Genomic DNA, 57671 nt, shown 5'->3' on the forward strand with positions numbered 1-57671 from the left:
GGTCAGACTGCAACTTTAATAGCAACCGCTATTTCCGGCGCCACTTTAAACTGGTATGGAACAAGTATAACAGGCGGAACAGCATCTGCCACCGCGCCAACAGTTTCTACCGCGACGGTTGGTAGTATAACTTATTATGTAAGCCAAAGTGTAGGAACTTGTGAAAGTCCTCGTTCAGCGATAGTTGTAAATGTTACGGCTTGTATTCCGCCTGCCGCTCCAATCACCCAAGATTACTTTTCATATTGTGTGGGTGCAAAAGCTGCACAATTGACCGCACAGGGAAGTAATTTGAAATGGTATGGTGGAGATGGAGTTACACTTCTTACTGGTGCACCTACTCCCGGTACGACAGATGCTCACAATGCTTCAACACCTTCGTTTTACGTTACACAAACTATCAATGGTTGTGAAAGTCCCAAAGCACCTATTTCTATAAATGTAAATGCTATTTCTCCAACTCCGATAATAACTAATCCAAATCCAGTTTGTCAAGGCGCAGTGCTGACCTCACAAATTTTAACAGATGCGATTACACCGGGAGGTATAAATTATTTATGGTATAAAACTGATGGAACTAGCTCAACGACGGCACCGGTTCCATCTAGCACTACTGTCGGGCCCCAAGTTTTTTATGTTACACAAACTAATTCAAGAAGTTGCGAAAGTCTTAAAGCAACCATTACTGTAACCGTGGTGGCTCCTCCTGCGGCACCTGGAATAACTGCGGTGAGTTATTGTAAAGATGCCAAGGCAGTTTCGTTGATCGGGATACCATCTAACGGCGGAGTTTTAAACTGGTATGGAACAAATGCAACCGGTGGAACCGCTTCATCGACAAACCCAATACCTGAGACATCTGCAACAACCTCATACTACGTAAGCCAAACAGTAAATGGCTGTGAAGGTCCCAGAGCAAAACTTGATGTGACAATCAAACCTTTGCCTGCGGCTCCTACAATTGCTAACCCAACGATAGAATATTGTCAATCTGTGCAGGCTACTGCGTTAACAGCTACAGGAACAACTGGATCTGTTCTTTGGTATACGGCAGCCACTGGTGGAACGGGAATTTCGTCAATTATACCATCCACTGCCACGGAAGGAACTACATCATATTATGTTGATCAGACAGTTAATGGTTGTACAAGTACGAGAGCAAGTGTTGCGGTTAAAATAAACGTAACCCCCAAGCCAGCAGTAGCGACACCATCAGTAGCCTATTGTCAGAATGCAACAGCAACTGCACTAGCAGCCTCTGGAACAAATCTAAAATGGTATTTGACAATAGACGATACCAATCCACGTACAACACCTTTGACTCCATACACGGCCAAAGTGGAAGATTATTCCTTTTACGTAACGCAAACAGGGACGAATACCTGCGAAAGTGCAAAAGCTGAAATAAAGGTCCACATCAAACCACTTCCTTCGGCTACGATTTCAGGAAATTCTTCTATACCACTGGGCGGAACGGCTAATGTTTTGATCAATTTTACAGGTGATGCACCCTGGACTTATATTTTATCAAACGGAATTTCGTCTACGACAAGCAGTGCTAGTCTTTCGGTTCCTGTTAGTCCAACAGTAACTACAAATTACAGCGTTACCGAGGTTTCTAATGCTTGCGGAAAAGGAACTATAAATGGAATTGCAATTGTAACGGTACAAATACCAACCTTGACTATTGGTGTTCCATCGGTGTCAGAGTCTTGTGCGGGTAAAACATTTACGGTACAATTTCAGCAATCCGGTTCTTTCCCGGATGGTAGTACAATGAAGGTGCAAATTTCGACGGTGAATGAAACGAGTAAGTTTATTTCAGTCCCGTCGGTTGTTAGTGGGAACGTAATTACGGCGACAATTCCGGATACAACAATAAAAGGAGTTTATTTCGTTCGAATTGCCAATGTTGGTAAAGATGGTACGTTGATCGCGGCAGGAAATGTAAGTTCAGGACAGATTACTGTGAATCCTTTACCTGTGGCTACCTTATCGGGTACAACTACGATTTATATGGGTGCAACGGCGAACCTGAAAGTAGATTTAACAGGGGATGCTCCATGGACTTTCAGTCTAAATAATGGGTTAGTAGATTCTCTCGTGTCAACAAGTGTTAACCCGATCATTGTGAAGGTAACACCGAAAACGACGACAACTTACACCATCACTAAGGTTTCAAATCAGTGTGGATCAGGAAGAGGGGCTGGCGGTGCAAGGATTCAGGTAGATCCTGTTTTGGGAACAGAGCCACCTGTTGTATCCGGCGACTGGCTAAAAATTTACCCAACCCTGGTTGATTCAAAGTGTACAGTCGAAATAACATCAGCGGTCTCGGCGAAAGAAGCAGATGTTGAAATCCTGGATTTGACCGGACGTTCGTTGTTTAAAAAATCAATACGCGAGAAAATAACGGAGGTCGATTTTTCTCAAAGACCGGCCGGATTATATCTGATAAAGGTGCAAAATGGTAAATACTCTTCGGTACAGAGAATCCTCAAACCTTAGTTAACCGATATTTTTAAGTAAAGCGGGGAGTATATTACTTCCCGCTTTTGTTTTGGTACCCATAATAAATTAGATAATGACTTCCGATTTCCTGGATAATTATTTCATGGCAGAGGCCTTAAGAATGGCTCAGGTCGCTTTCGAGGAAGGTGAGATTCCTGTTGGTGCAATTGTTGTAATTGGAGAAAGAATAATCGGAAAAGGATACAATCAGACCGAACGCCTTAAAGATGTGACTGCACATGCTGAAATGCTTGCTATAACAGCTGCTTCGGAATATCTGGGAGGAAAGTATCTTCAGGATTGTACTTTGTATGTAACCCTGGAACCCTGCGTGATGTGTGCCGGAGCATTGTACTGGTCACAAATGAAGCGGGTCGTATTTGGTGCAATGGACGAAAAAAGAGGTTTTTCTAGACTGGAAGTGAATGTTTTACATCCAAAAACACAATTGAAAACGGGGATTTTGGCAGACGAATCCCAGGCATTGTTACTCAAATTTTTTAAGGGTTTAAGAACATAAAGCACTTTTCTGCTGTTAACCAAGTAAGAAAACATATTCAATAACCAATAAACCTATTTCATAATGGCATTTACACTTGATCCCTTACCATACGCAAACAACGCGTTAGAACCGCATTTCGACGCGCTTACAATGGAGATTCATCATGACCGTCACCATCAGGCATATGTTACAAATTTGAATGCAGCCGTAACAGGAACTGAACTGGAAGGTAAAACAATAGAAGAATTAATTGCCAACATCAGCAAAGCACCAGCACCGGTGCGTAATAACGGAGGTGGGCACTGGAACCATACATTTTTCTGGAAATCACTTTCTGCATCTGGCGGTGGAGAACCAACGGGGGAATTAGGAAAAGCGATTACAGCGAAATTCGGTTCTTTCTCTGCCTTCAAAGACGAGTTCAAAAAAGCTTCAATTGGCCGTTTTGGTTCAGGATGGGCATGGCTTATTGTGAAAGCTGACGGTGAAATTGCAATCGTTTCTTCACCAAATCAAGATAACCCTTTGATGGATATTGCTGAAACAAAAGGAACACCTGTTATCGGTTTGGACGTTTGGGAACACGCATATTACCTGAAATATCAAAATAAACGTCCTGATTATATCGATGCATACTGGAACGTAGTGGATTGGAAAGCCGCTGACGCTCTTTATGTTGCGGCGAAATAGTCGAATGGAAATAAAAAAGGTTTACAGTTTTCGAAAAAAAATATCCAAATTGTCTTGGAAGCTGTAAACCTTTTCATAATTTTGTGTCCTCAAACGGAGGTTGTAGCTCAGTCGGTTAGAGCGCTAGATTGTGGTTCTAGAGGTCGCGGGTTCGAGACCCGTCTCCCTCCCATTTAGAAGTTTTTAAAATCAACAAAATGCCCGTAAATCAATGATTTACGGGCATTTTTGCTTTCCGGGATATCCCAAAATATGCAAAAATTCTCAATGTTTCAGTGAGTGATTCGTGTAGTTCACTCATTTTTGAAAAAAGACTCACTGAGATGGGTTTAATTAATTGATTTACAAGTTGTTCAATAGCTAAACATCTTGTTTTACAAGCGCGGCGGCTCGATATTTATTCATCTTAAACGCTTGTGTTATGTTGGAAAAGAGTTTCGGCCTGCTTTTTTATTTAAAGCCCGCCAAAAATCAAAAGGGGACTGTTAGATATGTTTATCTAAGAATCACGGTCGAAGGAAAGATTGTAGAACTGTCTACAAAAGAGCTTTGGGAAACAAAACAATGGAATTCCATAGCAGGTAGGGCAACTGGGGTAAAAGAAGATTCCAAGACGCTAAATGCTTATCTGGACATGCTAACCGCAAAAGTTCACCAAGCGAAAAAGATGCTCGTTGAGGATGACAAAGAAGTCACAGCCGAAGCATTGAAAAATATTTTGCTTGGAAAGAGTAATGAAAAAAGGACGATCCTCGAAGTCTTCCAATATCATAATGAGCAGATGGAGGCGTTGGTCGGAAAAGAATTTGCTCCACTTACTCTAAGCAGGTACAAAACTGCCCTTGAGATCTTTACATTATTCCTTTTTCTTGTTGTTATGCCCATATTCAACACGGTAACCTCGTTGTACCCATACCAGGATCCCTTCATCGAGGATGGCAGTATGTTTATAGCCAAAACGTCTTAGTGTGTTTACAACCTTGGAAGATGCCGCATGAGGACACGCGCAGTAAACAATAATCATAGTACTGTCATTGGGTATATCTTTGATAAATTTACCAGGTTCTTCATAGTAAGGTACAGGAACGGATCCCGGAATATGCGTCTGGTGCCATGCTGCCTTCGAACGGGCGTCAAGAATAATCATCCGGGAATTTTCTTTTAATGCTTTTTCTACTTGAATGGCAGGCACATAAAGGTTATCCCGCAGGGTGAAATTCGGTGTTTTCTTTGTTGGGTTTAATACGTAATCTTTTGGCAACGGTTCTGTTATTGCAACTGCTAGGGGGGCATTCCAGCCCGAAGCCCTGCTTCTAAGATATGCCGTAAGCGCATTAATTTCCACTTTGCTCAGGCTGTCTTTAAATGGTGGCATAGGCGTGTTATCCCTGCCTTCTGTAATGGTATATCGTAAGAAGGCATCGCTGGCAGTAGCAAGTAGCATGGGATGCCCCAAAGCCGGTGCTTTTACCCCTTCTCCTTTCACACCATGGCATGACGCACAATGTTTTACATACAATCCTTTACCTTGTACAACATTGCCCCTTACTGGTTCTGATGACATTTCGATCGGCTTTTTGACACCACTTTTCTCATGCAGCCATTTTAACAATAATTCAATTTCACCCGAACTAAGCGGACCACCCTGACTCTTTGCATAAGGCGCCATGGCGGTGCCTGACCGTCCGTAAGAAATGGTATGTTCAAGGTAGTTATAGCTTGATTTTGGTTTCAGCGTAGTTGCCATTAATGCATGCGAACGTAATGACGGCGCAAAATCTGCCGCATAACCTTCGCGGTCTTTGCCGTGGCACAGGGCGCAGTACTTTGCATAAATAAGTGAAGCATGCTGCGATGAAGCACTGCTAAGGTTAGTTTCATCTTTAAAATCATATATTTTCGCCAAAGCAGCCTGCTGTTTCGACTCCTGAATAAAGTCCAGCTGTACACCATAAGCATATTCCTTAAATACCGTCAAAGTTTTGTTGGCTGTGTCGGCCCGCAAAGCCTTCGCAGGCAACTTCTTGTGCAGAAAGTCGCGGGTATCTTTTAGATTTTTCACTTCAAATCGCACAGCATATACCCCTGGTCCACGTTTTTTTAAGAAACTGCTAAATGCATCTCCGGAAGATTTTGGAGTTATTAAATGTAACTCCTGCTTATGTGCCACTTTAAAACGTGCAAATGTTTCGCCAACTTCCAGTTCGGTAAAGCCGATTTTATTGAATTCTTGGCGGGTGGCATTTAAATCCTCCACGACAATCAGCAGAGAAGTTATTCCCACTACACCATTAGGATTGCTTTCATAATATCTGCGCCAGACAGCCGGGCTCCATTCTTCTTCCAGTTCCCGGTAAGGATAGTCCACATATTCCATAAAATTAGGAAGATAAGGCGGCGGATTAATAGTATCGAAATCGATACTGCGCCATTGTGCTCCCCCATCGTCAAAGCTCCATCCCTCGGGCTTTTTTTTCGTACCCCGGCCCGACTTAATCGAGTCTGTTGTTAACTGCTTTGTATTAAGCCATCGGAATGTTGTGTCAGTTGAGGAGGTAGATACAGAATACAGGCGTACACCCTGATTATGCTTTTGAAAAGATGTGATGAAAGAATCTGTATCGGCTACCTTCCCCGTATCGTTTACTGCAAGAAGCTCCAGGTACGATTGATCCGGAAAATTAACCAAAGCGGAGAGTGTGCCTTTATAAAGGCCTTGTTCAAAATTTTCAGCCTTAGGCATGTCAAATCCAAGAACGTCGGTATAATACTTTCGTGCACTATCTAAGCTTTTAACCACAAGTGTTGCGCTGTTTATACCAAATCCCGCACCAAGCAATTGATTGTTATCAATGTCTTTGTTCTGTTTTGAGGTGCAGGATAAAATAAATCCAAAAATAATAATGGATGCTGTTTTAAGGTTTCCTTTCATTTGAAGATTTTTACTACTTTAATCAAAGAGTCAATTGTTTGCTAATGAGCCTATTATCTAAACAATATAATGTTTATTTTTGCCTAAATCCATACCGTTGGATAAATGATATTGTGGTCAGCTTTGAATGCCGGTAGTAAACATTAGATAGCGTCAAAGATGTATTTTCTCAATCTGAAACTCCCGCTTTTTGCCAGGTTATTTTTTTTTATTTGAATGAAGTTTTATTGGTAATGTCGAAACCTCCTGTATTACAGATTTGCTAATTCCCTGTCCAAGGCATAGACGAAGAGGTACCAGAATTAGTGGGTTCAAGTCTAGCAATATAAACGCCAGGCTTTCTGAAAGACTTGTAGAATTTGCCTTTAAAAAAAAGGACTCAAAGTCTTGCGATTGGTTGCGGATCGAATGCCGCCTTTCTTGAAGTTACGCCGCATTCCAGATGGTTAGATCTTGGAATCGATCGTTTGTTACTGCTGTCTCGCCCGACGCAGCAGTGCGCGATGACTACTGTGAGCTCCTGAAAAATGCCGGTACTGCATTTTATTGCATAAAAACGTATTTACTGATGGAATTCCGGAAAGGCTTGGCGGAATACTCACGCGGCGAAAAATCGATGGATGATTTTACGAGAAATATGGACGCTATTCTCAAAATCGTATTTTTCCGCACCTTGCAAGGTGTGAATTGGAAAAGCGCAAAGGTTCTGTGTTAAGATCCAAGTGTTTTTTGGGTTATTTTTTAATTTTGGACTTAGGCGGCTTTTGGCCAGCCTGTTCAGGGGTGGCTCAGTTTTATGACCGCCCCTGATTTTTGGGCGGCCACTTTGTTTGTATTTTCAGGCTGTTTTATGAGATATTCGATGTCGTTTGTTACGGATCAGATCAAACAGCAAAGAAGTTTTATTGATCCACTCACTTTTTCATCATCTTTTATTAATGCTGAGAGCTTGGTGGTAATTTCCTTCTCCTCTTTGTTTAGAAACACCATTTGTTTATTAATTCCGTTATATGGATGTTTTATTAGGTTCTGCCACGCGAAAGTATACTGAGCCAGTGTTCTTTTCTCTTAATCGACGTAAGTTCCAAAAGTTAACGCCACCCCAGTCCAGGTGCCACATGTTCTAAAATAGAAGAGAGCACATGTACGTTGTAATCAACTCCCAGTGTATTGGGTATGGTCAAAAGTACAGTATCCGCTTCCTGAATAGCTTCGTCCTGTGCCAGTTCTTTGATGAGTTGATCTGGTTCCGCGGCATAACTTCTGCCGAAAATCGCACGTTTGTCCTGTTCAATCATTCCGATTTTATCTCGACGATCGGATTCCTGACCAAAGTAATACCGGTCCTGATCGTTTACCAATGCGAAAATAGACCTACTAACCGAAACCCTTGGTGCGCGCTCGTGTCCCGCTTTCTTCCAAGCTTCTTTGTATAACCTGATCTGCTCGGCCTGCTGCACATGAAAAGGTTTACCGCCTTCATCGTATTTCAAGGTAGAACTCTGAAGGTACATTCCGTTTTCGGCTGCCCAAACAGCAGTAGCATTAGAAGCGGCTCCCCACCAGATACGTTCTCTTAATCCTTCTGAGTAAGGTTCCAAACGCAGTAATCCCGGAGGGTTTGGAAACATTGGGTATGGATTTGGCTGCGCAAATCCTTTACCTTTTAGTCTTTCCAGGAATTCCAGTGCTTTGCGGCGCCCCATATCCGCTTCGGTTTCTCCCTCAGCCGGTTCGTATCCAAAATAACGCCAACCGTCAATCACCTGTTCCGGCGAACCTCTGCTAACCCCCAATTGCAATCGGCCTTCGGAAATTAAGTCCGCGGCGCTGGCATCTTCCACCATATACAGTGGATTTTCATAACGCATATCAATCACACCAGTTCCTATCTCTATTTTGCTTGTTTTGGCACCAACGGCTGCCAGCAGCGGAAAAGGCGAGGCTAATTGAGATGCAAAGTGATGAACACGAAAATAAGCGCCATCCAAACCAATCTCTTCGGCAGCAACAGCCAAATCAATGGATTGCAGCAAGGTGTCACTGGCTGTCTGGGCCTTATAAGCCGGATGGTCAGACCAATGCCCGAACGATAAAAATCCTATTTTCTTCATAAAATGTCTTTCTGATTCGTTTAAGAACTAGACAGATTATCAGGCGGTAAAAGTTCCTGTTTTTGGATAATTTGGAAAAGAGCCGCATTCTGTGTTGTGCGTGGGATGGGGTGGATGATTACAGAATTGTTTGTCCGGCTGGTTTTGAGGATCTGATGGGTAATGGAAATCTTGGATATAAATGCAAGGACCCTCTTCCTGGAACATAGCCATGCTTCCGGGTAGCTTACTAAAGTCAGGCAGATTAGATATATTACAATAAATACTAAAATGGCAAAGCAGATGCCGGAAATGGAGGTATAGATTTATTTAACTATTGGTTCATAACGACTTTTTACTTCAATATATAATAGCTTTCCTTTTCTGTTGTCAGATATCCGTCTCAATAACTTTTCTTTTGAAATAGAAGTTTTACAATCGACATATGGCGTGGTTCATGATAGAATATTCCGGTACGCTCCGATCAAACAGAGCAATCAGTAAATTTATCATTTAATGGTTAAAGACAATAGTGTGTTAACATCTTCGGTCATTGGCGTATTCTATTAATTCCCCTAAATTAATAGTTGAAACTTCTCAGATTTTTTAAAGACAAAATCATCTTCTCAGCTCGCTGAATCATGTAAAATCATGAATATCAGCTTTTATATTCTTCCTGGCATACTTATTGCTTGACACCCAAAAAGTTAAATTATTTGAAAAATCATAAGCCTTTTTCGTAGTAGAAATTTTGATTTCCATGAGTTCAGAACCACGTCATAACCTAAATAGAACTGTGAAGTTATTACCCAAATCGCCAACGGGGATTCTTGGCCTGGACAAGATAACCGATGGAGGTTTACCGCTGGGAAGGCCTACTTTGATCTGCGGTGGTGCAGGATGTGGTAAAACTTTATTTGCCATGGAATTTATTGTTCGCGGAGCGCTTGAATTTAATGAGCCTGGTGTATTTATGGCTTTTGAGGAAAAAGCAGAGGAGCTCACTGTGAATGTTGCTTCCTTAGGTTTTGATCTTGAACAACTCCAGGCTGATAAAATGATTAAACTGGATCATGTATACATTGAAAGAAGTGAAATCGAGGAAACGGGTGAATATGATCTGGACGGGATTTTTATACGACTTGGACATGCCATTGACAGTATCGGAGCCAAGAGAGTTGTATTGGATACCATCGAGAATCTTTTTGCAAGCCTTAGTAATCAGGCTATTATCAGAGCAGAATTGCGGCGACTTTTTCAATGGTTGAAAGATAAAAATGTAACCACGATTATTACCGGAGAAAAAGGCGATGGTACTTTTACCCGCCACGGATTGGAGGAATATGTCTCGGATTGTGTGATTCTTCTGGATCATCGTGTTGCAAATCAGATTTCTACAAGACTTTTACGAATTGTTAAATATCGTGGATCCTATCATGGGACAAATGAATATCCATTTTTGATTGATAAAGATGGTATTTCTGTCCTGCCTGTTACTGCTCTCACATTGGATCATGAAGTTTCCACTGTGCGGGTTTCATCCGGTATTCCTTCCTTGGACAGAATGTTGGGGGGACAAGGTTTTTTTAAGGGTAGCAGCGTGCTTGTTTCTGGTACTGCGGGAACCGGGAAAACAAGTATAGCAGGTTATTTTGCAAACGAAACCTGTAACCGTGGCGGGCGCTGTATATATTTTGCTTTCGAGGAATCTCCTAAGCAGATCATTCGAAATATGTTATCGATTGGAGTAACATTGCAGCAGCATATTGATAGCGGTTTGTTGAAATTTCATGCTTCAAGACCGACGTTAAACGGGCTCGAAATGCACCTTGTTTCCATACATAAATTAGTTGAGGAATTTAAGCCCCAAACGGTTATTCTTGACCCAATTACTAATTTAATCACTGTTGGTTCCGTAAGTGAGGTCAAAACAATGCTGATCCGTTTAATTGATTTTTTACAATCAGAGCAGATTACGGTCATGTTTACAGCGCTTACTTTAAACAATATTGTCAACGAACAGACAGATGAAGGCGTTTCTTCACTGGTTGATGCCTGGCTTCTTGTAAGGGATATAGAGTTTAACGGTGAGCGCAACCGTGGTATGTATGTAATGAAATCCAGAGGGATGAAGCATTCTAATCAGGTACGCGAATTTGTGATTTCGGACGAAGGATTAAATCTTGTAGATGTTTATTTGGGGCCGGAAGGTGTACTCACCGGATCTGCCAGAGAAGCACAGCGATTGCAGGAGGTTACAAGCGATGTGCTGAAAGACCATGCTATTACGAGAAAAGATATGGAAATCAATCGGAAGAGAAAGGTTTTGGAATCAAAAATTGCAAGTCTTAAGGAGGAATTTGATTCCGTTCAGGATGAGCTAAACAAAAGTTACATTGAGGACCAACTCAGAAAAAGCGTAGTCGATCAAAACAGGGAGCAACTTACCCGAAACAGACATAGTGGGGAATAGAAAGTAAACCAGCCGATCAATATGGAAGCCATGGAATTAAATGAAGAAATTTGGGAATTAAGGCTATATGTCGCAGGTAAAACGATAAAGTCTGTCACCGCGCTTAGTAATCTGAAAAGATATTGCGAAGAGCACTTAAAGGATAAATATATTATTGAGGTCATTGACCTGTTGGTACAGCCTCAGCTTGCAGAGGGCGATCAGATCCTTGCCATCCCTACACTTGTGAAGAAAGTTCCGGAGCCAATCAGAAAGATCATTGGAGACCTGTCCAATGAGGAAAAGGTTTTGGTTGGATTGAATATTCGCCCTGCAAAAAAACTCGGATGAACGAACTGCCAAATACATCCGGTGCTAAAACCGCTATCGAAAGTGAGCGGTTTGTCTTACGCTTATTTGTTACTGGCGCTTCGAGCAATTCGGTAAGGGCAATCAGTAATATCAAAGAAATATGCGAAAAATACCTTACTGACAATTATTCTCTGGAAATAATAGATGTTTATCAGCAAAAGGACATTGCTGAAAAAGAGCAGATTATCGCACTGCCGTTATTGATAAAAAACTTCCCACTTCCTGAAAGAAGATTTATGGGTGATATGTCGGATACCGACAGGGTGCTTAAAGAATTGGGACTTTCATCTTAATAATTAATGAATTCAGTAAAACCTTACGATCAGCTCGTAAAAGAAAACGATAGCTTACGCTGGCAATTAGAGGAGGCTACCGAGATTATTCATGCAATACGTTCAGGCCAAATTGATGCACTGGTTGTTAAAGGCAAGAATGGGCACGAGTTGTACACACTAAAAACGGCAGATCAGACGTATCGCGTTTTTATTGAAAAAATGAATGAAGGCGCTGTTACCTTGAATGAGGACGGGATTATCTTATACTGTAATTCTATGTTTGCTTCCATCGTGAACCTGCCTCTTTCCAAAGTAATTGGAATGTCATTCAAAAAATTTATTGCTGTAAACTGTCTGGATGTCTATAAGGAAATTTTTCAGAAAGGCTGGAAGCAGGATGGGAAATTTGAGATTTCTATTACGAGTCACGAAAGTCTGATCCCATGCCAGCTTTCTGTGACAACACTTCAATTGGATGAAGGCGTATCGTTAAGTATCATCATTACCGATCTGACTTATCAAAAGGAAATTCAAAGACTTTTGAAATTGAATAATGAAAGGCTTGAGAAGACAAATTTTGCCCTCGAAATGAGTAATCATGATTTGCAGCAGTTTGCTTCTGTGGCTTCTCACGATTTGCAGGAACCTTTGCGCAAAATATTAATCTTTTCAGGGTTATTGAAAAGCAGACATTTAAATGAACTGCCGGAAGAAAGCCTGCAATACCTTGAAAAGATCATTGCTTCCTCCGGTCGTATGAAGACGATGATTATTGATATCCTGAGTTATTCGGGATTATCTGTCAATAATAATCAATTTGAACGCACAAACATTAATCAAATTATTCAGGAAGTTCAGGATGATCTGGAACTTCTGATACAGGAAAAAAAGGCAAAATTTGAAATTGATAAACTTCCGGAAATTGAAGTTAACCCGGGACAAATCAGACAGGTCTTTCAAAATTTAATTGGAAACGCACTCAAATTTTGTAAGCCAAATGAAACGCCGGTTATCAAAATAAAATCTATCAGAAAGGATACCGATTTTGCTGAGAAAAATTGTTGTATCTCAGTTTCAGATAATGGAATCGGATTTGACGAGAAATATGGAGAAAAAATATTCTCCCTATTTCAACGTCTCAATACCAAAGATAAATATGAAGGCTCAGGAATTGGACTGGCTATAACAAAAAAGATTCTTGACAAACATAATGGCAGTATTACAGTCAATAGCAAAGAGGGTTTCGGTTCTGAATTTATCATCACACTGCCTTGCGGACGCAGCATTAAAAAGAAGGTTATTGACTAATTATTGATAATAAAAGTGAATGACTTGACTTTCTTTTTATCGTCAATCGTCAGATAATACACCTGATTTGATAAGTTTTTCACGGATACATTCAATTCAGGATCGTTAGCAGTTGTTTTGATCAAAACCCTGCCATTTCCATCCATAATCGTTATCAAAGATCCCGGTGTTAGATCCTTTAAATTGATTTCATTTGTAGCCGGATTTGGATATAAATAGGGGGAGGTCGAAGGTATTTCAAAATTCACTCCTATCGTTCTCGTCAATTCTTCGCTGCCATCCAGATCAATCTGGTTCAGGCGATAGTAATTAAGTCCTACTATTGGGTTCGAATCAGCAAACTGATATTTAACTTCATTGTCTGATTCGCCGCGTCCTTCAACCATTCCAATTTTTGAAAACAGAATACCATCTTTACTTCGCTGTATTTCAAAACGGCTGTTATTGCTTTCCGAAGTTGTCATCCACGAAATTACAACATTGCCGCCTTCCTTGTTTGCCTGAAAATTCTTATAGGTAACAGGTAAAGCTGTTGAACAATCCGTTGTAGTGATCGTTGCAATATTTGTATCCATCCAGGCCAGATGCCGCAGAAGCCAGATTTTTAAATAATCAACCTCTTTCTGTGGTGTGTTGCCCGCAAGCGTATAATGTTCGTTAAACATAATACCCGTTTCAAGTGTTTGCCATTTGGTGAAATTTCTATTTATGGCATTTTTACTCATTAGTAACTGACTTTGAGCTTCAACAAAACTTTGTACATTGGCATAACTCCATACGGTAAGGCGCAACTGTTTGTATCGGGTCACCAGTTTTTGAACGAAGTAACAGTCGTTCAGTATCTTTTCCGGCCAGGAAACGGTAAGCGGAGGCCTTCCCGGGCAATACGTGTTAAATTTCCAGGCCCAGGAACCTGTGGGTAAAACGCTGAGTTCATAACACCATTGCTGATTGCCCATGGATTTGTCAAAGTCCCAGGGAGCACCCATATTTAATAATCCTCCTTCGTCATTTCTTTTTTTGTAGAAAAATGTGCTGGCGCGCCAGTTATCCGAGTTTTTGGTAAATTCCTGAAGAAGCAGATAATCAACCATGGAATCAAGGTCCAGATATTTTCTATACCCCACAGTCGCGTCCTTGAAATTTGAGCCATTAACAGCCGTTTCAAAGTCAGTTACAAAACCTTTTATATAATTGAATTGCAGTGCTTTATTGGTAAGATTAGTGTATTTTTCCAGCTTGGGATACTCAACGTGGTAAATCGGCTTAGGATTGTTAGGGTCGTTATTCGGAGAGATATTGGAAGTCCATTTTTCCGGTTCATCTTCCCCAACCTGTAACAGAAATCCTCCTGTTATCTTGGCTGGATCCGAATCGGTTTCAGCCAGTTTTTTCATACTAATACGATCAGTACCACGCTTTACCTTTTCCATGAAAATATAAACGCCCATATAAGTCATAGCTCCGCTTGTCTGTAAAAATACCTCAACATATTGCGTACGTGGTGCATAACGTCCGGTTTGTCTGAACATTTGCTGAGCCAGAACTTCACGGATAAATGATTTGTCGCCGTAACAAGCATTCAAAACCCAGTCAGATTCAGCAGGCATGCCAAACAGGGAAACATCGATGGTAGCTCCTACAGCATCATGGGTTTCAAAACCATAAGATTTTTTAGGCCACTCGGTTGAAGTATTGCCTCTGATCTCGATACCGATTTTGCCCTCATACTGATAGGTATTTGTGAAGGAAGGCCTGTTGTAACTGTAAAATCCTTCAATATCCGGTGCAATAATTTTAAAACTCGCCTCAATCTTGGGATCATTAGGAATCTCAACATTTCCCGGATCAATAATGATAATCGGAATATTGGATTGGGTAATGGAGGTGATAGGCTGAGAAAAGGAAAAGCTGGAAATGAAAAAGAACACAATCAGATATCCAGTCCGGCATAAACAAGGAACTTGTGTTTCGAAAGTAGATTTTGATTTCATGTCACCTCAGGTGTGCAGGGTAAATGTATTGGATTATTAAAAAAATTCAGCCAGTTTCTAAAAGAGAAAAAGGTTATACTCCGTAAAAGCCAATGTCTTTGATATTTATTTTTTGTATTCTAAATTACCAATCATCAGTTGTATATAAAAAAAATAATCTTTTTAGTTATCCAACGGTATTGATTAAATTTCCTTGACTAAATGAACGCAGGTTATCCGCAACCATCTGAAGCAATCTTCCTCTTGATTCAAAAGAAGCCCAGGCGATATGTGGGGTTATTACACAATTCGGTGCTGATAATAATGGATTGGTTGAAACCGGAGGTTCAGAAGAAAGTACATCCAGTCCGGCTCCTGCAATTGTTTTATTTGCCAGTGCTTCTGCAAGATCTTCTTCGTTGATAAGAGGTCCGCGACCGGTATTGAGTAAATAGGAATTCGGTTTCATCATCGACAAACTATTTTTGTTAATGATGTTTTTTGTCTCCTCCGTAAGCGGACAATGCAGACTGATCACATCACTTTCTTTAAAAAGTTCTTCCAGAGAAACCATTCGGATAGCAGGATTATCGGTTTGTCCGGGGTTTTTACGAAAGGCAATGACCTTCATACCAAAAGCAAGTGCTATTCCTGCAACCTGAGAGCCAATATCTCCAAGTCCAATCAATCCCATCGTTTTTCCGGAAAGCTCAACAAGCGGAGTTTTCCAATAAGCAAAATCAGCAGAAGCCGACCAGTCGCCATGGAAAACACTTTGGCTATGCGTTTCAATTCTGTTGACCAAAGCCAGGAGCAAAGCAAAAGTATGCTGGGCCACCGAAGCCGGGCCGTAGGCTTTCACATTAGTAACGGTGATGCCGTGTTTTTTTGTTGAAACGGTATCAATGTTGTTATAACCCGTTGCACAAACGCCTATGTATTTCAGTTTTGGTAGCTGACTTAATAATGTGTCATTAAGCACTACTTTATTTACTAAAACGACATCGGCATCTTTGGCTCTTTCAATAATTTCTTCTGATGAAGAACGATCATAAATGGTCGTATTTCCAAGTTTGGAAATTGGTGCCCAATCCAGGTCACCGGGATTTAATGTGTAACCGTCTAAAATGACAATGTTCATATGTTTTATTTAAAAGAATAAATTTCAATTACAGTGACCTCATAAAAAATATTTTATCCCGGACAGATATCTTTTGTCAAACACAGCATTGCACTAATTCTTATACCCGAAATATCGCACATCAGACCAGTATTGTTAGGATATTTTTGTAGTATTTTACCATTTTGAAATGAATAAATTACTAATAACTTCGAAATTAAATGAAAAAATCCCTCTCCGTATGATCAGTACGAAAAGGGATTTTTTCTATCAGATTACTGTAACAAGTTCTCTAATTCTTAGGTTCTCCGCCAACTTTTCCTGCGCCCGCACCTTGCTGTTGCATAGGATTTGGCTGACGACGCATTTGTGATTGTTTGAAAATCTGGAAACGTGTTGGTTTTGCTACTCTTGGATACGAGTTATTTTCTGTGTCGATATCAGCAATTTGATAATAAGGATCCAAAGTCCACTGAACCACTTTTTTGGAAGTAGAAAGTACTTTTGAAATCTGCTGATCATTGAAACGCCAGATTTCGGCCGGGAATGTTACCAAAGAATCTGTACCATCTTCAAAGCCCATTTTCACAATAACCGGCATTGGTAATCCGCCTTTATTTTTGATCGAAAGCGTATAGAAATTGGTGTTTTTCTGAACAAGTTCTTTTTCGCCCGGTGACAAAGTTGCCAGATATTGCTCATATTTCTGTTTGTCCGAATCTGTTACTTTATATGGATCGTAAGAATTGTAAAAATCAGCCATCGTAGAATCTTGTGCTACTACCGTTTTGGATTTGTCGGCAGCATCGCGGATTTTACTGATTGTTTTTGCTTTCGCAGCAGCATCTTTACGCGCAATTTCCTTTTCAATCACCGGATTCTGCGTATCGATACTAAACCAGTTTACACTTACTAAATCCTGGTCAACAGGTTCTACACCATAAAACCAGCCTTTCCAGAACCAGTCAAGATCCACACCGGAAGCATCTTCCATGGTACGGAAAAAATCAGAAGGTGTCGGGCTTTTGAATCTCCAGCGCGTCGCGTATTCTTTAAATGCGTGGTCAAATTGTTCTCTGCCCATTACTGTTTCACGCAGGATGTTCAAAGCTGTTGCAGGTTTTGCATAAGCATTTGGCCCAAGACCGATAACATTTTCAGCCGACGACATGATAGGAGATAAAACAGATTTGTCAGACGACATATAATCCGTAATAAACATAGGTTCGCCACGGCGTGAAGGATAATTGAAGTCCCATTCTTTTTCAGCAAGATATTGGCAAAAAGTATTTAAACCTTCATCCATCCAAGCCCATTGACGCTCATCTGTATTCACGATCATCGGGAAAAAGTTGTGACCAACCTCATGGATAATCACACCGATCATACCATATTTCGTTTGCTCGCTGTATGTTCCGTCTTCTTCCGGACGTCCGCCATTAAAGCTGATCATCGGATATTCCATACCACCACCTGACGTTGAATGGCAAGAAATTGCGACAGGATATGGATATTCAAACGTACGGTTTCCGTAAGATTTCAAAGTATGCGCAACGGCACGGGTCGAATATTGTTCCCAAAGCGGATTTCCTTCTTTTGGATAAAAGGACATACACCAGATTTTCTTTCCGTTTTTGTAAACATCACTTTGCATTGCATCCCAGATAAATTTACGGCTGCTTGAAAATGCAAAATCACGAACGTTATCCGCTTTATAAATCCAGGTTTTCTTTCCAACCGATTTATTTTCGCGTTTCTCAGCTTTTTCAGCTTCTGCTTGTGTAACAATAATTACCGGTGTTTTAGAAGTTTCAGCTTGTTTTAAACGCTGTTTCTGCGTAGCCGTCAAAACGGTAGCATAGTTTTGACATTCACCTGATGCAGCAACAATATGATCTGCCGGTGTTGTGATGGCAACTTTATAATTACCAAAGATCAAGGCAAATTCTCCTTGTCCCAAAAACTGTTTGTGATTCCATCCATTTACGTCATCATAAGGTGCCAAACGTGGGAACCAGTGAGCGATAAAATAATTGGAATTGCCATCTTTTGGGAAAAACTCATATCCGCTGCGACCGTAATATTCAGTAATATTATAAGCCCATTCAACACCAAATACGATGCTCGCACCCGGCTTCAACGGCGTTGGCAAGTCAATACGCATCATCGTATTGTTGATCGTGAAAGGAAGCGCGTTTCCAGTTTTGTCTTTCACTTTCTGAATTTCATAACCGTATTCAACTTTTGGATCAAGTGAAGAACCGCGGCCGTTGTTCAGATTCTGAAGCTGGCCTGTGCTCATTCCTTTTTCGTTGATACTGCCTGTACGGCTTGTAGCACCAATGCCATCTTTTTTGAACAAATTCTGCTCCAATTGTAACCAGATGTATTTTAGTTCATCCGGAGAATTGTTGTAAAAAGTAATGGATTCAGAACCGATGATACGGCGTTTCTCGTCATCCAGTTCTACTTTAATATCATAATCGGCACGCATTTGCCAGTACTCTTTACCTGGTGCACCGGAAGCGGTACGATACGTATTGGGTGTTGGCAAAACAGTCCCCAATTGTTCGAAACGATCATTCGCTTTATAATTAGGGGAAGTTGGAAACTGCTGGGCGTTCACGGCCAAAGATAGCAGCAGTAAAAAGGGTAAAAACAGTTGTTTCATAGGTAATTGGAGTGTTATTTAATAATTGCGTGATTAATTTACGGATAATCCCATGATTTCTTTAAAAAGCAAGTTGTTTAGTATGAGCGACAGCGCCATTCCGACGATGATACCGGAAAGAATATCATTCCATTTTAGCTTGGACAGGCGGAACAATTCAATCATGACAAAAGCGATCGACAGTACAATTAGGACAATGAGCAGCTGTCCAATTTCCAGTCCGACGTTAAAACCCAGTAACGGATTCAGGATATCAGCTTCTTTGCCGAGTAATGCCCGAAGATAATTGGAAAAACCAAGGCCATGAATAAGTCCGAAGGTCAAAGCAAGCGGATAACGTGCGTTGTATGATTGTTCTTTTGCATAGGAAGTTTTAGGGGTTTTGTGAAAAAAGTTAAGGATTGCTGTAATGAGAATCGTGAATGGGATCAATAATTCGATGACATCAGGACGGATCGAGATCATGCCCATAGTTGCCAATGCAAGTGTGATGGAATGCCCTATGGTGAAAGCGGTAACCAAAATGATTACTTTTTTCCAGTCCACTAATGTGTAAACAGTACAAAGTGCAACGATAAAAAGTATATGGTCATAGCCATTGGAATCTGTTATATGATCAAAACCTAATTGAAAATAAGCTTGAAATTCGGACATGAAACGTAATTAATAAAGTGGGTTACTGAGGAGGTTTAAGCAATATTATCTAACAATTTGTAATTATTGTCAAAACAAAGTTCCGAAGATATTTGATTAGAGGAAGGAAAACAAAGGTTGAAGGGAAATGTAGAATTATTTTATAAAGGATCATGGTAAATAGCAAAAAAAACCGGAAGCAAACGCCTCCGGTTTTTTTAAATTCTGACACCAATTATATAAGATTATTATTTTTTAAGATCGTAGTTGGTATTTTGTGGATCCCAGTTAGCCCATGTTGCAGTCCAGTCTGTTGTACCAAAAGCTCCAACATAAGTAGTTGCTTCAAAACCAGCAGGAAGAGTAGCACCGCCAGTCAATAATGGAGAGCCAGTTCCAGGAATCCCATTTGGCTTAGCACCCAAAACGTTGAATGAAGCATCCATTTTTAGGTCAGCAGCAAGAGAAACTGCATTTTTGGCACCTGCGGCTTTGAACTGAGCTTCAGTAATACCTTCTACTTGCACTTTTGCAGTTGTAGCTAACACTACACCGTCCATTTTGATAAGACCAGAAGTATAATTTGCAATGGTCAAGTCATTTTCAACACGAAGACCTGAACGTGGCCAAGCGCCAGTGAATACGCTATTGTAAACAGAAATTGCTGAATTCCGACGAATACGCATTCCAGAAGCGAATTTTTCATTTGCAGTCCCTGCACCCATTGCCACAGTTACGTTAGCAAATTTAGCAGCTGTTTGTGGCGTTGCAGTTGTTCCATTTGCGTCATTATCTGATTCAAATCCGTTTGAGTCACCCGCCTGATCTGCAATTGCAGGATCACGAAGAATATAACCGAACTGAATCAATCCACTAAAACCATTATCTGTATCAAAATCGTCATCCAATCCGCGATAAGCAATAAGGTGTTTTGCATTTACAGTTCCACCAAACCATTCGAATGAATCATCGCCACCAAATGAAGCCTGAACGTATTCAATCTTAGTTCCTGATCCAACACCGCCAAATGTAAAGCTGTTAATTTCTTTGTTAGTTTCATAAGCGATACCAGCAAATTCTACACGGACATATTTCAATTCACCTGAGTTATCGGCTACGTCTGTTCCACCGAAAGTTGATTTTTCTTCACCTTCAACCACAGCTGGAGTTTTGTTAACAGGAGCCTTTCCTAAGATAACCAATCCACCCCAGTCACCTGCTTTACGTTGACCAATTGCTTGATTTGATGTAAAAACAATTGGTTTATCAGCCGTTCCAACTGCAATAATTTTTGCACCTGGCTTGATAAATAAAGCACCTTTAGTAGCTTTATCTCCTTTGATAATGGTACCTGGCTCGATGGTAAGCGTCGCGCCTGCTTCAACATACACAAAACCAGATATTAGGTATTGATCTGTGGCTTTCCAAGTTGTGTTTGATGTGATGCTTCCTGTAACAGTATTTAATGCACCTGGAACTACTACCACGGGTGGAATAGGATCTGTATCATCGTCATCATTATTACAAGCTACAAAACCTACCATAACTAACCCGATCATTAACAGGCTAAATAATTTGCTTACTTTTTTCATACAATTTTTTGATTTACTAATTGATTGCTTTGTTAGAAACTGGTGAAATTAAAATTTATAGGTAAGTCCAATGGTCGAGTAGGTTCCGCGACGGTATTTTTGATAACTTTCATCCACTTTTGTAATCTTTCCATCAAGGTTACTATCCTGGATCAGGCGAAATTGCTGGTTCAATAAATCCTGCACCCCAACCTTTAACTCCATATGCTGACCGATTGCCTTGATAATGTTCAAGTCGATAACATTACGTGGCATTTCATATACTGTTGGTTGAACAGCGTTGTCGCCGACAAGGAAGATACGTTTACCAATTACATTATAAAGAGCGTTTACTTGTAAGCCAAGAGTTGGCTCGGTGTAGTAGATCCCTGTATTAATAAGATAAGGAGACTGACCTTGAAGTTGTCTGTTTGCTTCCTGACCTGCAAAACCGGTTAACACGTCACTTTTAATTACAGAACCATTTAGGACAAGTGTAAGATTGTTGATAAATGCTGAGTTTGTAATTTCTTTAAGTGATTTACGCACTTCAATTTCCGCACCGTAAGCATATGCTTTTTCAGCATTGTCCACCGTAAAAGTAACCCCTGAACCTGAGTACCTAATTCGTGATTCAATTGGATTTTTAAAATGTTTGTAAAAACCTGCTATTGAGATTACTTCTCCATCCTTCGGATAGAATTCATAGCGTAAATCTATATTTTGTATTGAGGGAGTTTTCAGATTGGGATTTCCAACGCGGGATACATCAAAGTTGAAATCGTAATAGTTAAATGGTGCCAGTTCACGGAATTCAGGTCTGTTTAACGTGATGCTGTAAGCTAGACGAAGTAGTGATTTTTCCGTAAAATTATAGGCCATATTTACGGATGGCAGAGCCCGGAAAATTGGATTATCCACATCTACAGCTACGCCTGAACCTCTTTCCTGACTTTGCAGCTGTTGACGGTTATACTCACCGCGGAATCCGATAGATACATTAAATTTGGTAGTAAATGGAATGTACGCACCTAAATATCCGGCTGCCAGTAAGTTCTGAGCTTTGTACTTATCATCTGTATTGGTATGCTCTACGTAATAAAGCTTGTCGGCCGATATGTTTGACTTGTCGAAAAATTGAGCAGGAGAGCTATTAAGAATCTCAGAAGATACTCCGCCAGGATTGTTAAGATTAAACCAGCGCGCACTAAAAATACGATCTTTGTATTCTGCCATACCACCGGCACGCAGCTTAATCTGCATTTTTTCATCTCCTTCGTGGCCTTTTCTTTCAATACGATGTTCGATATCGGCACGAAATGAACTTGAATATTCATTAAGCTTTGAAAAGAAACGTGCATTTCGCGTCAGACTTGCACCACTTCCTTGTAACGTTTCAATAGTAAAAGGATCACTTGAGCCAATATTACGGCTGGAAACAAAGCGGCGAAAGTCTGGTTCGTCACGGTGTGTCCAACCGAAAGCTCCAGTCCATTTAATTGTAGTGGAATTCGAAATGTCGTGGGTACCGCTTAACTGACCGGAATAGATGCTTTTTGATTCGTATCTGAAAGCATAATTCTGCACTTCACGGCCATTATCCGTGCTGTATCCCTGACGGTATGTTGTTTCCTTATTACTTAGCTGATTGAATAAATTACGGAATTCAATCTTATGATTTGGGTTTATAATGAAGCCCCAGTTTGACATTATACCTACACGCGTATTTTGTCCATAAAACTGATCATTATAATTAAGCTGAATTTCGGATGCTTGTTTTTTCTCATCAAACGCGAGATACCTGAATTGCTGCGTAGGCATGAATTGGTTTGTATGAGTATAATTGATATTATTAAAAGTCGTCAATCTTTTATCACCAATATTCATGCTTCTATTGTAGCCTACTGAAAATCGAAGATCCGGACGAATAGTTTTTGTCTGCAGATCGTAAAAATTGGTCAGATTACGAAATGCATTCAATGTTCTGTCAGACGGCGTGTTTTCATTAATAATTGTGGCAGTTTTAGGGAAATTGGATGGTAATACGCGATCCTTTGCACCAAAACCTGTCCAGTCCAATGGGCTACCTTTATAATCTTTTACGTCACGAAAGGTTGTTCCTCCCCGAACAGACGATGAGAGATTTAGCGTAAAGCCATTTTCATCCGGAATGGTCTTAGTGTAAATCTTAATTACACCACCTGCAAATTCACCAGGCAAATCAGGCGCACCTGATTTATAAATCATAATGCGGTCAATTGCTGAGCTTGGGATAAGGTCAAACGAAAAGGATTTAACATCAACTTCCGACGAAGGGGTAATTGCATCATTAAGCATCACTGTGTTGTAACGCTCATTTAACCCACGGATAATTACAAAACGATCGTCCTGAATAGATACTCCAGGAACACGACGAATTACTTGGGACGCATCCCGATCCTGAGATTTCTGAATCTGCTGTGCTGAAATACCAACAGCAATTTGTTCAGCTTTTCTTATCTCAGTGATAACGGAAACATCTGTAAATGTCTGGCGTTGTCCAACGATTTTAACTTCCTGGAGATTTGCTACATCCTCTTCCAGTGTGGCATTGATCAGGATTGCCTGATTTGGGTAAACTGTTACTTCAACTTCCTTATTTTTGTAAGAAATGTAGCTTACAATAACAGTGTGCTTGCCAGTTGCGATATTTTGAATGTCAAACTTTCCATCCAAATCGGTAGCTGTACCAACGGGAGGTGTAGATCCTTTTAAAATAACACTGGCACCAATAATGGCTTCTTTGGACTGTGCGTCTACAATTGTTCCTTTGATTGATCCTGTCTGAGCAAAAGCTAAAGAAACTGAGAGTAGTAATAAACTGAGCGTAGTGAGTAAATTGGTTTTCATATCAAGGTGTCAAATTTTCGACAGCAAAAGTAGAACCTCAATATTACCCCAGCGTTAACTCAATATTATGGCTTAGTTATTTAAGTTTTATAAAAATATCTGTAAATCAATAATTTACATGTTTTGTGGTATTTGTTCTACGTGTTGTATTGATGATAAATAACCAGGTATTTGTAAACGCGTCACAAACTATTCTATGATTCCATTTTCATTAAAAACCTTGAAATTTTCCATGTCATAAACAAATCCATTGACGATGGCATAACGGACAATATCATTTTTCTTCAATAAGAAAGTGCCAAAACTTCCTATTTCGGGTGTTGTAGATGGAGGCATTTTTCCGGTCCTTAAAACGTGGAATGGTTGGTCATAAACGAAAGAAAGTGAGGGTTTTTCGTTGTCTGGATTTGCCATCTTAACATATACGTACCCTTGCTTAAGAAGGTCTTTCACATTTAATTTTTTCAATTCTTCCGGCGTATTTATTGGCGTTGGATAAACTTTGCCATTTTCTAAAACCATACCTGAGGCATTTATTTCTTCCGTACCGAAAACGGTCGACAGATCTCCATATTCTTCCACTTTTCCGGAGTAGAAAAACTTCTCTGCATTGGAGTAATTTATTTCATTTCTGTTTATTCCAAGATCAGAAAGAAATGATTTTCCACCTTTCATAATGGTAGCACCCCGAACAACGAGATCAAAAAGTGACCGTCCGTTTTCGGGAATATCTTCGTATTGATCTTTCTTTTCTTTGGTATAAGTTTTAAGTGAAATGGCTTCAAAAGCAGTCAGAAGAGACATGAAATTCAATTTCCGAATATATTGTTTTTCCGGATCTCCTGCATAGCCGCCGGATTCAATTAAGACTAATGTTGTTCCCCATTTCTGAAAATTATCCCCAAAGGCACGTGGTTCATGATCGTCGGCATAACGTCCAACGTGTCCCGGAATAAATTTTTGAAGGTTCCGGTTCATTTTTATAATAAGCTGCATGGATTTCTCCCTGACAGAATTAATAGATCTCGGATAATCATAAGCAGTGGCAAGAAATGATATGGTCGCTTTTTTCGCCGATCTTCCCGCAGAATATCTTGGGCTTTGATCATGAAGGTTGAAGCCAAATTCGGGCTTGATCGTATTTTGGAGATCTCTAAGAATTTTCGCTTCCGGTGCCTGAAGAAAAACGGCGTCGCGGTTCAGGTCAAATCCCTGGGCATTTCTGCGTTGGTATCTTTCTGCACCATCGGGATTGAGCATGGGTATAAAATAAATGGTGGTGCTATCCAGAATGGTTTTTCTCAATTTATCAAAACCGTCATTTTTTGCTTCCAGAAAGTTGAAAATATCAAAAGTAGCCATTGTGGCGGTTGGCTCATCCCCATGCATTTGTGACCAGGCCATGATTTTATGGGGACCTTTTCCAACTTTGAGCATACTGATACTTTTTCCTTCAAAAGATTCCCCGACTTTCGAAACTTCGAAAGATTTCAACGTGCTTCTTTTAGTTATTAAAGGCTGAATGTCCTTGTGCTTGAATCTTCGGTTCGTTAATGATTTCTCTTTATACTTATCGTGCGATTTCATGAGCCTTTCAGCGAGCTCATTGGATTGTGAATAAGATGATGTTGTTAAAAAGAAGAGAAGTAAAAATAGGAGTGCTTTCATTTTAGTGTCTGTTTCACGCAAAGGGGTAAAGTTAAAGGTCAAAGATCGCAAAGTTTTTTTGCGTTCTTTGCCCTTTTTCTTACCTGCTCTGCGTGAAAGTATTAAATTCCTTTATTCTATAACTCCATTATTAAAAGCGGGAGCCTCACCAGACAAATCATATAAAAACCCATTCACCACCGCAAATTTCACCGCCCGATTTTTTGTTAAAATAAAGGTCGGGATATCTTCAAAAGTCGGAGCGGAGGTTGGGGCAGCTTTGTCCATTAATATATGTAGCGGAAGGTTGGTGAAAAATATTCCTTCCGATGTCAAATCCGTCTTAATATAAGTATAACCTTCTTTCAATAATTCCCAGGGATCAAATTTATCAAGCTGACTGATTTCAGAATAAGAAACGGATAGCGTTTTTCCTTTTTCCAAAGTATAACTCGTCGCGTCAAATTCCTCGCTGCCAAAATAAATAGAAAGATCTCCATAATCTTCAATTTTACTTCGATAGAAAAATTTCGTGGCATTATCGTAATTCACCTCAGTCCGGTCAATTCCTAAATCAGTCTGATAAGTTTTTCCTTCTTCGTTAACCATAGCATTCCGAATCAGGAAATCAAAAATGTAGCGGCTATTTTCAGGCAATTTGTAATAATCCTCCTGGCCTTCCTGAGCATAAGAATTATCAGCAATAGAATCCAGAGCAGTCAGAATTGACATAAAATTTAGCTTGCGGATATATTGTTTTTCCGGATCGCCAACATATCCGCCCGATTCGATAAGAATTAACGTCGTTCCCCATTTTTGAATATTATCACCAAAAGCACGCGGTTCGTGATCTTCATTCCAGCGGCCAACAGCATCCGGAATATAATTTTGTAACATCCGGTTCATGCCTGAAATAACCTGAATGGCCTTTTTCCGAACTGTATTTACATTCTTTTCCTGATCATAAGCGGTTGCCAAAAAGGAAATAGTTGCCAGTTTTGAAGTATTACCCACAGAATAACGTGGGTTTTTATCGTGTAAGTTGAAACCAAATTCGGGCTGCAGACTTTGCTGCAATTCCTTTAAAATTCTGGATTCCGGTGCCTGAAGTTGTAATGCGTCACGGTTGATATCTATATTTTGTGCGTTTCGCCTTTGGAAGCGTTCCGCTCCGTCAGGGTTTAGCATGGGTACAAAATAAAGTGTTGTTTCGGACAAAATTAATTTTCGGATTTCATCAAATTCATCATTTTCTGTTTCCAGGAAATTGAGAATATCAAAGCAGGCCATGGTTGCGGTGGCTTCGTCGCCATGCATTTGCGTCCATAGTAAAATTTTACGCGGACCTGTTCCTGTTTTTAGATAATGAATCGGTCTGCCTTCAAAAGATTCGCCCACTTTTTTGATTTCATAGGCCGGATTTCCAATTCGTTTACCGATTAAAGTTTGAACAGACGTGTGTTTAAACCTACGGTTTGATAACGTTTTCTCTTGAAATAATGCGTAGGAATTATAAAGCGAGTCGTGGAATGCGGATTTTTGATTCATGAATCAGGTTTTGGCAGGCGCGTAAATTAAAATATATCAGGCAGTTAAATATTATTTAAAAGCAACACGACAAAAGTAAGCACATTCACCAAAAACGGACATACAATTTCTTCATGTTTTTATGCGGATAATTTGCAAAAATTGTTCCATTCTCTCACAAAGTTTTCTTATATTTGCAGCATGTTAAGAGCTGAAACATATCATCATTTTCATCAAAACCATTTGGTTTCCGGGCGTCTTGGGTGATGTGTTTTTGCAAGTAGTGTTGTAATAAGGTTGAATACATAGTATCCCAAAAGCCCGATTCCTAAACCGAATCGGGCTTTATTTTTGAGATATAATTTCAATTTTACTGGATTCGTCAAAACATTAAGAGCCATCCGGCTATAATCTTTAACCCCAAACGAATGAAAACCGTTATTATCAAATACAATGCGGGAAATGTGCAGTCGGTCATGTACGCGCTCGACCGGATTGGTGTTGATTATTTGTACACCGATGACGAAGAGGAAATTCGTTCAGCGGATAAAGTTATTTTTCCGGGAGTAGGCGAGGCCAGTACCACAATGAGTTATCTAAAAGAAAAGGGTCTTGATAAACTTATTCCATCATTAACACAACCTGTTTTGGGAACCTGCGTTGGAATGCAGCTGATGTGCCGTTTTTCGGAAGAAAACAATACAACCTGCATGGGGATTTTTGACGTGGATGTAAAAAGATTTCCGGCAACACCAGGAATCAAAGTTCCGCATATGGGTTGGAACAATATCACAAATTACAAATCAGAACTTACAAAAGATCTGATCGACAACGCCTATGTTTATTTCGTGCATAGTTACGCCGCGCCGGTTTGTGAATACACAGTAGCGACCTGTGATTACATCAATCCATTTAGCGCCATGTTACACAAAGATAATTTCCACGCGGCTCAATTCCACTGCGAGATCAGCGGCGACATTGGACAAAAAATCCTGGAAAATTTCCTAAAACTCTAACCAAAAAAGGCCTGAAAGGCCGTCATATCTCAACCCGGGCCAACGGCCTGGGGATCCGGGACATAGTGACATTAAGACTAAAAAACATGATCCAGATAATTCCAGCCATAGACATGATCGAAGGAAAATGCGTAAGATTAACGCAGGGCGATTATGGAAAAAAAATTATTTACAACGAAAACCCGCTTGAAGTAGCACTGGAATTCCAGGATTCCGGACTAACCAGATTACACCTGGTGGACCTTGACGGCGCAAAAGCAAAAAAAGTAATCAACTGGAAAGTTTTGGAAAAAATAGCTTCCCAAACTTCCCTGCATATTGATTTTGGCGGCGGCGTACAATCCGAAGAAGACATTCGAATTGTTTTTGAAAGCGGAGCAAAGCAAATTACAGGCGGAAGCGTAGCGGTGAAACAACCGGATTTATTCAAAAGCTGGCTGGATAGTTACGGAGGAGAAAAAATCATATTAGGCGCAGATGCCAAAAATGAAAAAGTAGCCGTAAGTGGCTGGGAGGAAGGAACAGAATTGTGGGTTTACGATTTTGTGGAGGAATATGTTGATAAAGGTGTTAAATACACCATCAGCACGGACGTAGCCAAAGATGGACTTTTACAAGGGCCATCTTTCGATCTTTACAAAAACTTACAGGATAAATGCCCGGATCTGAATATTATCGCAAGTGGCGGAATTAGTGGTCTGGCCGACGTAGAAAAACTTGCGGAAATGAATATTTACGGCGTTATTATTGGTAAAGCAATTTATGAAAACCGTATCAGTCTGGTCGATTTACAACGATTTATAGCTTAAAATTATGCTGACAAAACGCATTATACCATGTCTGGATGTAAAAGACGGACGGACGGTAAAGGGAGTAAATTTTGTAAATCTTCGTGATGCCGGTGATGCCGTAGAACTTGGCGCCATGTACGCGGCCCAAGGCGCGGATGAATTGGTTTATCTGGATATCGCCGCTACTGTTGAAGGCCGTTCTACTTTTATTGATCTGGTTCGGCGGGTAGCTAACACGATTAATATACCTTTTACAGTTGGTGGAGGGATTTCTTCCATCGCTGATGTTTCGGCTTTGTTACATGCGGGAGCTGATAAAGTTTCGATTAATTCTTCTGCTGTTCGTAATCCTGATCTGATTAATGAGCTGGCCCTGGAATTTGGAAGTCAGTGTATTGTCGTTGCTATTGATACAAGGTATGTTGAAACGAGTGAGGGCGTTTTTGAACATATCGTTCATACCCATGGTGGCCGGAAACCTACGGAACTTCGTACTATTTCTTGGGCAAAAGAAGTTGAGGAACGCGGCGCAGGTGAACTTTTATTAACTTCCATGGATACAGACGGCACTAAAAACGGTTTTGCTATTGAATTGACTTCAACGATTTCTGCCAACGCCAATATTCCGGTAATCGCTTCCGGAGGGGCTGGAAATATGGAGCATTTTTATGATGTTTTTACAGAAGGAAAGGCAGATGCCGGACTCGCAGCCAGTATTTTTCACTTCCGGGAAATAGATATTCCTGATTTGAAGCAATATTTACAAAATAAAGCGCTTCCGATGCGCATGACAAAATAGATTCACCGCTGTTGATGACAGCTCCAATTTTATATTATCAATACAAATGACTAACGAACTTTCGACCATAGATTTTACAAAATCAGCAGACGGGCTTGTGCCGGTTGTAATTCAGGATTCTGAGACTTCAGTTGTTTTGATGCTAGGTTACATGAACCGCGAAGCTTTTGAAAAAACACAGGCAGAAGGCAAGGTTACATTTTTCAGCAGAAGCAAACAGCGCTTGTGGACAAAAGGTGAAACTTCTGACAATTTTCTTTTTGTAAAGGAGATTCTGGCTGACTGTGACGGAGATACGATCCTGATCAAGGCATCACCGGCGGGACCAACCTGCCACACTGGGGATGATACCTGCTTTGGGGAAAAAAATAACCGGAATTCACGTATCGGGGAAGCGGCGTTTTTAAATTACCTGCAAAAAGATATTATTCGTGACAGAAAGTTACATCCTTCAGACAGCTCTTATACAAGCAGTCTTTTTAAACTCGGAATCAATAAAATTGCGCAAAAGGTAGGGGAAGAAGCGGTTGAGGTTGTTATAGAAGCAAAAGATAACGACGAAGGGCTTTTCAAAAATGAAGTAAGTGACTTACTTTTTCACCTTCTGGTGCTTTTAGAACAAAAAAACATTGACTTAGACGACGTAATTAGCGTACTTCGTAGCCGTCACTCATAAAAACTAAAAGCTAAATGAATTTATTAATACGCCTTCTAATCAGTACCTTGGCCATTTATGCCGCCGCCCACTTTGTTCCGGGAGTTTCAGTGAATAGCTGGACTACCGCTTTTGTGGTTGCTATTGTGCTCGGTCTTTTAAATACATTTATTAAACCGGTGCTCCAAATTCTGGCATTACCCATCACCATTCTCACGCTGGGTCTTTTCTATTTTGTAATAAATGTGTTCATAATTTATCTGGCGAGCTATTTTGTAGACGGTTTTGCTATTAGTGGATTTATATCTGCACTTATCTTTGGTTTGGTGGTTTCAGTAGTATCCGCAGTCCTTGGTATGTTTTTAGATTAATGTTTTAAAAAACGTAATCGAAATCAAACCTTATGATTTGCAAACTACACGCCTATGTTTAGTCAACTCGAAGAAATAAAGGAAACTCTCTTTAAATATTTCGAAACTAGAATCGATTTATTTAAAATTGAGACCCGGGATAAAATAGAACGTGCCGCCGTTACAGGTGTGTACGCGCTTCTTGTTCTCAGTATCGTATTAGTCGTTCTGATCCTGGTAGTTATTCTGTTAGGTACTTTTTTAAACAAGTGGCTGCAGAGCGATTATCTGGGATATCTGATTTTATTAGGGTTTTTTGTTTTGAAATTGATCCTGTTAATTACATTCAGAACAAAGCTGATTGGCTTTATACGTAACATTATCATTCGTTTTGTCCAAATCAAAGAAGATTAACCATTGTTAAAATGGTATCCAAAATGATCTTTTCCAAATGGAATTGCTATTTTTGGGTTCTGTTATGGTAATCTCTGCACAATATTTTTAATCTAAGCTAAAGATATGAGTAGTTCACCAATAGATTCAACCGTAAAATTGTCGAAACCGTTTTCGTCAGATACAGAAACAGAAAAGGAAGATTTGCTTAAAGAAGCGGATCTTTATCGTGGCAAGCTTGAGTCGCAGTGGGACAATCTTAAACAGGATGCGTCCGGCTATGGCAAACAGGCTTTAATTATTGGAGGAGTGGTTGTTACCACGTATTTATTGCTTGAAGCAGTACTTCCGAATGCCAAAAAGAATGAAAAAATTGAAATTGATGAGCCTGTAAGACCAGTTTTAAAACAAAAGGTTCCGAAAAAGAAAAGCAAATTTGCGGTGGGGGAAGCCGTGCAAAGCCTGGTTTGGACATTGGCTATTGGATGGGCCCGCAAAAAGCTACAGAATTATATTGCAGATGATCACGAATCGGATGAAGATAACAAATCATAAAATAGCAGACCTCCTTTCAACCAGAAAAGAAGAAAAAAGGAAATCTTTTGCAGTACTCCTGGATCCTGATAAAGTGGATCTTGCTACTTTCTCTGATTTTTTGGGGCAGGCTGTGGAGCATGAAGTAGACTTTTTCTTTGTCGGTGGCAGTCTTATAACAAATTATGCTATTGATCAGCTTATTCTGGCTATTCAGAAGCATACTAATATTCCAACGATTCTTTTTCCAGGCAACAGTCTGCATATAGACCCGTCTGCCGACGCTATACTTTTGCTCTCATTAATCTCCGGCAGAAACCCGGATTTTCTGATCGGTCAGCATGTTATTGCTGCGCCTATGTTAAAAAGAAGTGGTCTTGAGATACTTCCAACAGGTTATATGCTTATTGAAAGCGGCAAACTGACCACAGTTTCCTATATCAGTAATACCACACCACTTCCAAATGACAAACCCGGAATTGCAGCTTGTACTGCCATGGCGGGAGAACTTTTGGGATTGAAAAATATATTTCTCGATGCTGGTAGCGGTGCATTATATCCTGTACCGGCGGAGATCATTGAAGCTGTACGCGCCTCAGTGGATACGCCTATTATTGTGGGTGGTGGAATTAATTCCAGCGAGAAGGCTCTGATCGCGATGCAGGCTGGCGCAGATGTAATTGTTGTGGGTAATGGAATAGAACAAAATCAAAACCTGCTTTCCGAAGTAGCAGCTTCTGTAAAAATGTTTAACCTCCAAATGGAAAAGGTTTACTAGACAGATGCGATAATATTTTGTACTAAAGGAAGGGCTTTCATTGTTTTCTAAGGAAATTTTAAGTTCTTGGAAAAATACAATCCAAAATGTTGGGATTATTGAAACTTATCATGCTATCTTTGTAGCGAACCTTAATAACACCCAAGAAATGAAAAAATTCGTAGCATTTGCGTTTGTTGCCGGAATGGTAGCTTTCGCGTCTTGTACTAGCAAGCCAAAAGAAGAAGCAGCTGATTCTACTGCTGTAACTGTTGAAACTCCTATGGTTGATACTGTTGCTGTTGATTCAGTTATGACTGATTCAATGAAAACTGATTCAGTGAAATAATCTGAGCTTTTTTTGAAAGTTATTGAAAAGCCTTATTTATAAGGCTTTTCTTTTTTTATTTGGGGTATGGAAAAGAAAATATCCTTTGAGGCCTACGTTCCGGAGCTAGCTTATGCTTACTGTGATCATCTGCACAAAATTTACAAATTCGATTTTTTTCTGTCTCGTCCGCGCCAAAGTCGCTTAGGTGATTTTACGGTAAAGCCTGGTTATGTTCCAAGAATTACTGTAAACAAAAATCTCAATCCCTATAATTTCCTGATTACTTATCTGCACGAGGTTGCGCATCATGTCGTTTATACACAGACGAAAAGTCGTGGTAGAAAACGTGCTGCGCCACATGGTATGGAATGGAAAAGAGAATTTGAGATTTTATTGATCCCGGTCATGAATGATAAAATTTTTCCGGCTGATATTCTTGAGCCGTTATTGAGATATTCGAAAAATCCGAAAGCGTCCACAAGCGGAGACCAGGTTTTATATAATTCAATAAAAAAATACGACGACCAATCCTTAAATCCGAATAAAGTTGCGCTGATCCACCTTACAGAAGGCAGTAATTTCGTTTTTCACAACAGACAGTTTGTTAAAGGCTCTCTACGGCGTACAAGGGTATTATGTATTGATAAAGCATCCCAACGCCGTTACACTATTCCTGCTCATGCACTGGTCGAAGCTTGTTGAAAATTTACGGCGAATATATTATCCGGCACTTTCCTGCTGGATTTTTTTGCTGTTTACTTTTCAGGTAAAAGCGCAGGAATCTTCCATTTTATCCACTGGCAATTGGTACAAATTTGCTGTCACAGAAAGCGGAGTTTATAAAATTGATGCGAATTTTCTCAAATCCATGGGCGTAGATATCTCGACCCTGGTGCCGGATCAAATCAAGATATATGGAAATGGAGGTAATATTTTACCTCAAAAAAATAGCGTAAAACGAAATAAGGATCTCATTCAGAATTCGATTCAGGTTAAAGGAGGAGAAGACGGGAGATTTGATGCAGGTGATGCAGTTTATTTTTATGCTGAAGGCCCCAATGTTATTTCTTACGATTCTGTAAAAGCCAATTTTTTTCATCAGGTCAATTTATATTCCGATACTATTTATTATTTCCTGACCTATGGAAATGGAAAAGGATTAAGAATTCAGAATAAGCAAACTATCAATGTTGCTACTCAAACATTAATAAACCAATACGACGACTACTGGTTTCATGAAATCGAATCGGTTAATTTATTGAGATCCGGTCGTGATTGGTGGGGAGAATATATCGGTACGTCAGCAACATTGAATTTAACCGCCGATTTGCCGGATATTATTCCTTCTTCAAACATAATTATACTTACCTCCGCCATCGGAACTGCGCAAGTTGCAACCAAATTTCAATGGCAGTTAAACGGGCAAAGTATTGGAGAGTCCTCCGTTGGCGTTGTGGGGACGGGTACTTATGATATCAAAGCACAGCAAGCGAAGAGTAAATTTGTTTTAACCGCGGCAGCAAATGCCGGAACGACAACAACGGTTGGAGTAACTTACAATAAAAACGGTCAAAGTTCAGCCCAGGCTTATCTTGATTACATTGGTTTACAGGTAAAAAGACTTTTACGCGGGTATGACAAACAACAGTTTTACAGATTTGCTCCTAATTTTAAAGATACTGTTTCTTACCAAATTCAAAATGTTCCCATTGATTGGAACTGGTGGAATATTTCAGATCCGACGCTGATCACAGCTGCGGCTTTAAAAGACAACGGAAATAATACCTATACTTTTACGGAAAATAAATCAAAAACTTTAAAACAATATATAGGTTTTACAACCGCGCAAGCAAAACTTCCCGTGTCATGGCAGAAAGTTTCAAACCAGAATTTGCAAAGATACGCAACCCCGGATTTAGTAATTATTACAGCAAAGGCTTTTGAAACAGAAGCAAAGCGACTGGCCGATTTCAGAAGTGAAAACGATGGACTGGAAAGTTTGGTTGTAACGACGGATCAAATCTATAATGAATTTTCGGGCGGGAAAACGGATATTTCAGCGGTTCGCGATTTTGTTCGTCTACTATATAAAAATGATCCTGAGAAGTTGAAATATCTGCTCCTTTTTGGTGACGCGACTTACGATTATAAAAATCTTTTACAAAACCAGTCGCAAAACCAGCGGAATAATTGGGTGCCGGTTTACGAAAGCCACGAGTCATTAAACCCGGTTTATACGTATTCCTCTGATGACTATTTTGGTTTTATGGAAGACGAAGAAGGAGATTGGATCGAAACAAACGCAGGCGATTATTCGGTTGAAATTGGTATAGGAAGGCTTCCGGTGAAAACTGCGGATGAAGCTAAAATTATTGTTGATAAACTTATTCACTATGCATCTTCACCTAAGTCGCGCGGAAGCTGGCAAAATACGGTCAAATTTGTTGCAGATGATGGTGACGGGAATATCCATCAGCAACATGCGGACGCGCTGGCGAAAATCACCCAGACTGAGTTTTTGTCAAGCCGGATTTTTCTGGATGCTTATCCCCAAACCACCACAAGTCAGGGACAAAAGGTACCAGCCGTCAATGCTGAGATAAAGAAAAGTATTAATGACGGGACTTTAATCCTGAATTATACAGGCCATGGCGGAACGAGTGGCTGGGCGGAGGAGCAGGTTTTAACTTTGGCCGAAATGCAGACTGCCCGCGGTTATGATAATTTGCCTTTGCTAATAACTGCAACCTGCGATTTCGGACGATATGATGATCCGGGTTTGATCTCGGGTGCGGAGTTAATGGTACTTAGTCCGCGTGGTGCCGCAATTGGTTCTGTGAGTACTACGCGACCTGTTTATTCCAGTACCAATTTTACGATCAATAAGGCATTTTATGAATCTTTGATCAAAGCCGGAACGGACGGAAGAATGGGCGAAATTTTCAGGATGACCAAAAATGCGAGTCTGGCTGGAAGTTTGAACCGGAATTTTACTTTACTTGGAGATCCGTCCATGAAACTGGCCAGAGCTGAAAAAAAGATTCAGTGGAATGTAATTCCAGATACGTTGAGGGCTCTTGAAAAAGTGGTTTTGAAAGGAAAAGTTGCAGCCGGAAACTTGATCGATAAAACATTTCAGGGGACTGCAAGAGTTATTGTTTATGATAAACAGACAAGTTTCCGCACGCTCGGTAATGAAGGTGAAGTAGAAACTTACAATGAATTCAGAAGCAAGCTTTTTGATGGAAACGTGCGTGCGAAGGATGGGCAATTTGTTTGTGAATTTGTCATGCCAAAAGATATCGATTACCGCACAGGAATGGGAAGGGTTGACATTTACGCTTTGCGTGAAGACAGCCTGACAGATGCTTCGGCGCAGCTGGATGTTTTGGTTGGCGGAAGTGCGGCATTGCTCGTAGATAATACGCCGCCAAAAATAGTTGGCTATCTCAATTCCACCGATTTTCAAGAAGGGGATACTGTGGACGGCTCGTCTGTTTTATTTTTGAAATTAAGTGACGAAAATGGGATTAATGTGTCAAAAGCTGGAATTGGACATGACATAACGATCACACTCAGCGACACACTAACATTGATATTAAACGACTACTACACGGCGGATCTGGATAATTTTAAAAGCGGGACTGTTCGTTATCCTTTTCAAAACCTGGCACCGGGAAATTATACTATTCGTATTAAAGTCTGGGATACGTATACTAACTCTTCAGAATTATCGTTCGGATTTCAAGTAGGTTTACCAACCGGGATAAAACTAAATAGCTTGACTGTTTTTCCGAACCCTTTTGATCAGGATCTTTCATTTGAATTGAATCAGAGCAGAGCAGATGATGATGTGGAAATTGTTTTTAGTATATTGCTGAACACCGGACAAATCCTCGGATCGTATCAGTGGCAATATTATAACAGCGAGTCTGTTATCAAACAAACAATTCCTTCCATACGTCATGGCGGATTCACTTCCGGTACCAGTTCCTATATTTATGTAGTGAAAATCCGATCGTTAAAGGACAATTCTGTGGACACCCGTTCAGGGAAACTTCTACGTTTGCGTTAGCGAATAATAAATCTTGTAATTTTATTATAGTATTAAATATCTTTCATTGTATTTTTGACCCTTTAAAAGAAGTAGACTAACACCACTTCCTATCGCAAATCCAATAAATATGAGACTATTTTTTTTAAGTGTATCTTCATTATTCATTTTGTCAACGAGTATTTTGCTTGCTCAGTCCACAGTGGACACTACGCGTAGAATACCGACTTCACCTCTATCATTTTTGACTTTTGCACCTGACGCACGTAGTGCCGGTATGGGTGAGGCGGGTGTTGCATTAAGTGCCGACGCTAACGCCACCTATTGGAACGCGGCAAAACTTCCTTATGCACAAAAGGATTTTGGGGTTTCAGCCTCTTACACACCCTGGTTACGAAACCTGGTTGATGACATGTGGCTGGGATATCTTACAGCTTACAAGAAAATCGGAAAAAATCAGGCAATTGCTGGTTCTGTTAATTTCTTCAACGGTGGCGAGCTTGACTTGCGCAACGGCGTAGGAACACAGCTGGGTACTTTCAATTCAAGAGAAGTAGCCATTAGCGGTACATATTCACAGCAACTAGGTAAAAATTTCTCGATGGGTTTGACGCTGAAATATATTTCGTCCAACCTTGCAGGAACTGCTGTTGTAAATGGTGTTTCGCTTCGCCCGGCTCGTACGGTTGCGGGTGATATCAGCGCTTACTATCGCAAACAAATTAAAAACGAAGATACCGGCAGCGAGCTGACATGGTCGTTGGGAGCGGTATTGTCCAACCTTGGAGGTAAGGTAAACTACGGTTCAGGAACTGAAACAGAGAGCTTTATTCCTACAAACCTTAAACTTGGTGGTGGACTTTCGTTCTCAGCGGATGGCAGAAACAAATTTAATTTCATCGTTGATGCAAGTAAACTGATGGTGCCGACTCCTCCAAAAGGAACGGTTAATACAAATTATACAAAAGGAGCACTTTCAGGAGCCTTCGGTTCTTTCTCGGATGCACCGGACGGTTTCAAAGAAGAACTTCAGGAAGTTGCTATCGCAGTTGGAGCTGAATACTGGTACAACGATATCTTCGCGCTTCGTGCAGGATATTTCAGTGAAAATAAAAACAAAGGTGACCGTAAGTTTTTCACGGCTGGTGTAGGTGCCAAATTCCTTGAACGTTATTCTGTTGACTTTGCTTATATGTTCCCGGTTGTTCAGAACAGCCCATTGGCACAAACTTTACGTATCACACTTGGTTTGAGTTTGAACAAAGCAGAAAAACTAGATGTTAGTGACAGTAATAACTAATATCTTTACTTCCTATTAATTAATGAAAAGCGAATGATGTTATGAAACGTCATTCGCTTTTTTATCAATATATGACTATGATACTCGACCGGACCGAAGCTCCCGATTTTAAAATTATCAAAACAATAAATCTACCTGAGCCACAATCTCATGTACTTGATAACGGAATTCCTCTGCATGTAATCAATATTGGTGAACAGCCAGTCGTGCGTTTTGAATGTATTTTTGAATTTGGAAACTGGCATGAAACGTCTGTCGGCGCATCGTTTTTTGCTATTAAGATGCTTCCCGAAGGAACAAAATCTTATACTTCTTCCGCGCTCAGCGAAGCCTTTGACAATATCGGTGCTTTCATTGATATGACGCATTCTTCTGATCGTTCCGGGCTTGTGGTGTATTGCTTGTCTAGATTTTTGCCAGAAGTGTTGACCCTGATCCGTGAGCTTATCGAAAATCCGCTGTTTCCGGAAAAGGAACTGGATGAAATGCGAAATATCACTTTACAGAACCTTAAAATCAACAAGGAGAAAACGGCATACCTGGCTACAACGGAATTCCGTAGACAATTATTTGGCAGCGGTCATCCGTATGGACAAAGTCAGGAAGAGAAAAATATCCAGGAATTGCCATTAGCTCAAATTCAGGAACATTTTGAAAAACATATCAAAAATGGAAAACGAACGCTGGTACTGGCCGGACAAGTTAGCGATCAGGATGTAAAATTGGTCAATGATTATTTTGGACAACTTGAATACAAAACCGACGACTCTGAAATTGAGCACGACAGCTATACGGAATATCAGGGAAAAGAAATTTTGGTTGAAAAAGCGGATAGTGTACAGTCGACCATACGCATAGGACGGAAATTGTTTACCAGGACGCATCCGGATTATTTCAAAATGCTGGTAACTAATGAAATTCTGGGAGGATATTTTGGGTCTCGTTTGATGAAAAATATTCGTGAAGAAAAAGGATTGACTTATGGGATTTCCTCACACATGATTACGCTCGGGCGTGAAGGTTATTTCATGATCGGTACCGACGTGAAAAAGGAATTTACACAGCAAACGATTGATGAAATAAAAAAGGAAATCTATCGACTGCAAACAGAACTTGTCGGTGAAGATGAATTGCAGACTGTCAAGAATTTCATGGCAGGAGAATTCGCCGGATCTCTGAATACGGCATTTGAAGTTGCAGACCGCCAAAAAATTCTTTTGCTCGATAGTTTACCGGCAGATTATTTCAGTAAGTACATCGATCAGATTCACGCCACAACGCAGGAAGATATTCAGTTAATGGCATCAACCTATTTGCTGCCGGAAGAAATGCTAGAAGTTGTAGTAGGAGGGAAATAATCTTTTTAATGGTTAATTGTTAATGGAGTTGGTGAGCATGTTCGTAAGTCTATGGCAATAATGAATATGAGTCGGTGAGAATTATCACTTGTCCTAATACTGCAAATATCCATCATTAACCCTTAACCCTTAACAATTAATCATTATTCAAGCGCTTCTTTGTAGGCTTTCAAACAACGTTCGCGGGCAAATTTGTGATCTACCATGGGTTCCGGATAATTCATCGAATTGAGTTCCGGGACCCATTTTTTGATATATTCACCTTTTGGATCAAACTTGGCAGCCTGAGCATCCGGGCTGAAAATTCTGAAATAGGGTGCTGCATCCGTTCCTGATCCTGCTACCCATTGCCAGCCTCCATTGTTGGCCGACAAATCGTAATCCAGTAATTTTTCAGCAAAATACGCTTCTCCCCAACGCCAGTCGATCAACAGATGTTTGGTAAGAAAACTTGCCGTAACCATGCGAATGCGATTGTGCATAAAACCGGTTTCGTTCAACTGATGCATCCCGGCATCTACCAGCGGATATCCGGTTTTTCCCTGGCACCACAGCTCGAATTCCTTTTCATTATCTCTCCATTTAATTTTATCATAATCGGCACGGAAGGCTTTTCCTTGTCCAACATGTGGGAAATTCCATAAAATTTGAAAGTAGAAATCTCGCCAGATCAATTCATTCAGGTATGTTTGGCTATGTTCCGCAGCTTTTCTGGCCAACTCGCGGATACTAACAGTTCCGAATCGCAGATGAAGTCCCATTCTTGACGTTCCGGGTAGCGCAGGATAATTACGCTTCTCCTCATACTTTTCAATCAGATCAGATTTTACATTTTCGTCTGGAAAATTATGATCTGTTTCAACAAATCCAATTTCCTCGTAAGAAGGAATCTGATGAGATTTTATTTTGAAAAGATTGGAAAAATATTTTTCCGTTGGATAAGACGATAAATAGAAGTCGTTGAGTTTTGCTTTCCAGGCTCTGCTGTATGGCGTAAAAACAGTGTAAACCGTGTTTTGACCGGTTAAAACTTCCTGTTTTTCAAAAATAACCTGATCCTTGAAGTTTTTAAATTCCGCTCCGTGTTTTTGTAATAAGATTTTGACTTCCCCATCGCGATCTTTTGCGTAAGATTCATAATCTTTATTTGTATAAACTTCTGCAATGTCATATTCTTCGATCAGGTCCTTCCAAATTTCAAGAGGATTTCCGTAACGAACAATAATATCAGAATCATGCTTTTTCAGTACTTTTTGTATTTCAATTAATGCATCGAAAATAAAAGTGACCCGTTTATCTTTCTTATTTTCAAGCTTGTCAAGAATTATTTTATCAAATATGAAAAGAGGTAATACCCGTAATCCGGATTTTAAAGCGCGATATAAACCTGCATTGTCATGAAGACGTAAGTCTCGGCGGTACCAAAAAATGGCTATTTTCTCTTTTTTCATAAACCTGATAAAAAATTAAAACCGGAAGTTATTTACAGAGGCTTCGTTCCGGAAATTACATACATCATTGCGCCACCAGCAGAATGGTACTTATTAGCGTCAATATTACGCAGCATCCTCTCGCCTAAATGCGCATATTTTCTTTTATATTTCTCAAAAAAATCAAGGTTTTCCTGGCCCATCGCTCTGAAATAATCATAATCCGAAAATTCCTCATTACTCCACGTATTACCATTTTGCCATTGTTTCATAGTAGCAATTTGCTCTTCGGTGTTGTAAGGTGGATACATGGCAATCGCCTTATCTGAAAGTCTTACCTCAACCTGATCAAATCCCGCCTGAGCCAGAAATCCGGGAACAAGGTCTCCGAGTGAATTATCGCCAAGTCCTAATTTCTTTTTCCCTCTTTCAAAAAGTAAAGCATATTTCACATGGTCCAATACTTCATCAATCGGGTCGTTCATAGAAACTGAGCTTTGTGTCAGACTTTGTACCAGATTATTGGGTTCTACGCAAAGAATTGTGCCACCGGGTTTCAGTACCCGCTTCATTTCGTCAATTACGATTTTAGGATGCTGAACGTGAATGAGCAGCGTTTGACAGGTAACAATGTCAAAAGTCTCATCTTCATAGGGAAGTTTGTGAGCATCTCCTTTTTTTAAATCAAAATCAATTCCTTTGGATTCGAAATAATTACGTAGTTCGGTTTCTCCTTTTGCCCATTTTTTGTCATTATCAACACCCGAAACTTTGGCGGGCGAACCAAGATAATCAACCAAAAGACGACTCCAATGGCATTGTCCGCAGCCAACATCCAGGAGGTTGAAATGTGTATGCAGCTGTAATCTTTTTGCCAGTAAATTTAAAAATCCTTCATTCCACCAAAAGTCACGGTATTCACCAAAAAAGTCTTCTGAATGTCCTTTACGCTTTATATTTTTAGTTCTCATAGTATATTTACAAAATCAGAGCTTACAAAGTAGTAGGCTTTAATCTGCCTTTAGACAACAGGATTTTAGGCAGGATAATTCGTATAGCGCATATATCTTTCCTATTGGTTGACAATTAGCATGTTACATCTTTTATTTAATTAAATCACTCATGAAATTAGTATTCAGTATTGCACTTACACTTTTTTGCTTCGGAGCCTTTGCTCAAAAGCAGGCAGATAAGAAAGAATGGAAACAGCTTTTTAACGGAAAAAATCTGGATGGCTGGGACATCAAAATCCGTGGCTACGATTTGAACGATAATTTCGGAAATACTTTTCGGGTGGAAGATGGAAAAATGGTCGTTCGCTATGATAAGTACGATGATTTTGCACAAAAATATGGCCACATCTTTTACAAAAGTGATTTCTCTTATTACAGGATAGCCGTTGAATATCGCTTTGTAGGCGAACAGGCACCAAAAGGAGAAGGCTGGGCTTGGAGAAACAGCGGGATTATGGTACAAGGCCAACCGGCTGCTACGATGGGACAAAATCAGGATTTCCCGATTTCCATAGAAGTACAATTGCTGGGAGGCGACGGTAAGAAACGCACCACCTGTAATTTATGTACGCCGGGAACAAATGTTGAAATGGATGGCAAACTGGTGACTCAGCATTGTGTTAATTCAACTTCAAAAACGTATAACGGAGATCAATGGGTACGTGCCGAAGTATTGGTTTTAGGCGATTCATTAATCCAGCATTTTGCGAATGGCGAAATGGTTTTGGCTTATAACAAACCGCAAATGGGTGGAGGAAATGTAAGCGGAAATGATGAGAAAGTGATTGCTGGGAAATTACTGGACCACGGTTCTATTTCATTACAAAGCGAAAGTCATCCCGTGGAATTCAGAAAAGTGGAAATCCTTAATCTTAAAGGCTGCACAGATCCGAAAGCTACAAATTACAAAGATTATTATGTGAAGTCTGACAATTCAGCATGTACTTACAAGAAAAAGTAATTTTGGTAAGAGAAAAAATAAATCGTTATTAAACAAGAAAGGCGCCTCCTGGAAGCGCCTTTTCTTATTAATACTTTAATAATATTACAAACGGACAATCTCTGCACCGATTGCATTTAAACGTGTATCGATATTCTGATACCCTCGGTCAATTTGTTCAATATTGTCAATAATACTAACACCTTTCGCCGACATGGCTGCGATTAATAGCGCAACACCTGCACGAATGTCGGGAGAAGTCATACGAATTCCTCTTAATTGTGTTTCGCGGTTGTGGCCGATTACTGTCGCGCGGTGAGGATCACAAAGAATGATCTGAGCGCCCATTTCAATCAGTTTATCCACAAAGAATAAACGGCTTTCAAACATTTTCTGGTGAATAAGAACCGTTCCCTGCGCCTGTGTTGCCGTCACCAAAACGATGCTTAATAAATCAGGCGTAAATCCTGGCCAGGGTGCATCAGCAACCGAAAGCGTGGAACCATCAAGATAATTCTCCATCCGGTATTTTTCCTGTGCAGGGATAAAAATATCATCACCACGGAATTCCATCTGGATTCCAAGTTTCTGGAAAACCTCCGGAATAATTCCCAATTCTGGAATATGGCAATTTTTGATCGTAATTTCAGATTGCGTCATGGCTGCCAATCCGATAAAACTACCAATTTCAATCATATCCGGAAGCATGGTATGCTCCGTACCTTTCAGTTCACTAACACCTTCAATAACCAGTAAATTGGAAGAAATGCCAGAAATTTTGGCACCCATACGGTTCAGCATTTTACAAAGCTGCTGAAGATATGGTTCACAGGCTGCATTATAAAGTGTGGTAGTACCTTCGGCCATAACAGCTGCCATCAAAATGTTGGCCGTTCCTGTTACCGAAGCTTCATCCAAAAGCATGTAAGCACCTTTCAGGTTTTTCGCGTCTACACGGTAAAAACCTCCATCTTCTCCATCGTAACTGAACTCTGCACCCAGTTTTTCAAAACCAATAAAGTGCGTATCCAAACGTCTTCTACCAATTTTATCGCCACCCGGACGAGGAATTCTTCCTTTACGGAAACGCGCCAGCATCGGTCCAAGCAACATCACAGAACCACGGAGAGCCGCAGCTTTCTGACGGAAAGAATCCGATTCAAGATAATCCAGATTGATATCATTTGCTTCAAAACGAACAGAAGAATCGCTCAAACGCGTTTTTCTTACGCCCAGATCTCCTAAAAGATCAATAAGCTGATTGACGTCACGGATGTTAGGAATGTTATGTATTGTTACCGGTTCAGGTGTAAGAAGTACGGCACAAATAATTTGTAATGCTTCGTTTTTGGCACCCTGAGGTATAATTTCACCCTTCAGGCGTCTGTCTCCTGTTATTTTAAATGAAGCCATAGGTAGTTGCAGGCGGTAATATGGAAGTTAAAAACCGGTTGAGAAAATTAGGCCGGATGTTAAATTCCAGGCTTTTTGCGATTATTATTATTGTTGTTACGATTGTTGTTGTTGTTGTTATTATTTCTACCTGCGAATTTATTGTTGTTACTGCTGCTGTTGTTAGGGCGATTCCGGTTGTTATTATTGGGATTGTTCGATCCCTGACGGTCCTGACTAGGCTGCGCTTTGAAGGCGTTGGAATGATTTCCGCGATTTCTGTCCTGATTGCTGTTACGATCTTTCGGAGCAGCATCTACCGGGCCATTTTTACGGATATAATCAATTTCTTCTTTCAGTTGTCCTTTTGTTAAAAGTTCAAGCTGTCCGATTAATACATGATCCTCAGGATTATCCTTGTTCCATGTATTGAAAAACGAACGCATTAAACGGAAGACATAGGAAACAAAGGCAAGTCTGTCTTCAGAATTTTCGGTCTGAATCGCTTTTTGCAGCAGAAGATCAATATTTCTTCCATAATGACGATACATCAGATTATGCTGATTATAACCAACTGTCAATGGTTTTTTACCCAAAGATTCCGGTGACGGCGGCGGATATGGGCTGTCAACGTCCAGTTGGAATCCTGACATGATGTAAAGATCATCCCAGAGTTTGTTTGTATAATCCTGATTATCCCTCATGTTCGGATGTATCTGACGCATGAGTTCAATCAATATGTGCGCGTAGAGATTGCGTTTAGCCTTATCCTCCATCTTCACGATGTGGTCGGCAAGTTTTTGTACGTTGCTACCGTATTCTTTCAAGAGCTTCGAAGATTTTTAGAATTGACAAAAATAAGAAGTTTTTGTGGAAAGTAAAGGTAAAGAGGTGGAGAAGTCGGGTTGGTGGGGTGAAAAATGATTAATATTTACAAGAAACCAAGCTTGCGCCTGTTTGATTGTATAAGCTTAAAAATAGAAATGACCTGGAAAAAGTAGTTCTAATTGTCATAATGAGTAACCCTTTTCATTGATTTATAAACTTTTTCCTTCAACCCATCTTTCGGAATGATTTCTATCCAGGAAATAACAACCAAAACAACCAACAAATTCTTCAACCGAACTGTAATCTGTACATCAGAAATTCCACAGACTATTCCGCATAAAATAAAAAATGTAAAAGGGGACAAGAGCCGGTAACCAGGTTCGTCAAAGTGGCTGAAAATTCTTAGGACGAAAAGAAAAACCAAATAAAAAAATGAGATGATAAAAAGGCTTTTGTTCAAGTTTGTTAAAGCAAAATGGCTTTTTAATTCCTTTATTATCAAAAGTGAAATAAAAATTTGACAGCTGATTCCGGTTAAGAATAACAGATCGATAGACTGAAATGTCGTGTTTCCGAAAAGTGCTGTTTCATTAATCAAACCTTTTGTAAAGGAGATGACATTTTCAGCTATCAGGATATTTCCGTCAAAACGAACTCCACCAAATAATTCTCCGCTGTTTTGATAATTAAGAAGAATATAAAAAAGGAAACCGGCCGACCAGAAAACAGCAAGGACTATCAGGATCAGACTTTTTGACTTTTCTTCTTTCCAGAAATAGTAGACACTATAACAAAGGCATAAAGGAATAATAAAAATTCCTGCATAACGAACAAACATCAACCCGATACCAAGCAGAAATATATAAATGATATTCGATTTTGAGAATTCGGGCTCAGTATTTATTTGATTAAAATGATAAGTCCAACCAAATAAAATCCCCAAAAATAAAGGTTCTGACCAGGTATGTGCCCAGAGTTTAAGGAAGGAGCCAAGGAAAAGAATACAGGCAATTAATATGGATTTATTTCTACCAAGCCAAACGTTTAAAAAGAAAAACAAAATTCCTGTCGAACCAATATTGACTATTTTGGAAGCCCAAAGCACATTGATTTTGGTGAGAAAAGTAACAAAGGCAATGGCTAATGAATAACCAGCCGGGAATGTTCCGTTCCATTGAAATGCAGTTTCATCCAAAATGGTATACCCATGTCCTTCTAAAATGTTGCTGGCAGATTCAAGATAATATTGCGAATCGATGGTTGTGTAATGATTTGGATTGACATAGGCGAGGAGCAAAACCAGTGTGCCGTGAAAAATCCACAACGTAAATAAAGAATAGTTTGGATTCAATTTACCTGACATATCAATGCATCCAGATCAATTGACCGCTCATTCCTTTTTTAGCTTCCGGTGTTAAAGAAATATTTTTCGCTTCAATATTCATTCTATAAAGATAGGCTCCGGCAGAAATTCCTTTGGGTTGCCAGATAAATTCGTTTTTGCCTAAATGTGGAATGATGTCTCTCTTTTCAATTTTATTTCCTGTTTTATCAAAAACCATAATACTCCATTTTTGCGGAGGTTCCGATCCTCTGAATTCGATGTGAAATTTGAAATACTGACCGGAAGGATTTGGCGAAACATAAGCGGAAATAATTTCCAATGTATCGGAGACGGCGATATCAGGAATAATTAAGCCTGTTGAAAAAAGATTATTATTTTTATTTTCTTCAGTTATTTCATTCGCCGGATCGATCGTGAAAGTCCACTTTTCTTTCCCGGATTTTAAAAATTTGTTTGGGATAGTGAAAGAAAGGGTGTCGAGGTAAAAAGCGGATGGTTTTATAAATTGATAAGATTCAGTAGTAATAGAATCTCTTACACGACGGATATTTATTGTCAGATTCTCGTTTTTATATTTTCCGAAATTTACAAGCCCAATATCAACTTTGATCGAATCCGTTTTTGCCGATAACGTCTTTCCATTTGGATTCGAGAATTTTAAAAAATCCGGTTGCCAGGCGTAATCTGGTAAGGTTGCCGGAAATAAACGGATGGCCGGATCACCTTGCAGATTCATTTGTTGTGCCGTAATTCCATCCGAAAGCGTTGGATACTTCAATATATTTCTCCTGATCGCTTCCTTCTGAATGATTCCAAATGATTGATTTGTAAAGGTGGTATCTGCCAGTACATCATAAAATGAATCGGTGTAATGTTTCAAAGAAGATGAAACACCATTGTGTGTATGTGCCAGAAATAAAATCGCACCTTTATTTGGGGTCAAAATCCAGTTATTGCTGATTGTGGAAGGAGAATAAAATGAATTTCCTAACGCGCAGCCATTCATAATGACAGCCGGAAACAAAGAATCATTTTTATAATTTCTTTTTTGATCGTCGGCAAAACCTAGTTCAATATCAGTAGAACTGAGGCTTGAATGTCCGTAAAGCGTGATCAATCCGACACCTTTGTTTAAAATGGTATGCAGCGGAAAATCTTCTTTTAGCGCATTGGTTTGTTTGGAAATGGTAATGACATTACCAACTGACTTTGAAATTGTCTTTTTAAAACTATCAACATATTCTCGATATATTTCCCTTTCAACATTGGTATGTCCGCCGCTGAGATGTAGCATGTTTTTTCGCCAGGGTGCTGCTTTATTCTGACTTTCAAACGCTTTTACTTTTTGTAAATAGTCATAAATGTTTTGAGCGTTCGCAGCATTGACCCTGCCAATCGGAACCAAAGGAACATATTTCAAAGAATCTGCCAGTTCCATGGCCAGCGTAATATCCGATCCCGGCCAACCGGCATTCGGGATCATATCATTTTCTCTGGCTTTTATTTGATGACGAGCCGTTTGTGGATCAATCGATTTTCCAAGTAACAGAACAAATTTTAATGAAGCTTTTGCGTGTAAAAAAGAAATGGCATTTCTGATTCCAAGCGGACCTGGTTCTCCATAATTGAACTGATCAAAAATTTCTTCACTATTCAAAATCAAAGGGTTGAAACTACCACCCGTTTTTGAGGCGCGATACGCCGCATAATCTTCGACGGGGTCTTTACTTTCTTTAACAGGATTTCTAACCAAAGGATGGCTGATGATCAGATAATCTGTTTCAGGATTGCTATTTCGAAATTTTACTATTCTCGGGGTGAGAATCTTCATCGGTTCTTTAATTGCGATAATTTGTGAAGCGCTGTTTATTGGTAAAATTGAATTTGTATTAATCAATCTTATGAGTTGATACGGATTTGAGCAGTCATAAAATTTCCAGTTTTCTGCATTCTTAAAGAGTACAGATTTTTTGGAAGTTTCGGAATTAAAATAAAATCTGTTTTGTAGAGAAGTTTCAGGAAGCGAGATCTTTTGTGGATAAATCCACTTGATATAAGAGACAGAAACTGAACCGGAATTATTAATTGGAACTGCCGAAATGGAAATACTGCCATCTATTGACAAATCTTCTTTATTAAACGAAATGGTAAATTTCTCAGAATTGTAATTAAGCAATTCAACAGTGTTTAATTTCCTGCCAGTTGTTTTTGAATCACCCGTCCAAATCTCAATCTGATGATTTCCTGCATTTCGTCCGACAATTAATAACTCAACTTTTGTCCCGTTAAATTTCTCGAGAATTGCATTTTCAGGAATTAATTTAAAAGTCTCCCTTTGCTCGTTCGCTATGACTTTTCCCGTCCAACCTTCGCCATAATCATAAGTTGTTAGCGCAGTTCCGGTTTCATAATCGCTACCCATTGGATACAAATTCCCGGCTGGATAATGGCTGGTATTAACTTGTAATATCTCATTCAAATGATAATTAATAATAGTTTTCGAAATGTTAGAATCTAAAATTTCGTTTCTTTTTCCAGGAATATTATTTTTATTACAGGTCAAAAAGTAAGATGCCGTATCCGAATACAAACTGTAATAGGTATGCGGCATTGCCTGTGGATTTACATAAAGCGCGGAATCTAAAGCGCCGTCATTCCTTTCTCCAAAAAAAGTGAGATAACCGTCCTGATTAAATTTTTCTTCTGAATTGTTAGTAATCTCTATCGCCACTTCCCGGCCTCTGCGAAAAAGTTGGATAGAAGAAAGAGGAAAAGAGTCGATTGGAAAACCTGCCTCCCGGAGTTCTGATGACGTGATTTTGTAAATTCCAGTTTCAATGACAGGAATACGCAGATAGGTTTGTGAAGTATTGATCCACTCATTTCCATATTTCTTTTGTGCTGAAACCTGCAAAGTGGTCAGGAAAACAAGAAATACGATTTTGAGAAAGTAATGTGTGTACAGCTTTTCCATATTTCCAAAAGAAAATCAGGATGGGCGTACACTGTTTTATGCTTCTTTTCTTACATAAAGATTCATAGAAAATGCGTATTCGTGGCGTTCATCCTTTTCGTGAAATTCAGAGGAAATCAACTCCCATTCTTGCCAATCCAGTTTCGGGAAATAAGCATCGCCTTCGATGGTTGTGTGTACGATTGTCAGGTACAATTTCTCCACCAAATGTAGTGCTTGTTCAAAAACAGAAGCGCCTCCTAAGACAAATACTTCGTTTTCCTCTTTAAGTAACGCAATGCCCTCATTTAAATCGTCGGCACGTTCTGTTTTGTTGAAGTTTTCAAGATTTTTATTTCTGCTTAATACCACATTTCTGTACGAAGAATGTAGTGCATCAGCCGCTTCAAAACTTTTTCTTCCCTGTAAAAATGGTTTTCCATCCGTTACTTTTCTAAAATGTACCCACTCATCCGGCAAGTGCCAGGGTAAGCGATTATCCTGCCCGATTACCTGATTTTCGCTCATGGCGGCGATGATGTATAGGTGCGGTTTATTTGTCATGAAGCGTTTTAGTTGAGTTAAATGATTTGAAAATATAAGGTTAAAATTAATGAATTCTAAAACACATGCTTTTTTTACCGGTCAACCTGATATATAACCACTTATCAAAACACCAAAAAAATTTTTACCTAGTACCTTGCATCGCAAAGTACCTGTGTATACCTTTGTTCGTATAGAAGGTGCAAATCCTGTCTATTAGCCATGAAATAATATTTCATTTAGTAAAACATGACACTGTATGAATATCGAAAATGCCCAAGTGCAGATGCGGAAAGGAATTTTGGAATTCTGTATCCTGCACATCATATCCCGGGGCGAAGTGTATGCCTCGGATATGTTGGATGAATTAACCTCTGCAAAAATGATGGTTGTGGAAGGCACACTCTATCCTCTATTGACACGATTGAAAAATTCGGGTTGGCTGGATTATAAATGGGTGGAATCTTCGTCCGGACCTCCCAGGAAGTACTATGTTTTGACAGATGAAGGAAAGATATTTCTGGATGCTATGCAGGCCACGTGGTTCGAACTTGCGGATTCGGTAAAAACGGTGATTTATCGTACCGGAGAACTGAGTAAGACAGATACTTCTAATTCCTAACTGATCATTTAAAGACCTTCGATTATTTCAATCATGAAAAAGACAATCAGTATCAATATAGGCGGTGTCATCTTCCACATCGAGGAGGACGGATACGAAAAGCTGAAAAGCTATCTCGGTTCTATTCAGAAATATTTTTCTTCATTTGCAGACAGCAAAGAAATTCTTTCAGACATTGAAGGAAGGGTTGCAGAGCGTTTTCTGAACAAACAAAAAGCAGAAGCAAAACAGGTTATTTCACTTACGGATGTTGACGAATTAATTTTGGCTATGGGTACCGTAGCAGATTTTGAAGCGATTGAGCAGGCGGAAGATATTTTCGCAGATCCGCTTCAGTCGGCTACTCCGGGTGCAGCTTCAATACCAAAAGAAGAAAGTTATTCATCTGCATCAACAGCATCAGCTCCAAATACAGAATCAAAAACAGCAGCAAACCCTAAAAAACTAATCAGAGATCTTCGCAGAAAATTGGTTGGTGGAGTGGCAGCTGGTTTGGGACATTATTTTACCATTGATCCACTCTGGGTAAGATTAGCCTTTTTATTCGCAGTTATTGGTTTGCCAGCCGGATCAGGTATGTTAAATCTGAACATGGAAGATGAATTTGGTCCATTATCGGGTTTTGTTGTCTTGGTCTATATCGCCATGTGGATCGCTTTCCCAGGTTCTACAACTTTGGAAGAAGATACCAAAATCAAGAAATTTTATCGAAATCCGGATCGTAAAGTCGTTGGTGGTGTTGCTGCCGGTGTTGCCTCTTATTTTGGAGTTGACTTAGGCGTTGTACGTTTCTTATGGGTACTTTCCATTTTCGTATTCGGCTCAGGGGTTTTGATTTATATCGTTCTTTGGATCATTGCGCCTGCGGCAAATACGCTGACAGAAAAAATGGAAATGCAGGGAGAGCCCATTACGCTTTCCAATATTGAATCAAATATCAAACAAAGTCTGAACCTAAGTGATAAAGGAGGTGAAGAAAATCCGGTAACCAGAATTCTGCTTTTCCCTTTCCGTGCGATTGCTTTAATAATTCAGGCATTGGGGAAGTTATTCAAAGGCCTCGGGCCCGTGCTTAGGATACTGACAGGCGGATTTTTGGTACTTATTGCAGCTGTATCTTTATTTGGTATTGTCGTAGGTGGAGCGGTCGTGATGGGTTTTGCAAACGTAGCAACCTTTGACGGAATGCCAGTCCCTTTCAGGATTTTTCAGGAATTGCCATCGAGTTTAATTTTATCTGGACTTCTGGTTTCTGCGGTTCCTTTGGTAACTTTTCTTTTGTTAGGATTAACACTTTTATCAAATAAGAAAATCGTTAGCGGCTCCGTTTGGCTTACTTTATTAGGACTTTGGATTGTAGGGATTATCGTTGCAACCGTTCAGGGAGTTGCATATCAGCAGAATTTTGCAAAACGCGGAGAATTTACAACCTCTGAATTTTATGCGGTTCCGGCAGGAATGCTTACGCTTGACGAACAGGATAATGACGAGGATGAAAGTATCGATGTAGATATCAGACTTGTCGGCTACAATGGCATTGATAGTCTGAAACTTGATAAAAAGATGACATCAAGAGGGCGGACAAAACAGGATGCCGGAAAAAATGCTTCCGAACTGATGTATAAGGTATCTGTGAAAGATTCTGTATTCACTTTCCCGGAAGGGCCAACATTAGGAGCAACCGGGAGGTTCAGAAACCAGCAGATTGATCTGACCCTTAACATTCCTTACGATAAACCTTTTATTATTTCACGATCAATCTGGTATTCGATATCACATTATTACAGTAGCAATCACCATCTGGATACGTATGATTTGGGTGACGATGACATAAACTGGAACAATCTGCGCTGGACAATCCGCAGGGATTCAGGATTGGTCTGTTTAAATATTCCTGCAAAATATGTTCGGGTAGATGATAATGACGATGACAACAACAATAATGAAAATTATTCTGTTGATGACAACGATGATGATTTCACCCTGGGTGATCGTGGAAATTATATTAAACAATTTCCGGTGAAAGATTTCAAAAAGATAAGCATCGGAGGCGCTTATTCGATCAGCATCAAACAAGGAGCAGAGTTTAATGTTTCAGCAGATGGTGACGAAAAGGACGTAGATGATCTGAAAATATACGAAGAAGATGGCGTTCTTAAAGTTAAAGGAAACGCTGGTTTTAGTCTGTTTGGAAACGACGGAAGAAGAGTTGGTATCGTGATAACCATGCCAACGGTTGAAGAAGTTTCTATTTCAGGTGCTAATAAAGCTAAAATTTCAGGATTTAAAGGTCTTTCTAAACTTAGCGTTGATTTGACCGGAGCTTCTAAAACAGATATTGATGTTGAAACCAACCAATTGACAGTTGAACTCACCGGCGCTTCAAAAGCTACATTAAAAGGATCCGCAACGACTGCTAATTTTGATCTGACCGGAGCTTGTAAATTAGTAAGCAAAGGAATGAATATCCAGAATGCGGATGTATCGGCAACTGGCGCGTCAAAGGCGGATTTAGGACATATTCCAAATTTGAAAAAGGATGCTTCGGGTGTAAGTAAAATAGAATCTCAGGATTAATCAGGATACTGATGCAACCTATTTTGCGGATTTGACATCATGCTAGCGTAATCAAAACCTAAAAAGAAATTAGACATGAAAAAATTACTTTTATTCGGCTTATTCTGTTTGTTATCAGCGGGCGCATTCGCTCAGGAAAGCCGTACATTCCCTGTTTCTGATTTTAGCAAACTTTCCATGGGAAGCGCTTTTAAAGTGGATGTGAAACAAGGGAAACAATATAGTTTGAACGCTTCCGGAGAAAGTGACGATGTAAAAGACCTGGAAGCGAAAGTTGTTTCAGGTGTTTTGAGAGTCGGTTACAAAGGTAACAACTGGAACAAACGACGTAAAACGGTTAACATTACAATCGTGATGCCTGCTTTGGAGGGTGTAGATTTTTCAGGCGCATCAAAAGTGGTTGTGAATAAATTTGTGGGCACAAAAATGATGGCTATTGAAGTTTCAGGTGCTTCGCAGGTTACAATGGATTTCTCTGCCCCAAAAGTTACTTTTGAGCTTTCAGGAGCTTCGACGCTGGCGATCACAGGACAGGGAAGTGTTTTAAACGGTGAAGTTTCCGGTGCTTCTTCTTTTAAAGGTGAAAGTTTCCCTGCAAAAGATGTAAACATTGATGCTTCGGGAGCAAGCAGTGCATACGTTGTGTCAAGTACAAGCGTCCATGCAGATGCAAGCGGTGCAAGCAGAATTCGCTATTCAGGAGATGCGAAGGACATTCATTCCAACACCTCGGGTGCCAGTTCTGTGAAAAGAGATTAATTTTTTTAAGTCAAAATAGTATAAATAAGCCGGCATCGTCCGGCTTATTTTGTTTTATACCGAATTAGAAATTCACTTACAGAATAATTGATGGGTAATATATTTGGGGACATTGTTAACTTAGCACCCGGTTATTAAATTATTGTTCAGTTTGACAGTATCGCATGAAACGCATATTTGCTGGTTTGATTTTATTATTTTACTCACTGCTTGTTGTTGGACCTGTAAAGTCCCAGTCAACAGTCAGTGAAAGGTATTTACATCCTTTTGGCGTTTTCAGTTTGACAGGTGGGGTAGGTATTGCTTATTATCAAGGCGATTTGAGAACCAAAATTAACAGACATCTTGGATTAGGTCCGTCTGTTTCGATTGGCGCTTTGTACCGGTTATCAGAACATTTCAGTGCACGTGGTGAATTGCGTTTTTACCAGGTTTCTGCTGATCAGAAATATGACCCGAATTATATCCAGAATCTTTCTTTTAAAACGACAAATCCGGATATAAATATTGGAATTCAGGCGGACATGTTCGCCTATAACAGACACAAGAAAACAAATCCTTATCTTCTGGCAGGTGTTGGTGTTACCTATATGACGCCCACAGCTGTGCTGGATGGGAAACGTGGTAGCCTGGCTCCTTTACATACAGAGGGGGTTAAATACAGTCGCCTGCCATTGGTTTTTATGGCGGGAATAGGTGTGTCAACCAAAGTTTCAGACCGGTGGAGGGTTGGACTGGAACTTTGCAATAACTTCGTAAATTCAGATTATCTGGATGATGTAAGTACTGTTTATCCGGACCCGGCAACTTTGTCAAGTGATATAGCCCGCCGCCTTTCTGACCGTTCTTCTGAAATAGGACAACCGGCGCAACAGCCAGGATGGCACAGAGGCAGTCCAAAACGTAAGGATAGATATCTTTTCTTTCAGTTTCGTGCCAGTTATTTAATAGGAACAAAAAAAGAAGCACATGAGCGCAAAGCAGTTCGCTGCCCCTAACCGCTAACTCCTAATTGCTAAAAGCTAACAGAATCAGCCCAAATGCTAAAATCGAAAAATCCGAAGCAGTCGGAAGTTACCATGACCGAAATGGTATTACCCAATGATACCAACACACTCAACAATTTAATGGGAGGCCGGTTGCTTCACTGGATGGATATTTGTGCGGCGATTTCTGCACAAAAACATTCAAACCGCATCGTGGTAACGGCATCTGTGGATAACGTTTCTTTTACTGAACCGATTCGTCTGGGAAACATCATCACGATGCATGCGAGGGTAACACGCGCTTTTAATTCTTCCATGGAAGTATTTCTGGAAGTTTGGGCTGAGGATATTCCTGCTGGGATCCGTGTGAGTACCAACCGCGCTTTTTACACTTTTGTTGCCGTAGATCAAAATGGGAGGCCTATTGAAGTTCCGCCGCTTTTGCCAGAAACTCCCGCAGACGAAGAATTGTTTGTTAGTGCGCTCCGCCGACGTCAGTTGCGACTTGTTTTGGCTGGCCGGATGAAACCTTCTGAGGCTGTCGAATTAAAAGCATTGTTTGAAATCAAAGAAGACAAAGCATAACCCATCTTTTTTTGGTAATTTTGCCATTTGTTAAGCAACCTTTTAGTGTTAAAAAGTCGTTCAGCTTAATATCTAATCGTTTTGTTTAACGATAGCATGCCATTTTAAAACGCTCTCATTCAATACAAATATGCCAAAAGAAATTATTTTTTCTGAAAAAGCACCGGCGCCAATCGGCCCTTACAGCCAGGCTGTTAAAGTAAATAATACGTTATATGTTTCCGGACAAATTGCTTTTGAAGCTTCCCAGTTGGGAAATATCAAAATTGAAGCGGGCGCAGTAATGGAAAATATTGGTCACATTCTGAAAGCCGCAGGCTTTGGTTATGAGAATGTTGTAAAGTCAAACATCTATCTGAAAGATATGAATGATTTTACAGTCGTAAATGAAGTTTACGGTCAGTTTTTCACAAACGAACCACCGGCTCGCGAAACAGTCCAGGTAGCACGTTTGCCAAAAGATGTGAATGTGGAAATTTCGGTGATAGCCGTAGAATTATAAGTCAGGGAATTGTCAAGAAGTGTCAGGAAATTGTCAAGGATTGTCAGGAAATAGTCAGGGGTTGTTTACGATAAATGACAATTTCCTGACAATAAATGACCACCCCTGACTACCCTTCACCACTTCCTGACAGATATATTTAATGTTGAAATAATAATGAATAAATTACCAGTTCGGGTGAGATTTGCCCCTAGTCCAACAGGACCACTCCATGCGGGAGGTGTTCGTACGGCTTTATATAATTACCTTTTTGCCCGTCAGCAAGGCGGACAAATGTTGTTGCGTATTGAAGATACAGATCAGAACCGCTTTGTACCAGGAGCGGAAGCTTATATTTTAGAAGCTCTTGAATGGCTTGGAATTGAAATTGATGAAGGTCCGCAACAAGGCGGTCCTCATGCTCCTTACAAGCAATCGGAAAGAAAACCCATGTACCGTGAATATGCTGAGAAGCTGGTTACGGACGGAAAAGCATATTACGCATTCGATACGGCTGAGGAATTGGACGTAATGCGTAAACGCCTTGAAGAAGCGAAAGTGGCAGCGGTACAATACAACGCCATTACGCGCCAGGAAATGAGGAATTCGCTTACACTTTCTCCCGAAGAAACAAAAAAGCTTCTTGAAAGCGGTGAACCTTATGTGATCCGGATGAAAATTATGCCTAAGGAAGATATTCGTTTCAACGATTTAATTCGTGGCTGGGTGGTTGTGCATTCTTCACAAATTGATGATAAAGTTTTGTTGAAATCTGATGGTATGCCTACTTACCATTTGGCGAATATTGTGGATGATCATTTGATGGAAATCACACACGTAATTCGTGGAGAAGAATGGCTTCCATCGGCTCCTTTGCATGTTTTGTTATATCGGTATTTGGGTTGGGAAAGTACAATGCCGCAATTTGCACATTTGCCTTTGCTGTTGAAACCCGATGGAAATGGAAAACTATCCAAACGCGATGCTGATTTGGGAGGTTTCCCGATTTTTCCATTACAATGGACAGATCCAACCACGGGCGATATCGCAAAAGGTTTCCGTGAAGAAGGTTATTCTCCGGAAGCAACGGCTAATTTCCTTGCGTTATTAGGCTGGAATGCCGGAACCGAACAGGAAGTTTTCAGTATGGATGAAATGATCAAACTTTTCAGCTTTGAAAGAGTGCACAAAGCCGGAGCGAGATTTGATATTCAAAAAGCAAACTGGTTCAATCAGCAATATCTTAAACAACAGGATGAAACTTCGGTCATTGAAGAAATTAAGCCACTTTACGTGGCAAAAGGTATTGAAGTAAATGACGATCAGCTTGCTCAGATTGTACATTTGTTAAAAGATCGCGTTCATTTTACAAAAGAAATTGTTGCAGAATCTCTTTTTCTTTTCAGCGCACCGGAAGTTTATGACCAGGATGTTGCCATTAAGAAATGGAATGAAGATGCAGTAAATGCAGTTTCAAATTTCAAAGATGCACTGGAAGGTTATGAGGGCGACTTTGTAGCTGAAAATATAAAACATGTTCTTGCTGAAAAGATGGAATCGGCAGGCATTAAAATGGGTAAAATCATGCAGGCATTACGCCTTGCAGTGACCGGCGCTGGCGCTGGACCGGATTTAATGGTGATCATGGAAATTTTGGGTAAAGAACAAGTAATTGCAAGATTGGCTCAGGCGCTTGACCGTTTGCCTGCCCAA

At 40.0% G+C, this 57671-nt stretch carries 46 protein-coding genes and 1 tRNA gene (1 of these 47 cut by a window edge); 30 read left to right on the forward strand and 17 right to left on the reverse strand.

What is annotated here, in order from left to right:
* The 5 genes from FZF08_RS12655 to FZF08_RS12675 form a co-directional block, all read left to right on the forward strand.
* A partial coding sequence (locus FZF08_RS12655; RefSeq protein WP_159469284.1) for a T9SS type A sorting domain-containing protein occupies positions 1 to 2508 on the forward strand: 2508 nt, incomplete at its 5' end.
* Positions 2509 to 2584: 76 nt separating this feature from the next.
* Positions 2585 to 3031 (forward strand): nucleoside deaminase, encoded by a 447-nt coding sequence (locus FZF08_RS12660; protein WP_159469286.1) that lies wholly within the window; start codon positions 2585 to 2587, stop codon positions 3029 to 3031.
* A gap of 63 nt (positions 3032 to 3094) precedes the next feature.
* A complete protein-coding gene (locus FZF08_RS12665; RefSeq protein ID WP_137342401.1) occupies positions 3095 to 3703 on the forward strand; it encodes a superoxide dismutase in 609 nt (202 codons plus the stop codon).
* A gap of 95 nt (positions 3704 to 3798) precedes the next feature.
* Positions 3799 to 3874 (forward strand) — tRNA-His (locus tag FZF08_RS12670).
* 250 nt (positions 3875 to 4124) lie between these two features.
* A complete protein-coding gene (locus FZF08_RS12675) occupies positions 4125 to 4670 on the forward strand; it encodes an Arm DNA-binding domain-containing protein (RefSeq protein ID WP_229216511.1) in 546 nt (181 codons plus the stop codon).
* Here the strand turns inward: FZF08_RS12675 and FZF08_RS12680 are convergent.
* Together FZF08_RS12680 and FZF08_RS12685 are read right to left on the reverse strand one after the other, a co-directional pair.
* On the reverse strand, positions 4560 to 6635 hold the full coding sequence (locus tag FZF08_RS12680; RefSeq protein ID WP_159469288.1) for a c-type cytochrome: 2076 nt from the start codon (positions 6633 to 6635) through the stop codon (positions 4560 to 4562). The genes FZF08_RS12675 and FZF08_RS12680 overlap by 111 nt on opposite strands.
* A 1091-nt stretch (positions 6636 to 7726) precedes the next feature.
* Entirely contained in the window at positions 7727 to 8749 is a 1023-nt protein-coding gene (locus tag FZF08_RS12685; RefSeq protein ID WP_159469290.1) for an LLM class flavin-dependent oxidoreductase, read from the reverse strand.
* Between the two features lie 739 nt (positions 8750 to 9488).
* Between FZF08_RS12685 and kaiC the strand changes: the two genes are divergently transcribed.
* From kaiC to FZF08_RS12705, 4 genes are read left to right on the forward strand one after another with little or no spacing between them, the layout of a single operon-like run.
* The gene (gene kaiC / locus FZF08_RS12690; RefSeq protein WP_159469292.1) at positions 9489 to 11201 is read left to right on the forward strand and encodes a circadian clock protein KaiC; all 1713 of its coding nucleotides are present in this window, start codon (positions 9489 to 9491) and stop codon (positions 11199 to 11201) included.
* Between the two features lie 30 nt (positions 11202 to 11231).
* Positions 11232 to 11531: a circadian clock KaiB family protein gene (locus tag FZF08_RS12695; protein ID WP_159469744.1), complete on the forward strand. Its 300-nt coding sequence runs from the start codon at positions 11232 to 11234 to the stop codon at positions 11529 to 11531.
* Positions 11528 to 11845, forward strand: coding sequence for a circadian clock KaiB family protein (locus FZF08_RS12700; RefSeq protein WP_159469293.1), 318 nt, complete (start codon positions 11528 to 11530; stop codon positions 11843 to 11845). The genes FZF08_RS12695 and FZF08_RS12700 overlap by 4 nt, the downstream gene beginning before the upstream one ends.
* A 6-nt stretch (positions 11846 to 11851) precedes the next feature.
* A complete protein-coding gene (locus FZF08_RS12705; protein ID WP_159469295.1) occupies positions 11852 to 13135 on the forward strand; it encodes an ATP-binding protein in 1284 nt (427 codons plus the stop codon).
* Here the strand turns inward: FZF08_RS12705 and FZF08_RS12710 are convergent.
* From FZF08_RS12710 to FZF08_RS12745, 8 genes are all read right to left on the reverse strand, one after another.
* Positions 13132 to 15129, reverse strand: coding sequence for a CotH kinase family protein (locus FZF08_RS12710; protein WP_159469297.1), 1998 nt, complete (start codon positions 15127 to 15129; stop codon positions 13132 to 13134). The genes FZF08_RS12705 and FZF08_RS12710 overlap by 4 nt on opposite strands.
* 166 nt (positions 15130 to 15295) lie before the next feature.
* The gene (locus FZF08_RS12715) at positions 15296 to 16249 is read right to left on the reverse strand and encodes a D-2-hydroxyacid dehydrogenase (RefSeq protein ID WP_159469299.1); all 954 of its coding nucleotides are present in this window, start codon (positions 16247 to 16249) and stop codon (positions 15296 to 15298) included.
* A gap of 271 nt (positions 16250 to 16520) precedes the next feature.
* Positions 16521 to 18899 (reverse strand): M1 family metallopeptidase, encoded by a 2379-nt coding sequence (locus FZF08_RS12720; RefSeq protein WP_159469301.1) that lies wholly within the window; start codon positions 18897 to 18899, stop codon positions 16521 to 16523.
* A 33-nt stretch (positions 18900 to 18932) separates the two neighbouring features.
* The gene (locus FZF08_RS12725; RefSeq protein ID WP_159469303.1) at positions 18933 to 19553 is read right to left on the reverse strand and encodes a HupE/UreJ family protein; all 621 of its coding nucleotides are present in this window, start codon (positions 19551 to 19553) and stop codon (positions 18933 to 18935) included.
* 227 nt (positions 19554 to 19780) lie between these two features.
* Complete coding sequence (locus FZF08_RS12730; protein WP_159469305.1) at positions 19781 to 21124, reverse strand: T9SS C-terminal target domain-containing protein; 1344 nt, start codon at positions 21122 to 21124, stop codon at positions 19781 to 19783.
* A 48-nt stretch (positions 21125 to 21172) separates the two neighbouring features.
* Positions 21173 to 23992, reverse strand: a complete 2820-nt coding sequence (locus FZF08_RS12735; RefSeq protein WP_159469307.1) for a TonB-dependent receptor — start codon at positions 23990 to 23992, stop codon at positions 21173 to 21175.
* A gap of 189 nt (positions 23993 to 24181) precedes the next feature.
* Complete coding sequence (locus FZF08_RS12740; protein ID WP_159469309.1) at positions 24182 to 25660, reverse strand: M14 family zinc carboxypeptidase; 1479 nt, start codon at positions 25658 to 25660, stop codon at positions 24182 to 24184.
* A gap of 111 nt (positions 25661 to 25771) precedes the next feature.
* Positions 25772 to 27187: a M14 family zinc carboxypeptidase gene (locus FZF08_RS12745; protein ID WP_159469311.1), complete on the reverse strand. Its 1416-nt coding sequence runs from the start codon at positions 27185 to 27187 to the stop codon at positions 25772 to 25774.
* A 407-nt stretch (positions 27188 to 27594) separates the two neighbouring features.
* Between FZF08_RS12745 and hisH the strand changes: the two genes are divergently transcribed.
* The 13 genes from hisH to FZF08_RS12810 all read left to right on the forward strand — a co-directional run bounded on the left by hisH (position 27595) and on the right by FZF08_RS12810 (position 39504).
* Entirely contained in the window at positions 27595 to 28182 is a 588-nt protein-coding gene (gene hisH, locus FZF08_RS12750) for an imidazole glycerol phosphate synthase subunit HisH (RefSeq protein WP_159469313.1), read from the forward strand.
* An 86-nt stretch (positions 28183 to 28268) separates the two neighbouring features.
* The gene (gene hisA, locus FZF08_RS12755; protein ID WP_159469315.1) at positions 28269 to 28991 is read left to right on the forward strand and encodes a 1-(5-phosphoribosyl)-5-[(5-phosphoribosylamino)methylideneamino]imidazole-4-carboxamide isomerase; all 723 of its coding nucleotides are present in this window, start codon (positions 28269 to 28271) and stop codon (positions 28989 to 28991) included.
* 4 nt (positions 28992 to 28995) lie between these two features.
* Positions 28996 to 29772, forward strand: coding sequence for an imidazole glycerol phosphate synthase subunit HisF (hisF, locus tag FZF08_RS12760; RefSeq protein WP_159469317.1), 777 nt, complete (start codon positions 28996 to 28998; stop codon positions 29770 to 29772).
* Positions 29773 to 29818: 46 nt separating this feature from the next.
* Positions 29819 to 30448, forward strand: a complete 630-nt coding sequence (hisIE, locus tag FZF08_RS12765) for a bifunctional phosphoribosyl-AMP cyclohydrolase/phosphoribosyl-ATP diphosphatase HisIE (RefSeq protein ID WP_159469319.1) — start codon at positions 29819 to 29821, stop codon at positions 30446 to 30448.
* A gap of 14 nt (positions 30449 to 30462) precedes the next feature.
* Positions 30463 to 30798 carry a phage holin family protein gene (locus FZF08_RS12770; protein ID WP_159469321.1) on the forward strand — a complete coding sequence of 112 codons (336 nt, stop codon included), beginning with the start codon at positions 30463 to 30465 and terminating at the stop codon, positions 30796 to 30798.
* Between the two features lie 54 nt (positions 30799 to 30852).
* On the forward strand, positions 30853 to 31191 hold the full coding sequence (locus FZF08_RS12775) for a phage holin family protein (RefSeq protein ID WP_159469323.1): 339 nt from the start codon (positions 30853 to 30855) through the stop codon (positions 31189 to 31191).
* A 105-nt stretch (positions 31192 to 31296) separates the two neighbouring features.
* Positions 31297 to 31725 carry a hypothetical protein gene (locus FZF08_RS12780; RefSeq protein WP_159469325.1) on the forward strand — a complete coding sequence of 143 codons (429 nt, stop codon included), beginning with the start codon at positions 31297 to 31299 and terminating at the stop codon, positions 31723 to 31725.
* A complete protein-coding gene (locus tag FZF08_RS12785) occupies positions 31706 to 32482 on the forward strand; it encodes a geranylgeranylglyceryl/heptaprenylglyceryl phosphate synthase (protein WP_159469746.1) in 777 nt (258 codons plus the stop codon). The genes FZF08_RS12780 and FZF08_RS12785 overlap by 20 nt, the downstream gene beginning before the upstream one ends.
* 40 nt (positions 32483 to 32522) lie before the next feature.
* Entirely contained in the window at positions 32523 to 32810 is a 288-nt protein-coding gene (locus FZF08_RS31745) for a hypothetical protein (RefSeq protein ID WP_229216513.1), read from the forward strand.
* A 66-nt stretch (positions 32811 to 32876) separates the two neighbouring features.
* Positions 32877 to 33494 (forward strand): hypothetical protein, encoded by a 618-nt coding sequence (locus tag FZF08_RS12795; protein ID WP_159469326.1) that lies wholly within the window; start codon positions 32877 to 32879, stop codon positions 33492 to 33494.
* The gene (gene porU, locus FZF08_RS12800) at positions 33472 to 36867 is read left to right on the forward strand and encodes a type IX secretion system sortase PorU (RefSeq protein WP_159469328.1); all 3396 of its coding nucleotides are present in this window, start codon (positions 33472 to 33474) and stop codon (positions 36865 to 36867) included. The genes FZF08_RS12795 and porU overlap by 23 nt, the downstream gene beginning before the upstream one ends.
* A gap of 109 nt (positions 36868 to 36976) precedes the next feature.
* Entirely contained in the window at positions 36977 to 38146 is a 1170-nt protein-coding gene (gene porV / locus FZF08_RS12805) for a type IX secretion system outer membrane channel protein PorV (RefSeq protein WP_159469330.1), read from the forward strand.
* A gap of 41 nt (positions 38147 to 38187) precedes the next feature.
* Positions 38188 to 39504 (forward strand): pitrilysin family protein, encoded by a 1317-nt coding sequence (locus tag FZF08_RS12810; protein WP_310590594.1) that lies wholly within the window; start codon positions 38188 to 38190, stop codon positions 39502 to 39504.
* Between the two features lie 143 nt (positions 39505 to 39647).
* On the opposite strand, the gene FZF08_RS12815 is transcribed toward FZF08_RS12810, so the two are convergent.
* Both FZF08_RS12815 and FZF08_RS12820 read right to left on the reverse strand, forming a co-directional pair.
* On the reverse strand, positions 39648 to 40955 hold the full coding sequence (locus tag FZF08_RS12815; protein ID WP_159469332.1) for a deoxyribodipyrimidine photo-lyase: 1308 nt from the start codon (positions 40953 to 40955) through the stop codon (positions 39648 to 39650).
* A gap of 32 nt (positions 40956 to 40987) precedes the next feature.
* Positions 40988 to 41905 (reverse strand): class I SAM-dependent methyltransferase, encoded by a 918-nt coding sequence (locus FZF08_RS12820; RefSeq protein ID WP_159469334.1) that lies wholly within the window; start codon positions 41903 to 41905, stop codon positions 40988 to 40990.
* Positions 41906 to 42056: 151 nt separating this feature from the next.
* Here FZF08_RS12820 and FZF08_RS12825 point away from each other — a divergent pair, with 151 nt between their 5' ends.
* Positions 42057 to 42908 carry a DUF1080 domain-containing protein gene (locus FZF08_RS12825; protein ID WP_159469336.1) on the forward strand — a complete coding sequence of 284 codons (852 nt, stop codon included), beginning with the start codon at positions 42057 to 42059 and terminating at the stop codon, positions 42906 to 42908.
* An 84-nt stretch (positions 42909 to 42992) separates the two neighbouring features.
* On the opposite strand, the gene murA is transcribed toward FZF08_RS12825, so the two are convergent.
* The 5 genes from murA to FZF08_RS12850 form a co-directional block, all read right to left on the reverse strand.
* Positions 42993 to 44300 (reverse strand): UDP-N-acetylglucosamine 1-carboxyvinyltransferase, encoded by a 1308-nt coding sequence (murA, locus tag FZF08_RS12830; protein WP_159469338.1) that lies wholly within the window; start codon positions 44298 to 44300, stop codon positions 42993 to 42995.
* Between the two features lie 59 nt (positions 44301 to 44359).
* Positions 44360 to 45106 (reverse strand): DUF4290 domain-containing protein, encoded by a 747-nt coding sequence (locus tag FZF08_RS12835; RefSeq protein ID WP_159469340.1) that lies wholly within the window; start codon positions 45104 to 45106, stop codon positions 44360 to 44362.
* 176 nt (positions 45107 to 45282) lie between these two features.
* Positions 45283 to 46470, reverse strand: a complete 1188-nt coding sequence (locus FZF08_RS12840; RefSeq protein ID WP_159469342.1) for a hypothetical protein — start codon at positions 46468 to 46470, stop codon at positions 45283 to 45285.
* A gap of 1 nt (position 46471) precedes the next feature.
* Positions 46472 to 49426, reverse strand: a complete 2955-nt coding sequence (locus tag FZF08_RS12845; protein WP_159469344.1) for a C25 family cysteine peptidase — start codon at positions 49424 to 49426, stop codon at positions 46472 to 46474.
* A 36-nt stretch (positions 49427 to 49462) separates the two neighbouring features.
* A complete protein-coding gene (locus tag FZF08_RS12850; RefSeq protein WP_159469346.1) occupies positions 49463 to 49969 on the reverse strand; it encodes a dihydrofolate reductase in 507 nt (168 codons plus the stop codon).
* Between the two features lie 238 nt (positions 49970 to 50207).
* Between FZF08_RS12850 and FZF08_RS12855 the strand changes: the two genes are divergently transcribed.
* The 7 genes from FZF08_RS12855 to gltX form a co-directional block, all read left to right on the forward strand.
* Entirely contained in the window at positions 50208 to 50570 is a 363-nt protein-coding gene (locus tag FZF08_RS12855) for a PadR family transcriptional regulator (RefSeq protein ID WP_159469348.1), read from the forward strand.
* A gap of 33 nt (positions 50571 to 50603) precedes the next feature.
* On the forward strand, positions 50604 to 53147 hold the full coding sequence (locus tag FZF08_RS12860; protein ID WP_159469350.1) for a PspC domain-containing protein: 2544 nt from the start codon (positions 50604 to 50606) through the stop codon (positions 53145 to 53147).
* Positions 53148 to 53222: 75 nt separating this feature from the next.
* Positions 53223 to 53906 carry a head GIN domain-containing protein gene (locus tag FZF08_RS12865; RefSeq protein ID WP_159469352.1) on the forward strand — a complete coding sequence of 228 codons (684 nt, stop codon included), beginning with the start codon at positions 53223 to 53225 and terminating at the stop codon, positions 53904 to 53906.
* Between the two features lie 164 nt (positions 53907 to 54070).
* A complete protein-coding gene (locus FZF08_RS12870) occupies positions 54071 to 54904 on the forward strand; it encodes an outer membrane beta-barrel protein (protein ID WP_159469354.1) in 834 nt (277 codons plus the stop codon).
* Positions 54905 to 54946: 42 nt separating this feature from the next.
* On the forward strand, positions 54947 to 55477 hold the full coding sequence (locus FZF08_RS12875; RefSeq protein ID WP_159469356.1) for an acyl-CoA thioesterase: 531 nt from the start codon (positions 54947 to 54949) through the stop codon (positions 55475 to 55477).
* A 130-nt stretch (positions 55478 to 55607) separates the two neighbouring features.
* Positions 55608 to 55979, forward strand: coding sequence for a Rid family detoxifying hydrolase (locus tag FZF08_RS12880; RefSeq protein WP_159469358.1), 372 nt, complete (start codon positions 55608 to 55610; stop codon positions 55977 to 55979).
* A 156-nt stretch (positions 55980 to 56135) separates the two neighbouring features.
* Positions 56136 to 57671: the 5' portion of a glutamate--tRNA ligase gene (gltX, locus tag FZF08_RS12885; RefSeq protein ID WP_159469360.1), read on the forward strand. The gene runs 15 nt beyond the window's last position; 1536 of the gene's 1551 nt are visible here — the first part of the coding sequence; the start codon lies at positions 56136 to 56138; the stop codon falls past the right edge of the window.

The organism is Dyadobacter sp. 3J3 (genome assembly GCF_009801115.1).
Lineage (GTDB): Bacteria > Bacteroidota > Bacteroidia > Cytophagales > Spirosomataceae > Dyadobacter.

Bases quoted from the DNA above. Each gene is read 5' to 3' on its own strand.
- FZF08_RS12660 (WP_159469286.1), top strand. From the start codon at position 2,585: ATGACTTCCGATTTCCTGGATAATTATTTCATGGCAGAGGCCTTAAGA.
- FZF08_RS12665 (WP_137342401.1), top strand. From the start codon at position 3,095: ATGGCATTTACACTTGATCCCTTACCATACGCAAACAACGCGTTAGAA.
- FZF08_RS12675 (WP_229216511.1), top strand. From the start codon at position 4,125: ATGTTGGAAAAGAGTTTCGGCCTGCTTTTTTATTTAAAGCCCGCCAAA.
- FZF08_RS12680 (WP_159469288.1), bottom strand. From the start codon at position 6,635: ATGAAAGGAAACCTTAAAACAGCATCCATTATTATTTTTGGATTTATT.
- FZF08_RS12685 (WP_159469290.1), bottom strand. From the start codon at position 8,749: ATGAAGAAAATAGGATTTTTATCGTTCGGGCATTGGTCTGACCATCCG.
- kaiC (WP_159469292.1), top strand. From the start codon at position 9,489: ATGAGTTCAGAACCACGTCATAACCTAAATAGAACTGTGAAGTTATTA.
- FZF08_RS12695 (WP_159469744.1), top strand. From the start codon at position 11,232: ATGGAATTAAATGAAGAAATTTGGGAATTAAGGCTATATGTCGCAGGT.
- FZF08_RS12700 (WP_159469293.1), top strand. From the start codon at position 11,528: ATGAACGAACTGCCAAATACATCCGGTGCTAAAACCGCTATCGAAAGT.
- FZF08_RS12705 (WP_159469295.1), top strand. From the start codon at position 11,852: ATGAATTCAGTAAAACCTTACGATCAGCTCGTAAAAGAAAACGATAGC.
- FZF08_RS12710 (WP_159469297.1), bottom strand. From the start codon at position 15,129: ATGAAATCAAAATCTACTTTCGAAACACAAGTTCCTTGTTTATGCCGG.
- FZF08_RS12715 (WP_159469299.1), bottom strand. From the start codon at position 16,249: ATGAACATTGTCATTTTAGACGGTTACACATTAAATCCCGGTGACCTG.
- FZF08_RS12720 (WP_159469301.1), bottom strand. From the start codon at position 18,899: ATGAAACAACTGTTTTTACCCTTTTTACTGCTGCTATCTTTGGCCGTG.
- FZF08_RS12725 (WP_159469303.1), bottom strand. From the start codon at position 19,553: ATGTCCGAATTTCAAGCTTATTTTCAATTAGGTTTTGATCATATAACA.
- FZF08_RS12730 (WP_159469305.1), bottom strand. From the start codon at position 21,124: ATGAAAAAAGTAAGCAAATTATTTAGCCTGTTAATGATCGGGTTAGTT.
- FZF08_RS12735 (WP_159469307.1), bottom strand. From the start codon at position 23,992: ATGAAAACCAATTTACTCACTACGCTCAGTTTATTACTACTCTCAGTT.
- FZF08_RS12740 (WP_159469309.1), bottom strand. From the start codon at position 25,660: ATGAAAGCACTCCTATTTTTACTTCTCTTCTTTTTAACAACATCATCT.
- FZF08_RS12745 (WP_159469311.1), bottom strand. From the start codon at position 27,187: ATGAATCAAAAATCCGCATTCCACGACTCGCTTTATAATTCCTACGCA.
- hisH (WP_159469313.1), top strand. From the start codon at position 27,595: ATGAAAACCGTTATTATCAAATACAATGCGGGAAATGTGCAGTCGGTC.
- hisA (WP_159469315.1), top strand. From the start codon at position 28,269: ATGATCCAGATAATTCCAGCCATAGACATGATCGAAGGAAAATGCGTA.
- hisF (WP_159469317.1), top strand. From the start codon at position 28,996: ATGCTGACAAAACGCATTATACCATGTCTGGATGTAAAAGACGGACGG.
- hisIE (WP_159469319.1), top strand. From the start codon at position 29,819: ATGACTAACGAACTTTCGACCATAGATTTTACAAAATCAGCAGACGGG.
- FZF08_RS12770 (WP_159469321.1), top strand. From the start codon at position 30,463: ATGAATTTATTAATACGCCTTCTAATCAGTACCTTGGCCATTTATGCC.
- FZF08_RS12775 (WP_159469323.1), top strand. From the start codon at position 30,853: ATGTTTAGTCAACTCGAAGAAATAAAGGAAACTCTCTTTAAATATTTC.
- FZF08_RS12780 (WP_159469325.1), top strand. From the start codon at position 31,297: ATGAGTAGTTCACCAATAGATTCAACCGTAAAATTGTCGAAACCGTTT.
- FZF08_RS12785 (WP_159469746.1), top strand. From the start codon at position 31,706: ATGAAGATAACAAATCATAAAATAGCAGACCTCCTTTCAACCAGAAAA.
- FZF08_RS12795 (WP_159469326.1), top strand. From the start codon at position 32,877: ATGGAAAAGAAAATATCCTTTGAGGCCTACGTTCCGGAGCTAGCTTAT.
- porU (WP_159469328.1), top strand. From the start codon at position 33,472: ATGCACTGGTCGAAGCTTGTTGAAAATTTACGGCGAATATATTATCCG.
- porV (WP_159469330.1), top strand. From the start codon at position 36,977: ATGAGACTATTTTTTTTAAGTGTATCTTCATTATTCATTTTGTCAACG.
- FZF08_RS12810 (WP_310590594.1), top strand. From the start codon at position 38,188: ATGAAACGTCATTCGCTTTTTTATCAATATATGACTATGATACTCGAC.
- FZF08_RS12815 (WP_159469332.1), bottom strand. From the start codon at position 40,955: ATGAAAAAAGAGAAAATAGCCATTTTTTGGTACCGCCGAGACTTACGT.
- FZF08_RS12820 (WP_159469334.1), bottom strand. From the start codon at position 41,905: ATGAGAACTAAAAATATAAAGCGTAAAGGACATTCAGAAGACTTTTTT.
- FZF08_RS12825 (WP_159469336.1), top strand. From the start codon at position 42,057: ATGAAATTAGTATTCAGTATTGCACTTACACTTTTTTGCTTCGGAGCC.
- murA (WP_159469338.1), bottom strand. From the start codon at position 44,300: ATGGCTTCATTTAAAATAACAGGAGACAGACGCCTGAAGGGTGAAATT.
- FZF08_RS12840 (WP_159469342.1), bottom strand. From the start codon at position 46,470: ATGTCAGGTAAATTGAATCCAAACTATTCTTTATTTACGTTGTGGATT.
- FZF08_RS12845 (WP_159469344.1), bottom strand. From the start codon at position 49,426: ATGGAAAAGCTGTACACACATTACTTTCTCAAAATCGTATTTCTTGTT.
- FZF08_RS12850 (WP_159469346.1), bottom strand. From the start codon at position 49,969: ATGACAAATAAACCGCACCTATACATCATCGCCGCCATGAGCGAAAAT.
- FZF08_RS12855 (WP_159469348.1), top strand. From the start codon at position 50,208: ATGAATATCGAAAATGCCCAAGTGCAGATGCGGAAAGGAATTTTGGAA.
- FZF08_RS12860 (WP_159469350.1), top strand. From the start codon at position 50,604: ATGAAAAAGACAATCAGTATCAATATAGGCGGTGTCATCTTCCACATC.
- FZF08_RS12865 (WP_159469352.1), top strand. From the start codon at position 53,223: ATGAAAAAATTACTTTTATTCGGCTTATTCTGTTTGTTATCAGCGGGC.
- FZF08_RS12870 (WP_159469354.1), top strand. From the start codon at position 54,071: ATGAAACGCATATTTGCTGGTTTGATTTTATTATTTTACTCACTGCTT.
- FZF08_RS12875 (WP_159469356.1), top strand. From the start codon at position 54,947: ATGCTAAAATCGAAAAATCCGAAGCAGTCGGAAGTTACCATGACCGAA.
- FZF08_RS12880 (WP_159469358.1), top strand. From the start codon at position 55,608: ATGCCAAAAGAAATTATTTTTTCTGAAAAAGCACCGGCGCCAATCGGC.